The sequence below is a fragment of the Pseudoglutamicibacter cumminsii genome (assembly GCF_003143995.1).
Classification (GTDB): Bacteria; Actinomycetota; Actinomycetes; order Actinomycetales; family Micrococcaceae; genus Pseudoglutamicibacter; species Pseudoglutamicibacter cumminsii_B.
The window spans coordinates 288,358-346,028 of the sequence record NZ_QFWG01000001.1; the positions used below are offsets into that span (position 1 = coordinate 288,358).

Here is a 57,671-nt window from a genome sequence, read left to right on the forward strand (position 1 = left end):
CCGACCTCGATAGCAACCGGCCCGCCCATCGTTACGCCGTGGCGGACTCCACCCAGCATCGTGACCTCATCTTGCTCGAACTTCATCCGAGCACCACGGCCATAACCCAGCCGCCTGCGAGCTAGCGCCGCCTGAATCTCAGGCGTCGTGATCTCTACACCGGCCGGCAGACCTTCAAGGATGCCAACCAGAGCTTTACCGTGGGATTCACCTGCTGTAAGCCAACGCAACATTGTGCCATCATCCCACAACCACCGTGTTCGTACCGTCTGATGTGATTCCCACTACGTCACAAAGCGTTGCCAACGACGCCTCGTCCGGCTCAAATCCGATGAAACGGCGCCCCTGCTCCACGGCTTGGTGAACCAGCATCGCTAGGCCGTGGATAGCTACCCCACCTTGGTCACGCCACAGTTGTGCCAACTCAGATGGCCAGCCCGCATACGCGACGTCGAGCAGGAATGCGTTTGGTGAAGCAAGATGCACGGCTAGGTGCCCCCACTGTTCGATGCCCGGGGCCGGCAAAGTGGAGATCATGACGGCAGGCTTGATGTGAGTGTCAGCGAGAGAACTCAACTCACAGAGTTCGAGCCGGGGTCCGAAAGTCTCGAGTACATTCGCCATCTCAGCGCGAGCTTTGTGCGGATCACGGACGGCAACTATGACGCGGCTGGCTCCCCATTCCATGACCGCGGCAACCGCAGCGACACTCGTGCCGCCACCGCCCAAGATGACGACAGGCTCATGCATGAGCCGCCCCGGCTCAAAGCCCGCGCGCACCAAGGCCTGCTGGATCCCATCGACATCCGTGTTGTCCCCCACCAAGGCAACCGCACCATCGGGCCCACGACGAACCGAAACGGTATTCAACGCTCCAGTCAAAGCGACCCGGTCCGAAACCGAATCCATGAACGGAACCATGGCCTTCTTCATCGGCATCGTGACCGACAAGCCGACCCACCCCGGCTCGTTACGTAACATCGACGCTAAACGAGACGCATCACGAGGTTGGGCTTGCACCCGCGTGTAATCAAGGTTGACATGGTTGGCGGCCTGCGCGTTGTGAATCTTCTCATTGCGAAGCTGCGCAATAGCATTGTGCAGATCAGGGGAACGCGAATGATCGATAGGATCGCCGATCACCGCGGCACGGACTGAAGCACGCGCGTCAGGCATTGCACTCGCGTCAGGCATTGCACTCGTCTGGGTGATCTTCACACCACTTGCGGTATTCCTGTACGTAGCGTTCATGCTCAGCCAGGTTATCCGAATACTTCGTTTCACCCGTGGTCAGGTTGACCGTGACCCAGTAATAGTCACCGCTCGGATCCGGCTTCGCGGCACCAGCAATCGCGACAGGGCCAGGCGAGCCGATCGGCGTAGGCGGCAAACCCTGATGTTTATACGTGTTGTACAGGTTCTTCTTGTCATCGAGCTCAGACTGAGTCAAATGTGCCGTCGTCTTGCCGAGGCCATACGTGACCGTCGAGTCAAGCTGGAGGAAGCCGCCCGTCTCGCGGTTGTCCTTGTGCAAGCGGTTCTCGATGATCCCAGCGACGTGCGGGTAATCATCACGTGGTGCTTCACCAGCAATGATGGACGCGATCTTCAAGGTCCGGTACTGCTTAGCAGGATCAGTTACGCCGTTCTTCTTCAAGGCTTCCTTGGTCTTATCAACCAAGGTCTGCAGGATCTCTTCCGGCTTAGTGTTCAACGGGAAGCGATAGTCACCCGGATGTAGGTATCCCTCAAGGTTCTTAGCTTCCTCTGGCAGGCCGAAACGTTTCGGCTGCTCAGACAACTCTTCGAGCTTGCTCACCGGGATGTTGGTGCCTTTAGCGATCGCTTGCAACGCGGCCTGGAGCCGTACGTTAGCTGGCAGAGCGAAGTATGTGACGGCTTCGCGGTCTGTCAGCATCTTGATCGCTGCGTCAGAGGACATCTCTTTACGGAGCGTGAACTCACCTGGGTGGAAAACTGGACGCGGAGAGCCCGAACCCGCCTTCTTGACGAACGTAGAAGCGTTCTTGACGACGCCACGTTCCTCAAGGTGGTTGGCGATCTGACGAGTCGACCACCCTTCCTCGATCGTTACAGCGACCTCGCCTGTCCCGCTACCTTCATAATCGGGATCAGGCATGTTCAGGAAGCGGTTCAGGGAGAAACTACCCACGCCGACGACCAGGGCCAAAACCAGGACCAAGGCAACCAAATTGATGCGACGGCGCTTGCGGCGTCGGCGACGTTCAGTCAGGTCAGCCTCCGAATCAGAAAAAATGTCTTCAGCCGGAAGGTAACCCACAGGAACATCCTCAAAGTGTCGGGCCAAAGCACCAGCGAAGCCTACGTGCTCACCTTCGGCCTCGGCTTCGCTCGCCTCAGCGTCCGCCTGCGACAACCATTCCCGGTCATCCAACTCGGCATCGGCCTCATTGTCGAGCTCCGTGGCGTCCACCGAAACCGGGCCGGCCGAAGGAATCACAGCAAGCGTCGCGGTACCGCCCGGGGCAACGTCAACCTCATCGTCGACTTCATGCTCAAATACGAGAGCATCCTTCGGATCGTAGTCCTCCGGAAGTTCGACACCGAGCGGGGTTTCAAGGTTCGTATCCAAGGGCGCGACCGGCTCAAGCCGTGCAGCCAAGTGCATCTCGATAACGTCATCAGTGACTTCACAGTGGCGGCCCACACCCGTGAAACGGAAGGCGCCTTGTGGGCGTTCCGCTTCCGCACGCCGCCGAGCGCGGCGCGAGGGATAGCCCCCCGGAGGAGTATGAGTCACTGGAAATCCTTACGTCAGCGATAGCTTACGAATGCATAACGCATCTTGAGCTTATCGAAAAGCCTAGCTAAAAAGGCAATGAACCCGACAATGCAACGCTCAAGCACATCATTCAGACGGCTTCGACACAGCGCGCGCTCAGATAACGATTAGTTCGCGCATGCTTCGGCGAGGCTTTGCCCTGCCCACACGTCGAGTCGTCTTTCCGCGTCGAGAGCGTTCTCAAGTATCTCAACCGCGGCCGCCTGATCGATGACCGAGCGTGAAGACTTAATAGTACGCCCGGCCTCGTGGAGCTGCCGTTGCGCCGAGACCGTGCTCAAACGCTCGTCCAAAAGCCGAACAGGCACGGTGCCAAGCATTCGTTCGAGCTGACGCGCAAAACGCAGCGCATCCTTAGTCGAGGGGGTGTGCTCCCCCTCTAGGTTGACAGGCAAACCCACATACACGCACATGGCGTCATATTCGTGCGCGAGTTCCGCAATACGGCGCAGATCCGAACGTTGCTTCTTGTCCCGCTGCAACGTCTCAAGCGGAGTCGCCATGACACGGTCAGGATCACACTTAGCAACACCGACCCGCGCCTTACCTACGTCGACCCCGATGCGGGTGCCACGCTCAACGAAAGCGTGGCACCCGGCAGCGGCGTCAGAGTCTGGCGACAACGGTTCAGCCACGTTCGGCAACCTCGCGGCGGATCCCAGCAAGAGCCTCAGGGATCGCATCCACATTCTGGCCGCCGCCTTGCGCGACGTCGTCCTTACCGCCGCCACCGCCGCCAAGTGTCTTAGCAGCGGAACGAACCAGCTGGCCAGCCTTAACGCCCTCGGAGCGAGCGGCCTCATTCGTGGCCACCAAAACCATCGGCTTGCCCTTAGCGATGCCGATCACCGCGACAACCGCGGCGTCCGAGCCCAAGCGGTCACGCAGAGGCAACGCGAGCGAACGCAAGTCTTCCGCGGATTCAACCTCGCCGGCATCGTGCGCGATCAGGCGGACACCCGCGACGTCCTCGGCAGTATCGACCAAAGCAGCCGATGCGGCCTGAAGCTGTTCACGGCGCAGCTTCTCGATCTCCTTCTCAGCAGCACGAAGCCGCTGAACCGTCTGATCGATGCGCGCGCGCAACTGGTCTGCAGGAACACGCAACATTTCGGTCAAATCGGAAACCAGGGCACGTTCTGCTACGTTGTGGCGGAAAGCATTCATACCGACGAGCGCTTCAACACGGCGGTTGCCCGCGCCGACGGACGCCTCACCCAGCAGAGACAGCGTGCCAACGTTCGCGGTGCGTGCAACGTGGGTGCCACCGCAGAATTCACGTGACCACGCGCCGTCGATCTCAACAACACGCACCGTATCGCCGTACTTCTCGCCGAAGAGGCTTGTGGCACCCAAAGCGAGCGCCTCATCCTTCTTCATGACGCGGGTTACGACCTCGAAGTCGCGATCGATAGCCTTATTGGTTACTTCCTCGATCTCCGACTGGGTTGCGCGCGAGAGCGCCTCAGCCCACGTGAAGTCGAAACGCAGATAGCCTTCCTTGTTGAAAGAACCAGACTGCAACGCCTCAGGGCCAAGCACCTCATGCAGAGCAGCGTGCACCAAGTGGGTTGCGGTGTGCGCTTCTTCACCAGCGTGGCGGCGCTCGGCATCGACAGCGGCACGCACGATAGCGTTGTCTGGGAGCTCACCTTCGCGGACAGTAACCGTGTGAACGGAAAGGCCCTTGACCGGCGACTGAACGTCAGTCACTTCGAGGACAAAGCCGTCGCCCGTGATCAAACCTGTATCCGGAGCCTGGCCGCCGGCCTCAGCGTAGAACGGGGTCTCTTCCAGAACCAGCTCAACCGTGCTGCCCTGCTCAGCGACAGGAACACGGACGCCGTCGCGGATCAGGCCCTGAACGCGGGACTCTGTGACGAGTTCGTCGTAGCCAGTGAAGTGCGTCGTGCCCTGTTCGGCTAGCTCGTGGTAGATCGCGATATCGGAGTGGCCGGACTTCTTCTTCTTAGCGTCAGCCTTAGCGCGTTCACGCTGTTCGGCCATGAGCGCACGGAACTTCTCCGTGTCAACGCTCAGGCCTGCTTCTTCCGCGATCTCGAGCGTGAGATCGATCGGGAATCCGTACGTGTCGTGCAGCTGGAACGCGTCCTCACCCGAAAGGTTTGCACCGTGTCCCTTGGCTTCCGCGATCGCTTCATCCAAGCGGGCGGTTCCCGATGCGATCGTGCGGCGGAACGCACGCTCCTCGGCGTAAGCGATGCGGGAGATTCGCTCGTAGTCCTCAGCGACCTCAGGATAAACGCCAACCATCGCGTCACGCGATACCGGCAACAGCTCAGGGAGTACGGGGTCGGTAACTCCCATGAGGCGCATCGCACGCACAGCACGGCGAATCAGGCGACGCAGAACGTAGCCACGGCCCTCATTGGACGGCGTAACTCCGTCGCTGATGAGCATGAGTGCGGAACGCACGTGGTCAGCAACGACGCGCAGACGAACGTCATCTGCATAGCTTGGGTTCTCTGGGTCCTCAGTCGAGGAGTACGTCTTACCCGCAAGCTCAGCGGCACGGTCAAGAACCGGACGGACCTGGTCGGTCTCGTACATGTTCTCAACGCCCTGGAGGATCATCGCAAGGCGTTCAAGACCGAGGCCCGTATCGATGTTGCGCTGTGGAAGCTCACCGGCAACATCGAAGTCAGTCTTGGAACGGACCGCGGAGAGGCGGTACTGCATGAACACGAGGTTCCAGATCTCGATGTAGCGAGTCTCATCAACCGCCGGGCCGCCTTCCTTGCCATAGGCAGGGCCGCGGTCGTAGTAGATCTCAGAGCATGGCCCACCAGGTCCAGGCTGGCCTGTGTTCCAGTAGTTATCGGCCTTACCGGTACCGATGACGCGCTCGGACGGTACGCCGACCTTGTCTTCCCAGATGTGGCGAGCCTCATCATCCCGGTCATCACCGTCTTCGTACACCGTGACCCACAAGCGTTCCGGATCCAAGCCGTAACCGCCGTCGGCAACCGGCGTGGTCAGCAATTCCCACGCCCACGTGATCGCTTCTTCCTTGAAGTAGTCACCGAAGGAGAAGTTGCCGTTCATCTGGAAGAACGTGCCGTGGCGGGCCGTCTTCCCGACCTCTTCGATATCGGCAGTGCGGATGCACTTCTGGACCGAAACCGCGCGCGGATACGGCGCAGGTTCGACAGCCGTCAGGTACGGGATGAAAGGAACCATGCCGGCGACGGTGAACAGCAACGACGGATCGCTCGAGACAAGCGATGCGCTAGGAACATGCGTGTGACCACGCTTGACGAAGAAGTCGATCCACCGCTGTGCGATTTCCTGAGATTTCATGAGGTTTGGATTCTCCGAATGGGCGAGGATGCCCGGTAATGAACGGACCGTGTCTTCAACACGGCTCTGAAGTTGTTTGGGGGTGGGTCAGCGTGCGGCGCGGCGACCAGAAGGTGCCTTATCGACGCCGAGTGCCGCACGGAGCTCCGCTTCGCGTTCAGCCGAGCCTTGCTTGAACGCAGCGATAGTGGACTCGACGACGTTAGCGGTGCGGTCGAGGATCGAATCGGCGCTCGAACGAGCACCCTGAGTGCGGATGCGCTGCAGTTGGCGGCTAGCCATCACGCCGATAGACACACCGAGCGTGAGCCAAAAAAGCTTCTTCATAATTACCCTTCACAAGATATTCAGCGCGTCAGAGTAGGACGCTGTAAAGGCCACGGACAGGCGAGTTAAACGCCCTGGTCAACGACGAAAGTAAGAGTTAGGAGCGACGACGGGTCAGAGCCGCGCGAACACCTGCAGTGAACGATGCGGCGCGGATGAGAGGACGACCAACAACAGCTGCAGTCAAGGAAGTCACAGACGCGACGTTGGCAGTTGCGTCCTGAACGTTCGACGTAATCGCATCAACACGCTCAAGCTGCTGGTTACCGTTGCGAACAGTGGTCGCGGTTTCCTGCAGAATTGGCGTGGTTTCTTCCGTGAGGTCTTTGACCGAGTGCCGCAACTCGTCGAAAACCTTACCCAGCTTGATGATTGGAACAGCCAGAAGGATAACGAGGATCGCGAAGAATCCTGCAGCGATCAAACCAGCGATGTCACCAATGCTCATGTTCTCTCCTCGAGTGTGTGCACACGTACCTGCCTCCCAAGCCTACCGAACGTTGCTCACAAAACCGTGCACACAGAACCGTGCACACGAATCCAAGCGTCGGGAGCGGCACCTGTATAAAAGAACGATGCCGCGGTCCCGTTGATAACGGAACCGCGGCATCGACTGCTAAAGATTAGCGTGCGTAGTACTCAACGACGAGCTGTTCTTCACACTGAACAGGAACCTCGGCGCGCTTAGGGCGGCGCACGAGCTTAGCCTGCAGCTGATCCAGCTTGACGTCCAGGTACTCAGGGACAGCCGGCAGAACAGCGGCGTGTTCACCCTGGGCAGCCATCTGGAATGGAACGGTCTTCTCGGAGCGCTCCTTAACGTGGATGAGCTGGCCTTCCTTCACGCGGAAGGATGGGCGGTCAACAATCTGGCCGTTGACCAGGATGTGACGGTGAACAACAAGCTGGCGTGCCTGCTGGATGGTGCGTGCGAAACCAGCGCGCAGAACCAAAGCGTCGAGGCGCATTTCCAGCAGCTCGATGAGGTTCTCACCGGTCAGGCCAGCCTCGCGGCGAGCCTCGTCGAAGACGCGGGTCATCTGGGCTTCGCGAATGCCGTACTGTGCGCGCAGGCGCTGCTTCTCGCGAAGGCGAACTGCGTAGTCAGAGTCCTGGCGGCGGCGTGCGCGGCCGTGCTGACCTGGGCCGTACGGACGGCGCTCCATGTACTTTTCTGCCTTCGGCGTCAGAGCGATGCCGAGAGCACGGGACAAACGCACGGTGTTGCGTTGACGATTATTGGCCACGAATGTGTCCTCTTTCGTATGTCTGCGAGCTCATGGTTCTGGCCTCCGGAACGTGGAGAGTTGAGGGAACCCGCTTCCTCATATCTGCAACCCGCTCACATTCAGTGCAACCTGCTCAGGCCGCACAGCGATAACCCTGTTAAGGATATCTAGGTGGGGGCTTGCCAGCCAACGGTCTAGTTTATCAGAAAGGGGGGCGTATCAGAACAGAGACGCGTATAAGGCAAGACCGCGTATCAGACAAAACTTTTGCCGCGTTGTCGGTTAGTTCTTCCGCAGGATTGAACGAAGTGATTCGATTCGTTGCGAGATCGTCCGCTCGAAGCCGTGTTGGGTGGGCTGGTAGTAGTCGACGCCCTGCAGGTCGTCCGGCGCGTACTGTTGCGCAACTACGCCGAGCTCGTGATCGTGCGGGTAAACGTATCCCTTGCCGTGGCCGAGCGCTTTCGCGCCTGCGTAGTGAGCGTCCCGCAAGTGCGCCGGGACACCGTTGCCCCTACCCGCGCGCACATCGGCGATCGCCTTGTCGATCGCGACGTAGGCGGCGTTTGATTTCGGTGCGCTTGCGAGGTGGACCACAGCTTGCGCTAGCACGATACGGGCCTCCGGCATGCCGATGAGCTGCACGGCTTGCGCTGCTGCCACCGCGGTCTGTAGCGCGGTTGGATCGGCCATCCCGATGTCTTCCGAGGCAGAGATCACGAGCCGGCGGGCGAGGAAGCGCGGGTCCTCCCCCGCCTCCATCATGACTGCAGCATAATGAAGGGCCGCATCGACGTCAGATCCGCGGATCGATTTGATAAGGGCGCTCGCGGTGTCGTAGTGGTTATCGCCTTGCTTGTCGTATCGGCGGAGCGCAGTGTCGACTGCTCGTTCCGCATCTTCACGCGTCACAACAGGCGGGGTCGCTTCGTCGTCGGATTCCTGCGCTTCGTGCCGTGCCCGTTCCAAAGCGACTGCGGCAGCCGCTTCGAGACTCGTGAGAGCTCGGCGCGCGTCACCGCCCGATAAATCGATGAGCTGGTCCATGACGTCATCGGGAACCTCAACGGAGTTACCGAGTCCGCGCGGGGACTCCAGCGCCCGCGCAAGCAGGCCACGGACATCCTCGCGCTCAAGCGGTTTGAGCTTGAGCAGTAGCGAACGCGAAAGCAAAGGCGAGATAACCGAGAACGATGGGTTCTCGGTGGTCGCAGCCACCAAAACGACCCAGCCGTTCTCAACACCCGGAAGCAGTGCATCTTGCTGGGCCTTGTTGAATCTGTGGATCTCATCGAGGAACAGCACGGTTGTGGTGCCGCGCATCGAGCGGTCCGTGCGAGCCTGTTCCATAACCTGCCGTACGTCTTTGACGCCGGCGGAGATTGCCGAAAGCTCCACGAAAGTTCGATGCGGGCCGTTAGCGATCACGTGCGCGAGCGTGGTTTTGCCGACGCCGGGAGGCCCATACAGGATCAGTGAGCTCAGGCCGGCTGGTCCTCCCCCGTCGCTTTCGGCGAGCTGCCGCAGTGGAGACCCGGAGCCGAGGAGGTGCTGTTGCCCAGCAACTTCGTCGATGGTCTTGGGGCGCATCCGCACAGCCAACGGCGGGCGCGGGCGCGGACGGTCGTCCTCGCGCACCTGGCTTTCGCTGTCGTCATCCTGTGCAGAAGAAAAAAGATCCATCGCTACACAAGCCTAGCCGGCAACACCGATCTTCCCCGCTTCCCCGTTAAGCTTGAGCTCAGACTCTGCTGGACGTTGAAAGGTTGGATATGCGCGCGGTTGTGCAGCGGGTGAAGAACGCGAGTGTTGAGGTTGACGGCGAAGTCGTCTCTGGCTTTGAAGGCCAGGGCCTCTTGGTGTTGCTTGGCGTGGCCGTCGACGATGGGCACGCCGAGGCCGCCGCTGTCGCCTCGAAGATCGCTCACCTTCGGATCCTCGATGACGAGAAGTCGGTTGTGAGCGCTCAAGCGCCGGTCATCCTGGTCAGCAATTTCACGCTGTACGGCGATGTGCGGAAGGGTCGGCGTCCGTCGTGGTCGAAGGCCGCTCGGCCAGAAGCCGCAGTTGATCTCTATGAGGAGGTCGCCGCAACCTTGCGTGGGTTCGGGCTGGACGTCGGCACAGGTGTGTTCGGCGCCGAAATGGATATTCAGCTGACCAACGACGGGCCGGTTACCTTGATCATTGACTCGGCCGAACTCGCGCTATAGAAACCCCGAACTTTAAATGTGGAATTAAATGCGGAAGGGATGCGAGCCTAGAACTCGCATCCCTTCCGCCGTATTCATCCTTGAGCAGGATTCCTACTTTGCAGCGCCGTCTTTCTTCTGCTCGGCAGGCTTGGCGTCAACGCCGGCTTCTTTACGTTGCTGCGGCGTGATCTCTGCTGGAGCAGCGGTGAGAGGATCGAAACCGCCACCTGTCTTAGGGAAGGCGATAACCTCGCGGATCGAGGTCTCCCCCGCCAGAAGCGAGACCACGCGGTCCCAACCGAACGCGATACCGCCGTGTGGAGGCGCGCCGTACTTGAAGCCTTCAAGCAGGAAGCCGAACTGTTCCTGCTGGGTCTTCTCGTCAACACCCATGACCTTGAACACGCGTTCCTGAACGTCGCGGCGGTGGATACGGATCGAACCGCCACCGATTTCGTTACCGTTGCATACGATGTCGTAAGCGTTGGTCAGTGCGGAACCCGGATCGGTGTCGAACGTGTCGAGGAACTCCGGCTTAGGCGCCGTGAACGCGTGGTGCACTGCAGTCCACTTACCGTCGCCAACCGCAACATCGCCGTCGGCGACAGCTTCAGCGGTGGACATGAACATAGGTGCGTCGACGACCCAAACGAAAGCCCAGTCGCCGTCCTTGATCATGCCGGTACGGTGAGCGATCTCGACGCGGGCCTGACCCAGCAACTGGCGGGTCGAGTTGGTTGGGCCTGCACCGAAGAAGATGCAGTCGCCAGGCTTTGCTCCCACGGTTTCGGCGAGGTTCTCGCGCTCGAAGTCGGTCAGGTTCTTAGCCACAGGGCCGGTCAGCTCGCCGTCCTCCTGGACGAGGACGTAAGCGAGGCCCTTACCGCCGTGCTGCTTGGCCCATTCTTGCCAGCCATCGAGCTGACGGCGAGGCTGAGATGCGCCACCCGGCATCACCACGGCCCCGACGTATTCCTGCTGGAACACGCGGAACTCGGTGTCCTTGAAGAACTCCTTGAGCTCGGTGATCGGGTTATCAAAACGCAGGTCCGGCTTATCGGAGCCGTACTTGGTCATCGCTTCCTGATAGGTCATGCGGCGGATCGGCGTCTCGATCTCAACGCCGATGAGCTTCCACAGTTCCTTTACGATCGCTTCACCCAAAGCGATAATGTCTTCCTGATCAACGAAGGACGCCTCAATGTCGAGCTGCGTGAACTCTGGCTGGCGGTCTGCGCGGAAGTCTTCGTCTCGGTAGCAGCGAGCAAGCTGGTAGTAACGCTCGACGCCACCGACCTGCAGAAGCTGCTTGAACAGCTGTGGCGACTGCGGCAACGCGTACCACTTGCCTGGTGCAAGACGTGCAGGAACGATGAAGTCGCGTGCACCTTCAGGGGTCGAACGCGTCATCGTCGGGGTCTCGACCTCGAGGAAGTTGCGTTCTTCAAGCACACGACGCGCGGCCTTGTTGGCCTCGGAACGCAGACGCAGGTTTGCGGCTGGCTTTGGACGGCGCAGGTCGAGGTAACGGTACTGGAGACGGGTCTCTTCACCGACCTCGACGTGCTCGTCAACCTGGAAAGGCAACGCAGCAGCGGAGTTCAGGACCTCGAGGCTGTCGGCGTGAACTTCGATCTCACCCGATGCGAGGTTCGGGTTCTCCGAACCCTCTGGGCGCGCCTTGACCTCACCCGTGACCTTGACGACGAACTCGTTACGCAACGGGGAGAACGTTGCCTCATCGTGAACCACGACCTGCGCGATGCCCGAGGCGTCACGCAAATCGAGGAAAGCGACACCGCCGTGGTCACGGCGACGAGCAACCCAACCTGCGAGCGTTACGGTCTGCCCCACCAGCGAGGCGTTGAGGGAACCGGCGTCATGAGTACGGAGCACGGTGATGAAATCCTTTCAGCGGTCCGCCCTGCTCATATGGTTCGTGCCTCACTCTTTCGAGCGGGACTCCCCCGGGCGGGCCGGTTGTTTACTACGAAACTTAAACGGCAGCCATGAACTGCCTACGACGGCAATGCATTAACTGCTCAGTTGACTAAGAGCCAGTCTAATGGCTTATCGCCGCTAGCTGGCATCCGCGTTCGGGCCAACCGCAGGGCGAAGATCTGTTTCTGCCGGCATCCAGGTGTTCGGGTCGGCGCTGACCTGCTCACCCGAGCGGATGTCCTTGACCTCGTGAACGCGGTTTCCCGCATCGTCATGCGACATGAACCAGACGTACGGGATCCCGCGGCGATCAGCGTGGCGGATCTGCTTACCGAACTTCTCCGGCTTGCCCATGATCTCCGTAGCCACGCCGCGGGTACGCAACAGCTCAGCGACCTCGAGAGCCTCAGCGAAATCATCCTCGCCGGGAAGCGCCATGAGCACCGCAGTCGGAACTGCGCGGCTGGCTACAAGCTGCTCGGTCGAAAGCAAGCGGGACACCAAACGGGACACGCCAATCGAGAGGCCAACGCCCGGGTAGTTCTTCTTGCCCTTGGTCGCGAGGGACTCGTAACGACCACCCGAGCAGATCGACCCGAGTGACTCGTGACCGATCAACGTGGTCTCGTAAACAGTGCCCGTGTAGTAGTCGAGGCCGCGCGCAATCGAAAGATCAGCGACGATGCGGCCCGGCTTAATCTTCGCCGCCACCTCGATGAGGGACTTGAGTTCCGCAAGGCCCTCGCTCAGCAGCTCGTGTTCAACGCCAAGCGCCTCAACTTGGTCCGCGAAGGAGGCATCCGCGGCCTTGATCTCAGCGAGCTTCAACGCCTTGGTCGCCTGATCGTCGTTCAGGCCAAGTCCCACAAGTGCCTCGTGGACCTCCTGGGCGCCGATCTTCTCGAGCTTATCGATCTCGCGCAGAACAGCCGCCGGATCCTCAACTCCGATGCCACGGTAGAAACCCTCGGACAACTTCCGGTTGTTGACGCGCACCTCGAAGTCACCGAGCTCAAGACGCTCGAGTGCATCGGCCATGACCAAAGCAAGCTCAAGGTCATACGTCAACGGGAGTTCGCCGTCGCCCACCACATCGACATCCGCCTGCGTGAACTCGCGGAAGCGACCATCCTGAGGGCGCTCACCACGCCACACCTTCTGGATCTGATAGCGGCGGAACGGGAACGTCAGGTAACCCGCGTTATCCGTGACGTAACGAGCGAACGGAACCGTCAAGTCAAAGTGAAGTGCGAGCGAGTTGGGATCGTTAGTGCTTGCAGGCGCATCGTCAGCTAGACGCGCAACCCCATACACCTCTTTGTCGATCTCGCCCTTATTCAGCAAGGTACCGACCGTCTCGACAGCGCGCGTCTCAATGTTGGAGAAGCCATGCAACTCGAACACCTCACGCAGCGTATCCAGAACATGGTTCTCCACGATCCGCTCTTGCGGAAGCCATTCAGGAAAACCAGTTAGGGACAACTTACGGGACATGATCGAGTGACTCCTCACGTCAAGAGAACAAATAACAGCACAGCAAACGGATGACCTCGTGCATCTATGCAAATCAAGCAGACGGAGACTGCACCGACATCACACGAGGCGCTTCCCATTCTAGAGCCAGACATCCAAAGGAGACCGGTGCGTGAGTGTGTGTGGCGCAAAGCGTCACAATTCAGTACGAAAACGCATGTCACTCAGGCGAAACACGGGTAGAATCTGGATCCGTACGTGTGTGCCTCGTCTCTGAACGTTTGTACGGACTATTCAGCTAACAGTTCAGAAGGCGTGGCAGTCTCAACCTTGAGCGAAAGTGATGACCGTTGACTGAACAGCAGCCTCACTCCCAGGACACCGCGGCCCAGGAGAACACCTCCCCGGAAACCGCGGAGAACACATCCACGCAGGATGCGCAGCCTGAAACGACCACCCCAACGCCAAGTGGCGCTCCAACCCCGGCTGCCCCGAAGGCCCCAACGCCTTCCATGATGGCCGAGAAGGACACCGCAAAAGAGTCGGTGATTCCAGCCCCACAGGTTCCAACCACGAGCTTGGAGGAGGCGCGACAGTTCGCGCGAGTCACCGATGACGGTCATGTCTTCGTGATCGTGGACGGCAACGAACACCCAGTGGGTCAGTACCCGGACGCCACCGGCGACGAAGCCCTCGCATACTTTGTGCGTAAGTATGACGAGCTGCTCGGCGAGATCATGCTCCTCGAACAGCGGGTCGTGGCTAAGGCTCCAACGGCCGACATGCCGAAAGCACTCAACGCGATCGATGCGCGCGTCAAGGCACGCGACGTCGTCGGCGATATCGCGATGCTCGAGTCCCGCGTCGAAAACCTTCGCGTAGCTATCGACAACCTGCGCCAGCACGAACGCGCCAACGCAGAGCAGTTGCGCGCCGAGGCTACAGCGGCACGCGAAAAGATCGTTGCGGCTGCGGAAGAACTCGCTGCCAAGCCGGCTGAGCAGGTCCAGTGGAAGAGCGCATCGCAGCGCATGGCTGAGCTCTTCGACGAGTGGAAGGCCGCTCAGAAGAACGGCCACCGCCTGCCGCGCGCAACCGAGGACGAACTGTGGAAACGCTTCCGTTCGGCACGCAACAAGTTCGATAAGAACCGCCGCACGTTCTTCTCTAAGCTCGACGACCGCAACGCCCAGGCCAAGCGCGTCAAGGAAGAACTCATCAGCCGCGCCGAAAGCATGCAGAACTCGACGGACTGGGGCCCGACCTCGGCCGAGTACCGCAAGCTCATGGACGAGTGGAAGGCCGCACCGCGCGCATCCCGCAAGGACGACGACGCTCTGTGGGCTCGTTTCCGCGCCGCACAGGATGTCTTCTTCAACGCCCGTAAGAAGGCTAACGACGAGATCGATGCTGAATACGCCGAGAACCTCAAGGTCAAGGAAGCCCTCCTCGAAGAGGCCCGCGCGATTCTGCCGGTCAAGGACCTCAAGCAGGCACAGCGTGCCCTGGGCTCGATTCGCGACCGTTGGGAAGCTGCCGGCAAGGTGCCTCGCGGTGACATGCACCGCATCGAGGCGGGTCTTCGCCAGGTTGAGGACGCCGTTCGCTCCGCCGAGCAGGACGAGTGGCGCCGCACCGACCCTGAGACGAAGGCTCGTTCCAACTCGATGCTTCAGCAGCTCGAAGACGCGATTGCTGACTTGGAAGCGGACCTTGAACGCGCTCAGGCAAGCGGTGACCAGCGCAAGGTAGCTAAGGCGCAAGAAGCGCTCGATGCTCGCCGCGCATGGCTTGAAACCGTCAAGCGTTCAGCGGCAGAGCTCGGCTAAACGCTCACCCACTGTCGTCAGGGCCCGGAGTTATCCACAGGATAACTCCGGGCCCTTGTCATGTGCAGGGCGCAACTTGAAACATAGAGCTATGAGTCCCGGCCACAATGTGCTTGATATCCCGAAGCCTCAACCAGATCTATTGCCTATCCCCCACACCAAGAGCCGTTTATGCTCGGTTGCGTTGTGGGATGAAATGCGTGAGGGGCTTTCTCAGGCGGAGCTTGCGGCGGGCCTCAGAGATGACCTCATCAGGCACATCCTCGGACCGCTCTACGCGGCCTTGCCGGTCAGCCTAGACCCTAAGGTGAGATGGGCCGCGCTGTATCGCTTCCAGGTCGCGCTTGCCGCGGAAGGGATCAAGAACAGCGTATTTGACCACGAGAGCGCGTTGTGGGCCTGGCTCGGCGGGAAACCTCCAGCGAGCTTGAATGTGCGTGCACGGGCTATCAGCCGACGGTTCAGGGCCTTCGGCGGGGTGAATATCTATATCGCTCCGCTGAATCTCAGCCAGACAGACATCGCGTATGTCGAAGGGGTGCGGGTCGTGACCCCTTTGAGCCTGGCGGTAGAGCTCGCAGGGTCGATTGCAAGCGACGCGGATCTCCCAAGAACTAAAATCGCTCGTCTCATAACGGACTATCCGGATCGGGTTGCGGCAACCTTTGATCCTTCAACCCGTCAGAGCCCTGAGCAGTGTGAGCTGAGGCCCGAAGACGTTGACACGATGCTTGCGCGGTGCGATCGCTTCGCGAGGTTCGGGGCTAAGCGTCAGACCCTCGTTAAGCGGCGAATACGCGAGATCATTGCTGATCTTCTGAGGACCCACCCAGAACTCGACTGACGTCATAGACACCTTCGATCCGGCGAATCGCAGCAAAAATGTGGCTCATGAAGTCCGGCTCTCCGAGCTGGAAACGGAAACGGGAGATCGCCGTACGGTCCTTCGTGGTCCACAGGTTCGCCGACAAAATGTTAACGTGATTCTCTGAGAGCACCTTCGTCACGTCACTCAGAAGCGAATGACGGTCCAGCGCTTCAACCTGAATCTCGACGGTGAACACGGTGTGGGCGCGTGGGTCCCACGCGACTTCCACGATCCGTTCGGCCTCGGCGCCGCTCAAGTTCGCAATGTTGGGGCACGCCGCACGGTGAACCGTCACGCCAGAGCCGCGCGTCACGAAACCCTTGATCGAGTCTGGTGGGACAGGCGAACAGCATGGAGCGAGCTTTGCCATGACATCGCGTGAGCCCTGAACGATGACTCCCGACGAGCTTGGCTGAGACCTGTGAGAAGCGCCCTGCCCCGACGTAAAGTCCAGACCTGGCTCCGGCGCAGCGACCTCTGGCTCGCCCGTTAGGCTCGTGATGTGCTCCATCACGTTCTTCGAAGAGACGTGCCCTTCACCCAGCCCGGCATAAAGTCCGGTGATGTCGTTGTAGTGAAGCTCCTGAGCGACCGCGTTGAGGATCTGAGCGGTCATGAGTTTCTGAAGCGGCAGGCGGGCCTTGCGAATCGCTTTAGACAGCAGTTCCTGGCCCTTTTCGACCGCTTCCTCGCGGCGTTCCTTCGAGAACCACTGACGGATCTTGGTGCGGGCACGCGGCGAGGCCACGAAATCTTGCCAGTGACGAGACGGTCCAGCGTTCTCGGCTTTAGAGGTCAGAATCTCGACCTGGTCCCCGTTATTGAGCGGCGTATGCAACGGGACGAGCTTGCCGTTGACCTTCGCACCGACAGCCCGGTGCCCTACGTCGGTGTGCACCGCGTACGCGAAGTCAACCGGCGTCGAACCTAACGGAAGCGAACGCACCTCCCCCGCCGGGGTGAAAACGTACACCTCAGCGGAGTTGATGACGTAGCGCAGCGAATCGAGGAATTCGTCGGGGTCTTGGGTGTCTTTCTGCCATGCGACCAGACGGTTCAGCCAGTTGATGCTGGTCTCTTGGTCGCTCTCCTGGCAGCCCTGCTTGTACTTCCAGTGCGCAGCGACACCGTATTCGGCACGCTGATGCATCTCATGCGTGCGGATCTGCACCTCGATCGGCCGGCCACCCGGGCCAATGACCGATGTGTGCAGGGACTGGTACATGTTGAACTTGGGCATCGCAATATAGTCTTTGAACCGGCCCGGAAGCGGGTTCCAGTGCGCGTGGATGATGCCCAAAACCGCATAGCAGTCTTTGACGGAATCGACGAGGATCCGAACCCCCATGAGGTCGTGGATCTCGTTGAAGTCTTTCTTGCGGACCACCATTTTCTGGTAGACCGAGTAGTAGTGCTTTGGCCGGCCCGTGATGACGGCCTTGATTTTCTGTTCCGAAAGGTTTGCTTCGATCGCCTGCCGAACCTGTGCAAGGTACCGCTCACGCTCAGGCGTGCGCGCACCCACCATGCGGACGATCTCTTCATACACTTTCGGGTGCAACACTGCGAAGGAGAGATCCTCAAGCTCCCACTTGACCGTATTCATGCCCAGGCGGTGAGCAAGCGGCGCATAGATTTCCAGGGTTTCGTGGGCCTTCTTCGCGGCCGACTCAGGACTCACGTAACGCCACGTGCGGGCGTTGTGCATGCGGTCGGCGAGCTTGATCATGAGCACGCGAATGTCTTGAGACATCGCGACGATCATCTTGCGCACGGTTTCGGCTTGCGCCGCTTCACCGTACGTGACCTTGTCGAGCTTGGTCACACCGTCAACGAGCAACGCGATCTCGTCGCCAAAGTCTTTGCGGAGGGCCTCAAGCGAATACTCGGTATCCTCAACCGTGTCGTGCAGCAGGGCCGCCGCCAGGGTCGCGCCGGTCAAGCCCATCTCAGCCAGGATCGTTGCAACCGCTACCGGGTGTGTGATGTAAGGGTCGCCTGATTTTCGTTTGACACCTTCGTGCCAGTGAGCGGCCACATCGTAGGCGCGTGTGATGAGTGTGAGATCCTCGTCCGGGTTCTGTGCCCGGACGGTTCGGAGGAGCGGCTCAAGAATCGGCGGCGCAGCAGGGAACGACGAACGGCCAGAGAAACGGATCAGGCGCGACAAAGACCTGCCTCGGCGTGGCGGCTGTGAACCCACTCGCTGTTGCACCATGGCAACGCTGCCTCCTCTTAGGCCAAGCGCGGAGCCTGGCTGTGTAAACACAATACGGTGATTGGGTCAGTTTAGACCAGATGTGAAGGAAAAATCGCACCATGAAGCAGAGAAACCGTGGCGGGAGAGGTAGATACCTCGTCCCGCCACGGTCAACTCTCAATTCGCGGTCACCATCAAACCGGCGACCAGCAACTTATGCGAGTGCTTCTGCCGACTCTTCGCGATGCTGAGCGACTTCCGCATCGAGCTCCTTGACGTCTGCGTCGCCCTTACGCAACTGGTAGTACAGCGGCGCCTGAATAAACAGCGTTGACAACGTCGAAACGATGATGCCGACGAACAACGCCAGGGCGAGGTCACCCAACGTACCCGCACCCAGAAGCCAGTAGCCGATGAAGAGAATCGAACCAACCGGCAAGATCGCGACGACCGAGGTGTTGATGGAACGCACGAGCGTCTGGTTGACCGCTCGGTTGACCTTCTCATCGAACGTCATGACGTACTTCAACGCCGGATCAGATGTGTTCTCGCGGATCTTGTCGAACACAACAACCGTGTCATAGAGGCAGTAACTCAGAATCGTCAAGAAACCGATGACGGCACTCGGGGTCACTTCAAACCCGACCGCTGCATAAATGCCGGACGTGACGATCATGACCACGATAAGGCCGCCAACTGCCGCGAGCGACATCTTCCACGTACGGAAATAGACCGCCATCAACAGCGCGACCAGGACCATGAAGACAACCAGGCCGATAGCGGCCTGACGCGAAACGTCCGCACCCCACGTCGGGCCGATCGACGAGACCGAGACCTTGTCGACATCGGTCTCATATGCCTTCGCGAGCGCGGCCTTGAGATCGTCGGCCTGCTGACCTGTCAGCGGATCAGTCTGGACGCGCATCGTGTTGGAAGCCAAATGCGTCGTGCGAGCGTTCTTGTCCGGAATCACTTCGTGGGCTGCGTCGTCGCCCACCTTAGGGTCAGTCTTGTGTACCTGAGCGACCTGGAACTCGTTACCACCACGGAAATCGATACCGAGGTTAAAGCCTCCGCGCACGACAGGCACCAAGACCGACAACACGATCAAAACCAGCGCAATGCCGAACCACAGTTTGCGCTGACCAATGAAAGGATACGAACGCTTACCCGAGTAGAGCTCGTTACCCCACGTTGCTAACTTCGCCACGTTAGTTCTCCTCTACTTTCGGTGACTCAGAACCCTGAGTGTTCTCGCGGGCCTCAAGCTCTTCAGCTCGGCGACGCTCGGCGATGGTCATACGACGCTGAGCCTCGCGGTTAGCGCCGCTACCCTTCTTGCCGTCCTGCTGCGCATCACCCGTTTGGCGGCGCACGCGAACACGACCTGCACCTGCGTACAGCGGTTCCGCACCCAGAAGGCGTGGGTCAAGACCAGACATACGGTGGCCCTCAGAGAAGAAACGCATACGGCTCAGCAACTGCAGCATCGGGTGCGTGAATAGGAACACCACGAAAATATCCGCAACCGCAGTCAGACCCAACGTAAACGCGAAGCCCTTGACGTTACCTACAGCCACGAAATAGAGAACAACGGCCGCGAGGATGTTGACGGCCTTGGAAGCCAAAATCGTACGACGTGCACGGTTCCAACCCGTCTCAATGGCCTGCTGAAGTCGGCGACCCTCGCGCAACTCATCACGAATACGTTCGAAGTAGACGATAAACGAGTCCGCGGTCAGACCAATCGAGACAATCAAACCCGCGACACCCGCCAACGACAAGCGGTAATTCGCGCCCCAGCCCAGCAGAACGATCGCAAGGTAGGTCAACGTACCCATGATGATGAGCGAGGCCATCGTGACCAGACCCAAAACGCGGTACTGGAAGAAAGAATAGACAGCAACCAGAACGAGACCGATCAAGCCTGCGATCATACCGGACTTCAACTGATCAGCACCGAGCTTCGCCGATACCTGAGTCTCAGTAGGGATGTTGAAGCTCATCGGCAACGCACCATAGCGCAACTGCTCTGCGAGCTCCTGAGCGGACTCCTGGGTGAAGTTACCGGTAATCGACGAGCGACCATCGGAAATGACTGCCAGCGACTGCGGAGCCGAAACCACGCGGCCATCCAACACGATCGCGAACTGATTCTTAGGAGGCTGCGAGGAAGTCAGGCGCTGAGTGACAGTCTTGAACGCATCGGCACCCTTCTTGTTGAAGGTCAATGCAACTTCCCAGCCGCCCGTCGTGTAGCCCTGGGAGTTCTGCTCTGGACGCGCCTCAGCATCAGTGATGTCCGAACCCGATACCTCAACCGGCCCCAAGAGGTACTTGGCCTGCAACGGCGGATCGAGCTCACACGCAATAGCCGGCTCATCAGCCTTAAACGTTGTGCGCTCCTTCTTGTTCATCTCCGCCTCGCAGTCCCACTGCTGGAACTGACGGAACAGCTCAGGAGTAACCCACGCGTCATCTGAACCGTGCTTAGGTTTACCCTCCGGCTTTGGGATGTCCTTGATCGGAGTCAGGTCCTTCTCAGGCGTCGCGGTGATGTCCTGGCTCGCCGTGATCACCGGACGGAACTGCATCTGAGCAGAAGACTTAATCAGGTTACGGGTCTTCTCATCAGGAATACCCGGCATCGCGACGACGATGTTCTGATTGTTCTGAGTCGTCACTTCAGCTTCGGCAACGCCAGTGCCGTCAACACGCTGGCGAATAATCTCAACAGCTTGCTGCAACTGTTCAGAAGTGACCTTCTTACTTGGGTCATCCAACTTAGGGGTCAGCACCATCTCGGTACCGCCCTCAAGGTCCAGTGCAAGCTTAGGAAGCGCGCCGGTCTTGCCAGCGACGACGCCACCAACAAGCACAGCAATCATCACGAGGTGAATGACCGCAAGCCAGATGAGCGACCGACGCGCATGACGCTTGGGGCTAGATGTTGACATAGGGGTTTCTCTCAAACACGAGCAATGAACAAATAAAACTTTGCGGCGGCCTCAAAACCTCAACGTGAAAAAGGTCCGAACTGCCGGACGCCAGACGTCAGCGCTGGCCAGGTTCCTCAGAGCCGCCGTTGTCCTTCGGCTCATCCGTCGAGGCGGTGTCGGCAGCGCTTTCCTGAGGGAACTGAGCGATGGCCTGAATGTGGAACATCACGCGGTTGCCTGGAGAGAGCTCCAGCAACACCTTGTTCTCGTCCTTGAAGGTGTCAACGACAGTGCCGAAGATGCCCGCGGTCGTCATGACCTCCGCGCCCGGAACAAGCTTGGTCTCGCGCTCTTCATGGGCCTTCTGCATCCGCTTACGGTTACGGAACATAGTAAAGACCAGGAAGATGACCATCAGGCCAAGCATCAGCAAGAGAGGGCTAAAGCCTCCAGTCTGTGCCTTTTCACCTTCGGCCAATAACTGCTGCGCGGAGAACACGGGGCATCCTCAATTCAGGTTGTAGAAAACGTTGCATGACCTTGCACACAATTAAGCGCAAGGGAAACACCGATCTAGCCTAACCCACGTAACCAGCGACTCGCCGCACATCCGCCCTAGGTTTCAAACGAGGAATCGAACCAGGTTTCAGATCAGACGGCCTGTACCACCGGTTTCTGGATCGCTTCCAGCGACGGAGCCCGGCGCACCTTCTGGAGGTGTCAGTCCGAGGTGCGCCCACGCGGCTGGAGTCGCCACACGCCCACGTGCAGTGCGGCCGAGAAGGCCTTCGCGAACCAGATAAGGCTCAGCAACCTCCTCAACGGTTTCCGTCTCTTCACCTACCGAGATAGCGAGCGTCGACAGGCCAACAGGGCCACCACCGAACTTGGTGCACAAGGCCAGCAAAACCGAACGGTCCAGGCGGTCCAGGCCGCGCTCGTCGACGTCGTACATATCCAACGCAGCAGCTGCCTGCACCGCATCGATCCGGTCGATCCGGTGCACGAGCGACCAGTCACGCACACGACGAAGAAGCCTGTTCGCGATACGCGGGGTTCCCCGCGATCGCGACGCGATTTGCTGGTAGCCGTCGTCAGTGAGCCGCACATCAAGCATCACTGCCGAACGCCGCAGAACCATCTCTAGCTCTTCGACCGAATAGAAGTCCAGATGTCCCGTAAAGCCGAACCGGTCCCTCAGCGGCCCTGGCAAGAGGCCCGCACGCGTCGTGGCACCGACCAATGTGAAAGGCGGAAGATCCAAAGGAATCGCCGTAGCGCCGGCACCCTTACCGACGACGATGTCAACGCGGAAGTCCTCCATCGCGAGGTACAGCATCTCTTCAGCCGGGCGGGCAAGACGGTGAATCTCGTCGAGGAACAAAACCTCGCCTTCGGAAAGCGAGGACAAGATCGCCGCGAGGTCGCCCGCGTTCTGGATGGCGGGTCCGGAACTAATGCGTAGTGGGGCCTGCATCTCAGCTGCAACGATCATCGCGAGCGTAGTCTTACCAAGCCCTGGAGGACCTGAGAGCAATACGTGATCGGCAACCCGGCCACGCAACTTCGAAGATTCGAGGACCAGAGACAGCTGCTCACGAACCCGCGACTGGCCCACGAACTCATCGAAGTTCTTTGGGCGCATCGCGGCTTCAAGCGCGCGTTCCTCGGGTTCGCCCGTTGCGTCCACGAGTCCACGCGACATGTCATCTGCCATCTCGATGCGTTCCTCTCCCCTTGCTGATTACCCGTGACATTAGGACCGTATGCCGGTCCCGGCACCCACTCCACGCAACGTGGCACGCAACAGTTCAGGAACCGAGGCTCCCGCGAGTTCAGGCTGTGCCTTGAGGGTTGCGGCCAGAACCTTCTTAGCTTCCTTCTCGGTCCACCCCAGGCCCGTCAAGCCCTCGACAACCTGAGCCTCTGCCGCGCGGGCCAATGCGTCTGCTTCAGTTTCCGGCGCTGGCGACTGCTCGGCTGGCACATCTGCAGACAGCGTCAGCTTGCCCTTGAGCTCAAGAATGATGCGGCTAGCGGACTTAGGTCCAACGCCGGATACGCGCGTCAACGCCTTCGTGTCTTCGCTTTGCACGGCCGCCGCTAGCTCGTCCGCGGAATGCACCGCCAGAATTGCTAGACCCAGCTTCGGGCCAATGCCGGAGACGGTAGTGATGATCTCGAAAACATCGCGGTCGCGCACAGTGCTGAAACCGAACAGCGTCATCGAGTCTTCGCGCACGACCAGGCTAGTCGGAAGCGTCGCTTCCTCACCCACAGTGAGTTCCCCTAGCGTCCGCGGAACAGCGTTGACCAGATACCCCACGCCATTGACGTCGAGCACAACCGAGTTCAGATTCAACGCCACAACTGTGCCTCGAAGCTGAGAAATCATGGGTACGGACAACCTTTCACGGAGAAAACGCACGCGTCGTACGGCAAAGAATCACCGCAATCCCTACTATATCCGAATATATCTTCGAATCTACGGATCGCCTCGCGATGCTTAAGGAACAGCCTTATAGTCCTCTTGGCTTTCGGGCCCTCGCACGCAGCGCGGCCTCCGCGCGGGCCGAATTATTTGCGGCTTGAGCCTGGGCTTTAAGCCAAGCGCGCTGCGCAGGCGCGACCCCGCTCTGACTCGAAGCTGACGCTGCAGCCTTAGACGCCGGGTCAGCGCCACGCCAACCATGCGCCAACGCGATAGCGATAGCATCCGCCGCATCGGCCGGTTTAGGAGCAGCCGCCAGCCGCAGGATCTTCGTGACCATCCGTCCAACCTGCTGCTTATCCGCCTGGCCGCTACCAGTGACCGCGGCTTTGACTTCAGTTGGAGTGTGGAGAGCGACCGGAATCCCCCGCCGGGCAGCCGCAGCGATAATCACGCCCATCGCCTGCGCGGTGCCCATCACCGTCGAAACGTTCGTATACGTAAACACGCGTTCAATCGCCAAAGCATCGGGCCGGAACTCATCCAGCCACGCATCGATACGCTCAGAAATCGTGAGCAAACGCTGGTCCAAAGGCACCTCGGACGACGAACCGATCACACGCACATCCTCAAGCGTCGCCGTGCGGTCAGCACCAACAGAAACCAGGGCCAACCCGCAACGGGTCAGCCCTGGATCAACACCTGCTACACGCACTCGCCAACCACCGTGTCAGCCACCGTGCGAGCCCCTAGGCGCGATGTAAGCAACTGTTTCTGCCTCTCGCTTTACTCTTCGCCGAGCGCCTCAATGACCTCAGGGGTCATGTCAACGTTCGAGTACACAGCCTGGACGTCGTCGAGCTCTTCAAGCGCTTCTTCGAGCTTGATGAACGTGCGAGCGGCGTCAACGTCCAACTCGACCTTCATCGTCGGAACGTATTCGACCTCGTCAGAGCTGTACTCAACACCAGCCTCATCAAGGGCCTTAGCCACAGACTGCAGTTCAGATGGCTCCGAAAGGATCGTGAAAGAATCGCCGACCTTGGTGATTTCCTCGGCATCAACATCGGCCATGAGGACAACCTCCATGAGGGAATCCTCAGTGTGATCTGCCTCCGGCACCACAACAACACCCTTGCGGTTGAAGAGGTAGTTGACCGAACCTGGGTCAGCGATCGTGCCACCGTTACGGGTGATCGCAACGCGGGTCTCAGACGCCGCGCGGTTGCGGTTGTCGGTGAGGCAGTGCACCAGAAGCGCGGAACCCTGCGGGCCGCGAGCTTCGTACATGATCTCGGTGTAGTCGACAACCTCACCGGTCAAGCCGGCGCCACGCTTGATCGCGCGGTCGATGTTGTCGTTCGGAACAGAGTTCTTCTTCGCCTTGTTGACAGCGACTTCAAGTGCCGGGTTGCCTTCAAGGTCCGGACCACCAGCACGCGCAGCAACCTCGATTTTCTTAATGAACTGTGCGAAAGCTTTCGCGCGCTTCGCGTCCAGCGCCGCTTTCTTGTGCTTGGTTGTTGCCCATTTGGAGTGGCCTGCCATGGTTCTCCGTCCCTATGTCAGCTGTTCTTTCGACACTCCATTCTATAGCTTGAACGCTGAGATGCGCCGTTCCACGACTCAAGGCCCGCTTTCAGCTGCGGTTCATCTATGTTTTCTGAGCCCCGCCGCCGTCGAGAGTGACATCGTCCTGATTTCTGTGAAAGAGTCTCTTCATGACTTATCTCACACAGCCAAGCGGGCTGCCATACGATTTCCCTGACTTCTCCAAGGTCACGCCGGACCTTTTGCGCGACTCGGTTCGTGCCGGGATCAAGGATCAAGAAGAAGCCGTCGCCGCCATCGTGAACAACACTGACGAGCCGACGTTCGCTAACACGTTCGAGGCCTTCGAGCTCTCGAGCGAGGGCCTGCACCGTGCCGCCGCTGTTGCGTTCCACCTGTTCTCTGCCGATGCGACCGAGCCGATCCAAGCTGTTGAAGCTGAGATCACTGCCATGGTTGCGGCACATCAGGACGCAATGACGCTCTACCCGGGCCTCTACGCCCGGATGCAGCAGGTCGATGCGGGCTCGCTTGAAGGCGAACAGGCGCGCCTCGTTGAGGTCACGATGCGGTCCTTCCGTGCAAGTGGCGCGGAACTTGATGCTGAAGGCCAGGAAAAGCTCAAGGCCTTGAACGCTCAGCTGACTGATCTGCAGACCGAGTTCGGTCGCCTCGCGATGCAGAACCTCGTGGATGCGGCGCCTACCCTTACGGAGACGGAAGCCACGGGCCTCTCCCCTGCACGGCTTGAAGCGACCCGCCACGCCGCTCAGGCCGCCGGAGCTGAAGGGCACCGCATCTCGCTCGTGTTGCCAACCGTTCAGCCAGATGAGGCGATCCTGACCACCGCTGAAGGTCGTAAGAAGTTGCATGAGGCTTCCTCTCAGCGCGCATCGGACGGCAAGAGCTCTGCCATCGCCGCGCAGATCGCCGGCTTGCGCGTCGAGCGCGCCCGGTTACTCGGTTTTGAGACGCATGCCGAAGAGATTCTGTCTCTGCGGTCGGAAACCTCGGTCCCTGCGATCAACGATCTGTTGGCTCAGTTGGCTAAGTCTGCGCTCGCGAACGCGGCGGCTGAAGACGCGCGCATCGCTGAAGCGCTGGGTCTCGAGCCTCTGTCTTCCGAGGTTCCTGTGGCTCCGTGGGACCGCGCACGGGGGCTGAGCCTTGTTGGCTCGCAGTCCGATGGGGTTGATGCGGAACTACTGCAACAGCACCTTGAACTCGAGACGGTTCTGACCGAAGGTGTTTTCCGTGCCGCTGGCTTGGTCTATGGGCTGAGCTTCACGGAGCGCAACGATCTGCCGCTTCCACACCCGGACGCCCGCATCTGGGAAGTTTTCGAAGAGAACGGGGATGCGATCGGCCTGTTCGTCGGGGACTTCTTCGCGCGTGACACCAAGCGTGGTGGTGCCTGGATGAACGAGCTGGCCCAAGGAGCAAGTGCTGCGAATTCACGGCCAATCATCTGCAACACGCTCAACATTCCGAAGCCAACCGGCGGGAACCCTGCATTGTGCACGTGGGATGAGGTCATCACGTTGTTCCACGAGTTCGGGCACGCGCTCCATGGCCTCTTGAGCGCCGCTGAGTACCCGTCGCTGGCCGGTACCAACGTGGGCCGCGACATCGTCGAGTTCCCATCGCAGGTCAACGAGATGTGGGCCGTGCACCCTGAGGTTCTGCCTCACTACACCAAGCACGCCCACACGGGTGAACCGCTTCCGGCCGATCAGATCGAGAAACTCACCGCGACCAGCACATGGGGTGAAGGATTCTCGACCAGCGAATACCTCGCCGCATCGATTCTGGACCTCGCGTGGCACCAGCGCACCGGTACCGACGTCGAGGCTGACCCGGCCGCGTTCGAAGACTCAGCATTGCGTGAAGCTGGCTTCAACCCGGACTCGATCGAGTCTCGCTACAAGACCGGCTACTTCCAGCACATCTTCGCTGGCGGCTATTCAGCCGGTTACTACTGCTACATCTGGTCGGAGATCCTTGACGCCGATGCGGTCGAATGGTTCAAGGAGCAAGAGGACATCCGCGCCGCTGGTCAGCTGTTCCGCGAGGAGTTCCTGAGCCGCGGCAACACGCGCGATGCGCTGGAAAGCTACCGCGCATTCCGTGGACGCGACGCCCGCATCGACCCGCTGCTTGAGCGCCGCGGTCTGAAGGCGTAGGACGGCGAGAAGCCAGGACTCTGGATACGAAAATGGTGTGGGTGATGCAGATTTCTGCATCACCCACACCACGTTAAGAGTGAAGAGGGATCAAGCCCTCTAGCTCGGGTCTGATTACTCGGGTTCGATTACCAGCCGCGCTCTTCGAGGCGGTGGTGCACTGGGATCTCATCGACGTTGAGGCCAACCATGGCTTCGCCGAGACCACGGGATACGTCAGCGATCACCTTCGGGTCGTTGTAGTTGGCGGTCGCCTTGACCACTGCAGCTGCGCGGGCTTCTGGGTTGCCGGACTTGAAGATACCGGAGCCCACGAACACGCCGTCTGCGCCGAGCTGCATCATCATAGCTGCATCTGCTGGGGTTGCGATGCCGCCAGCCGTCAACAGCGGGACCGGGAGCTTGCCTTCGCGCGCGACCTCGACGACGAGGTCGTATGGCGCCTGCAGTTCCTTCGCAGCAACGTACAGTTCGTCTTCAGCCATCGAGGTGAGGCGGTTGATTTCGGCGCGGATCTTGCGCATGTGGCCGGTAGCGTTCGAAACGTCGCCGGTTCCGGCTTCGCCCTTGGAGCGAATCATCGCTGCACCTTCGTTGATGCGACGCAGCGCCTCGCCAAGGTTTGTCGCGCCGCAAACGAATGGGGCCTTGAAAGCAAATTTGTCCACGTGGTTCTCGTAGTCAGCTGGGGAAAGAACTTCGGATTCATCGATGAAGTCGATGTCTAGGGCTTCCAGCACCTGGGCCTCAACGAAGTGTCCGATGCGGACCTTCGCCATGACCGGGATCGATACTGCTTCCTGGATACCAACGATCATGTCGGGATCCGATGCGCGAGACACACCGCCCTGGGCACGAATATCGGCAGGCACGCGTTCGAGAGCCATAACGGCCTTAGCGCCTGCGGCTTCAGCGATGCGAGCCTGTTCAGGGGTTACGACGTCCATGATGACGCCGCCAGTCAGATGGTCAGCAAGCCCACGACGGACACGAGCTGCCTGCTGGTTCGGTTGTGCGTTCACGCGAACAATACCTTTCGGTCATCGAAATAGAAGATCAGGGAAAACTTGGGCTCATAGAGGCCAAACCCTTGTTCATGTTATCGGTCATTGCGGCCTACGGTGTGCACGGCTGTCATATCGAGCGAAGAACAGCGTCATATGACGTCCGAGATTATGGATTGTCAGCCATGAATCACCGGCGCGTCTGTGCCGGTTCATGGCCGGCGCGGGCCTGGGAAACCACTTTGGTGATGCGTTGCCCGATCGTCACCACAGAGCCGACGCACACGGCGACGACTCCGCCGAACCACCACCACGAGTTCAGGCCCAAACCAGTGAAACCGGTCAGTATCAGCACGACGACCAATCGTTCCGAGCGTTCGACAAAACCCACCGAGGCATCGAAACCCAGCGCCTCGGCTTTAGCCCGCACATACGAAACCAGCCCACCGGCAGCCATGAGGGCCAGCGCGGCTGTACCGAACATCGGGCGCCCGCCGCCGGTGAACCACCAGAACGCGAGCGTACCGAAAATCGCGAAATCAACCAGCCGATCCAGGGACGAATCGAGGAAGTTACCCAGGGCACGGTCTGCCGACGAGCGGGCTCGACCGTGCCCTGCTTCAGCTTGTTGGTCGAGGTAGCGAGCAAGCTGGCCATCGATCATGTCGGAAAAGATGAACAGCGTGATCGCGACCGTGCCCCAAAACAGCTGACCCCAGCTGTACAGAGCGACCGCGGAAACAGCGGCGCCGACCGAACCTAGTACCGTGACCAGGTTCGGTGTTGCGCCCGCGCGTGCCAGAGTACGCACGAGCGGGCGAAACAACGCCGTGAAAAATCCGCGGGCATACCGATCAAGCATCGCTAGTTGACCTCGTCCCAGCCCTGCTTCATGAGACGGAGCGTGTCTCCGAGAACCACCGGGATCGCTTTGGACTCAGCGATGATCGGGAAAAAGTTGGTGTCGCCGTTCCACCGCGGGATCACATGCTGATGCAAGTGAGCCGCGATGCCAGCGCCACCAGCCTGACCCTGATTCATCCCGAGGTTGAAGCCATCGGGTTTCGAGACGTGGGCGGCAACCCGCATCGCTTTCTGTGCGAGCGCACCCATCTCAGCTGTCTCTTCCGGCGTGATGTCGGTGTACATCGGCACGTGACGGTACGGGATGACCATCATGTGCCCCGGGTTGTACGGGTACAGGTTGAGGTTCACGAAGCAATGCTCGCCGCGGTAGACGATGAGCGCTTCCTCGTCGCTACGCTGCGGTCCAGAGCAGAACGGGCACGTGTGCTCGTCCTTGACTTGGTCCTGCCCCTTCTCGACGTAGGCCATCCGGTATGGGGTCCATAGACGGCCTAGTCGATCAGGTGCTGAAGCGAGCTCGAAGTCGTCGGTGACCTCGGCGTCGTGATCCTGTTGAGGCTGTTCAGGCTCAGGCATGGTCAGTGTTGATCCGTTCGCGGACGTGCTTCACGATGCGCTCAATGGCTTCATCGACCGGTACCTGGTTGTCCTGGGAACCGTCGCGGTAACGGAACGAGACCGCGTTGGCTTCCTGATCCTCGCCGCCAGCGATGAGCGTGAACGGGATCTTTTCCTTGGATGCGTTGCGGATCTTCTTCGGGAAGCGGTCGTGGCTGTCATCCAGTTCCGCGCGGATGCCTTCGGCTTTGAGACGGTCAACGACCTCTGCGAGGTAGTCGTTGAATACGTCGGCTACAGGGATCGCACGGACCTGAACTGGTGCGAGCCACGCCGGGAAAGCTCCCGCGTAGTGCTCGGTGAGCACGCCCATGAAGCGTTCGATCGAACCGAATTTAGCGGCGTGGATCATGACCGGTTCCTGGCGGGTTCCGTCAGCTGCCTGGTATTCGAGTTCGAAGCGGGCCGGCTGGTTGAAGTCGTACTGGACTGTACCCATCTGCCAGGTCCGGCCGATCGCGTCACGGGCCTGGACGGAGATCTTCGGGCCGTAGAAGGCAGCACCGCCTGGATCTGGGACGAGGTCCACACCGGTCGAGATGGCTACCTCTTCAAGGATGCGGGTCGCTTCTTCCCACTGTTCGTCAGAGCCGATGAACTTATCGGAGTCTTCGTCACGGGTTGAGAGCTCGAGGTAGTAGTCGTCCATGCCGAAGTCACGCAGCAGGGACAGCATGAATTCGATGAGGTGACGGACTTCCTCTGGAGCCTGTTCCTTGGTCACGTAGGAGTGCGAGTCGTCTTGCGCGAAGCCGCGCACGCGGGTCAGGCCGTGGATCACGCCGGACTTTTCGTAACGGTAGACGTGCCCGAACTCAAATAGACGTAGTGGGAGGTCGCGGTAGGAGCGGCCACGCGACTTGTAGATGAGGTTGTGCATCGGGCAGTTCATCGCTTTGAGGCGGTATTCCTGGCCCGGCTTGGTCACATTGCCGTCTTCGTCGTGTTCTGCGTCCACGGTCAGTGGTGGGAACATCGTGTCCGCGTAGTACGGGAGGTGTCCCGAGGTGTGGAAGAGGCCTGCGCGGGAGATGTGTGGGGTTCCGACGTAGTCGAAGCCTGCGGCTACGTGGCGGTCGCGAACGTAGTCTTCCATTTCGCGTTTGATGATGCCGCCCTTGACGTGGAAGACCGGCAGGCCGGAGCCGAGTTCGTCTGGGAAGGAGAACAGGTCGAGCTCGGTTCCGAGACGGCGGTGGTCACGGCGTTCGGCTTCTGCGAGGCGCTCTTGGTATTCCTTGAGTTCCTGCTTAGTTGGCCATGCGGTGCCGTAGATGCGCTGCAGCTGCTTGTTGTTTTCGTTGCCGAGCCAGTAGGCGGCGGCGCTGCGGGTCAGTGCGAACGCGTTGGAGATGATCTTGGTGTTCGGCAGGTGTGGGCCGCGGCAGAGGTCGCGCCAGATGACGTCGCCGGTCTTGCGGTCGATGTTGTCGTAGAGGGTGATCTCACCTTCGCCGATTTCAACGCTCATGCCTTCGCCGGAGGTTGCGGCTTCGTCGGCTTTGGAGAGCAGGATGAGCTTGTATGGCTCGTCTTTGAGTGCTTGGCGTGCTTGTTCGGAGGTGACGGTTTCGCGGCGGAAAGACTGGGTTTGGTTCACGATGCGCAGCATGCGCTTTTCGATGGCCTTGAGGTCTTCCGGGGTGAATGGTTCGTCGACGTCGAAGTCGAAGTAGAAACCGTCGGTGATGTAGGGGCCGATGCCGAGCTTAGCTTCCGGGTAGAGTTCCTGGACCGCTTGGGCCATGACGTGGGCGGTCGAGTGACGCAGAACGTTGAGGCCGTCTGGGCTGCTGATGTCCACGGATTCGACGACGGCGTCGGCTGGGACTTCGCGGTGGAGGTCCCACAGTTCGCCGTTGACGCGCATCACCACGGTGGTTTTTTGGTCTTTGAACAGGTCGAGTCCAGTTGTTCCCTGTTCCACCTCCCGCGCTTGTCCGTCGATCGTGAGGTTCAGGGAATCAGCCATGGTGGCCCGCCTTTCTTGTTCTATGGCTTTATGGTGAGTGGCATACCGAGACCACGACCAGCCAATGTCTCATTCTAGGACACGGAAGTGCGTGAAGCATCGTAGGACCGTTGTGTGTAGTTGGCCCCGGTGAGGTGGTTGCTGTTGGTTGAATGTTTGGGGTCACTGCGATGGCTGGTGTTGTAGAGGTATCCGGGTTGTGGCGGGATCCGTTCGGACGGGGTTTCAGCTGTGATGGGTTCTTGTAGATCCCATGCGCGGATCGCTTGGACGCTCACGGCTCTCGGGCCGGTGCGGCGCGTGGTGCCTTCCACGAGCATGAGCCGTGATGAGAACACGAGCGGGCCTGCTTCTTCTTGGGCTTGAGCGAAGAAGGCGATGTCGACGCATCCGTGGCCGTCGTCGAGACTGATGAAGACGACTCTCTCCCCCGAGCGCATCGGCGGGGTTTGGGTTGCGACTCGCACACCGGCCACGAGCACGCGGCTACCTGAGCGAAGTTCGAGGAGCCGGTTCGAGGGGGTCGCGCCGACCGCATCGAGGTACGGATAGTGCGTGTTCATGACGTGGCCGCTGATATCGGCTGCAGTGAGGTCGAGTTCGGTTCGGATGTTTTGTTCCGGCGTCGGGTCTGGGAACACGGGTGTCAGTGACGCGGTTTCAAGGTCTACACCGAGGTCCAGCGCGCCTTGACCGGGGATCGGGTGGTCGCGGCGCGTGCGTTGTGGCGTGTTGCGTTGAGCGTCTAGGTGGTGGATGAGGTCGGCGCGGCCGCCCCTTCCGGGGATCAGGAAACGATCGAGCGCTCCGAGTTGGGCGAGCCGGACCATGCTGGATTTACTGATGCGGGCGCGGGAACGCACGTCTGCAATTGAGGTGTAGGGGGCGTTGGCGCTCAGCCGTTGCGCTTCGGCACTCGTGAGGCCGCCGACGAGCGACCACGATATGCGGATGCCGAGGTCTCCGCGTGCTTGGATCCCGGGAACTGGTTCGCGTTGAGTTTGTGCATGTTGAACCTGATTTTGTTCGGGTATGCGTTCGACCTTAAAGGATGTGCTCGAGGTGTTGACGTCTAGCGGGAGCAAAGGGATGCCTAGCCGGCGCGCTTCCGCGATGAGTAGCCGCTGCGGGTACATCCCCGGGTCGTGTTCGAACAGTGCGGCCATGAACGCTTCCGGGTGGTGGGTTTTCAGCCAGGCGGATTGGTACGTGGGTATCGCGAACGCGGCTCCGTGGGCTTTGCAGAAGCCGAAGGAGCCGAAAGCGGCGAGGATCTCCCAGACTTTATCGATCACATCGACCTTGTACCCTTTCGAGAGCGCTTCTCGCCTGAATGCTTTTTCAAAGATCGGTTCCTTCTCTGGGTTTCCGATCCAGCGCCGGTACACGTCAGCACGGGCAAGCCCGCACCCTGTCATGGTGTCGATGATGCGTAGGACTTGTTCGTGGAACACCACGACTCCGTGGGTTTCTTTCAGGATCGGCGCGAGGTCTGGGTGTGGGACTTCCGTGTGCCGGAATCCGTGGCGTTGTTCCAGGAATGGGGTGACCATGTCTGATTGCATGGGGCCCGGCCGGAACAGGGAAATATCGATGATGAGGTCGTTGAGTTCGATCGGGGCGAGTTTTCCGATGAGTTCCCGCTGCCCTGGGGATTCGATTTGGAAGATGCCCAGCGTGTTGGTCGTGCGGATCATCTCGAACGTCGTTTCATCGTCGAACGGGATCCGGTCTAGGTTGATGAGCCCATCGGGTGAGATCCACGGGATGTCGTCACCGGCTTCGCTCATGAATGCGGCCGGGGAATCGGGCACGGTGTCAGGGATGCTGATCCCCAACGCATCTGGAGCACCGCCGCCTTCGGGGGTCTCACGCACCTGCTGGTCACGACTACCTGGTTGCTGATACCAGCCTTTCAGGGAGGCCCGATCGTGTTGGCCCGCGGCATAGACCGAACGCGCGTCGCCGTGGATCCGCTTGATCTCTTCGAGGGTGTAGGCGATCGCGGACTGCATCCGCACCCCGAGCACATCGAACTTGATGAGCCCCATGTGGTCCATATCGTGTTTATCGAACTGGCTCATGGCCAAACCCATGCCGGAAGGCTGGACCGGGGTGCGGTCCAGCAAGGAGCTGTCCGAAAGGATCACCCCGCACGGGTGCATCGAGATGTGGCGGGGCAACCGGTCCAGGCGTTCTGTGAGGTCGACGAGTAAGTCCCACCTGTTGTTACCGGAGCGGCGTTCGGCTTCTAGCCGTTGCGCGAGAGGGACAAGTTCCGGCATCTTCGCAACCGCATCCCGCACGTTCGCGGCGTTGAGGCGCCACAAGCTTTTAGCTGCCCGGTCGATGTCTTCACTTTCCATGCCCAACGCATAGCCGGCGTCGCGGACCGCTCCCCTTGCGCGGTACGCGTTCTGCATCGACATCAGCGTGGTGCGGTCCTCCCCGAACCGCTTAAACAGTTCTCTGTACACCGCATGGCGTTGAGCGGATTCAACATCCACATCGATGTCTGGAAGGCTTGCGCGTTCACGTGAGAGGAAACGCTCAAAGATCAGGTCATGCTCCAAGGGGTTCACATGAGATACCCCTAGGAGGTACACCACAAGGCTCGATGCTCCAGAGCCTCGCGCAGCGGCCCTCACTCCCATTCCGTGGATGATGTCGGTCGCTGCGGCGACCGTGAGGAAATAGCTTGCAAAGCCCAGGTCTTCGATGATGCCCAGCTCGTGGTCCAGGACGTCCAGGGCACGCTGACGCATCCGTTCAGCGCGCTCCGCTGAATGGTGCAGAACCGCTTCACCGCCCGGAGCGAACAACCGTTCGAGGCTGTCAAGGCACCGTTGCCGTAGTTCACGCATCGGGCTGTTCTTAATCCCGATCACGTGAGCCTCAGGAACTACCGGTGTCCCCCATCCCATGTGCTCGACCGGATCGAGCACGCTCAGGGACGCGCACAGTTGGGTTGAACGCAGTAGCTGCTCGGCACCTTGGGCTCCGAGTCCCGCAACTGAGGCCAACTCAGAAGCCACTTGATGCATGTGGGCACCCGGTTTCAGCCATCCTTGCCCATTGACTTGCGGACTCTCACCCCGCGAAGCGCTCGCCGCTGTGCCCGCTGCCGCACCGGATTTTCTTGCCGCAGCGCTGGAATTTCTTGCCGCAGCGCTGGAATTTCTTGCCGCAGCACTGGAACCCCCTGCCGATGCAGTGGAACCCAGCGGGGTCATGAGACGCACCGCGTCCACAACATCGGCGGTCGCTGCACCGTCTGGGCTCGCGTACCGCACGGCGTTCGTCAAGACCGCGGCAACGCCACTCTCGCGGGCTGCCTTCCACATGCGCAGAGCATGCGCATGGCTACAGCGCTGCCCCGGCCTAGACATATGACTCACCAGCTCAACGAATAACGCATCCGTACCGACCACCGCTTGCCACGATTTAAGCCGGCGCCGCATGACCGCATACCGCCGACGGTACGCGGCATGCCCCACATCGGAATCCGGGCCTAAGAGCACGCTGAGCCGCACCGCACCTTCAGGGTCAACGGCCGCTCGGCCTACATCGGCCCGGCTTACCCCCACGATCCCGTGAGGCTCCGTCCCCCGCCGATGCGCCAACGACACAAGCCGCACCAGCGCCGAATACCCTTCCGCAGAACCGCGGGCAAGCACAACAACCCGACCCGCAACAGTCACATCGGAGGCAACCGCACCGGAGGCAGCCGCGGCTTTGGAGCCAGCAGGCACGCCGGAGGCCCCCGCCCTCTCAAGCAGCGCGAGATCCACCCCCAGAATCGGGGCAATCCCATGCTCAATGCACGCAGCAACATGCTTGACCGCGCCATAGAGCCCGTCACGGTCCGTGCAGGCTAAAGCCCAAGCGCCATCAGCCGCGGCTTGCGCAACCAGTTGCTCCGGACGATCAACGCCGTAGTGCGCGCTATACGCGGTAGAAACATGCAAATGCGGGAAACCTATCTTCCCTTCATGCAGTGACCCGCCCATCGCTACCCAGCTACCTTCTTCACGCGCTACGCCGCAAAGGCTGAGACGGCAACTCAACGTTAATCAGCCGCCACCGGCCTGTTTCACAGTGCTGGGAAACGTACATCGTCTGCGGCTCAGACCGCGGGTTCAGCTGAACCTGCAACTGCCATATCAGATGATCAACAACCCCCGGCCCAGAACCTTTAACGGCTCGGGGGTCCTCATTCCACCACGCTCGACGCTCAAACCATCGGACGGGCTCCGCACACACCTTCCAGGTGCGCCCTTGCCACAGAACAGCGCTCGGAGCACCCTGCTCGTCGCACCGCAATTCCACAGATTGAGTGAACATACTCATTTCCTACTTCTCACCGGCCGCCTGTGAGCTGGCTCGGCCATAACACTGGATGTGCGAGGCCTGGGAAGCGGAACCTCACACAATGAGACTCGAACATATGTTCGATAGGAAGACCTTAAGAATACCCCCTGACAGTTTGAACCGCACACCCCTGTGTCCCACCTCGCACACAGCGTCCCACCTCGCCCACACCCATCGGAGACAATAGGGAGCATGTCCTCCCAGCCCCTCGATAACGACGCAGCCACACCCGGTTCCGGCCCCACCACAGCGGAACCCAACCCCGCCCCATCGAAATGCCTCTATGAACGTCTCGGCTGGGACTCCCTCACCGACGCGCTCGAGGCAATCAACCGAGCATCCGAAACCCGCGGCGTCACACTCGATCCGCACCAACAGCGCGCCGCCCACACGATCCTCGCGTCCCACGCATCAGGGGCCTACCTCACCGGCGAGGTCGGCCGAGGCAAAACCTGGCTCATCGACAGCATCCTCACCAACGCCTCCGCGCCAACCCGGCGCATGCACCTGACCGCGTTCTTCCGCGCGATAACCCACAGCATGCACACCAACGGGCACGCATTCGCGGAAGCCGTCACCGACGTCACCGCAGGCAACGCTGTCATCTTCATCGATGAATTCCACGTCCACGACGTCGCCGACGCCGTGATGCTCCGCCGCGCACTCAATGTCCTCGCCGAACACGACATCGCACTCTTCACAACCTCCAACACGACACCTGATAACGGCCACGACGACCCCATGATCGCCGACGCCCTCGCCCCTGCGGCACGCCACATCCACGAACACCTCGAAGTCGTGCCCCTCGCGCACCCGCAGGACTACCGCGCGCTCGCACACCAGCCAACCCAGCAGCAACCCCAACACCAGCCAACAGGCTTCCCGGCGGGGACCTGGACCATCGCGAACAAACCTAGCCCCCGCCCAACAGCAACCATCCCGTTGCCAGGAACCGCACGCACCCTGTCCGTCAACGCCACCACCCCAGACAACACAACCGTGGAACCCCACAGGCTCGACACGACGTGGGAGCACCTATGCGAAGGCAGCATCTCCCCTGCGGATCTGCTCGCGCTCGCCGAGGATTATTCGACCTGGGTCCTGCGCGACGTCCCGCAACCGGAGAACATCACTCGCAACTCGATACAGCGCTTTGCGCACTTGGTCGATGTGCTGGTCGACGCCGACATCCCGCTCCATGTCTACGCTCCGATCCCGCCGGAGGATCTAGCCCGCGCACCGCATAGCCCGGTCTACCCGCAACGCATGTTTTCGCGGTTGCAGCTACTGACACGCACCCCCGCGGCGCGATAGCCTCAAAGGCATGATTCAAACCCTTCACACTCTTCTCAACGCAACCCGCGTCACTGGCCTTGAAGCTAGCGCCAACGGACGCATCGTCGCCACAATCCAGCAGCTGGATGCCGATGGCACCGGCTGGCAGAGCCAGATCGTTGAACTCCCGAAAGGGTCAACACAGCCTCGCGCCCTGACCTGCCACGACAAGGGTGCATCGAGCCCGGCCTTGGAAGCTCAGGGCCGCTTGTTCTACATGGCTTCCAAGACCGACGACGCGAAGGCCGGTAGCTGCGTATGGCACCTTCCGCAGGGCTCGGCTTCGCCGTTGTTGCTTGCCGAGCGCCCGGGCGGGTTCCGTAGCTTGCAGGTCAAGAAGGACACGCTGTTCGCGCAGGCTGGTATGCATTCGCAAGCGAGCACCGAGGAGGAGCACGCCGAGTATTCGCGTAGCCGCTCCACGATGCATGTTTCCGGGATTCTGCATTCCTCGTTCCCGTCGCGGTATTGGGCGAGCGATCTTGGCCCTGCAACTGACGTGATCCTGGTGGCTGAGCTCCCTCGCGACATCGAGGCCGCCGCGGCTGAGCATGAGAAGAACGCGCGCCTCAAGAAGGCCGCCGATGCGGCAAGCAAGGACGCTGTCAGCAAGGATTCCGCTGAGGGTAAGGACTCCGGCGACAGTAAGGACTCCGGCGACAGTAAGGATTCGGCCGACAGCAAGGATGCGGATTCGCTGTTGTCGTGGCGAGTTCTTCGCTTGCCTAAGGGCCGTTTGCTTTCCTGGATGGCGGCGCCGAATGCCTCATTCATCCTCGCCTCGATTGAGATCAACGTCGCTGACCTCATCACGGGCACGCAGTTGTGGCGCATCGATGTCGCCACGGGTGAGCAGACGATGCTGACCGACGTTGACACGGTTCCTGGTCATCACCTCGGCCTGCTCGACATCTCGCCTGATTCGGCGAAGGTTGTCGTGAACTGCACCCGCGATTGGACGCCGCAGCAGTCGCTGAGCTCGAGTTCCCACATCATGGATATCGCTACCGGTGAGCGCACTGAGCTGTGGCCGGATCTGGACCACTGGGTGGCTCCGATGTGGGTCACGAACTCTGAGCTCGCCGCAACGAGCGATGATTCCGGTAGCGGCTCGGTGTGGTTCGGTTCCGTGACCGATGCCGCGCCACAGCGCATCGCTGGCGGCCCTGGCACCGGCGAGGTTTTCACCGGACTGGCCCGTGTGGGCGCACCAGATCGCTCAGCCAGCGGCGATGAAGCCCCTGCGCTGATTTCTTTGCGTAACGGCATCGCGGTTGCGCCGCATCCAGTGCGCATCGAACTCCCAAGCGAGACTGCACAAGCCGGATCAGCGCACGCCGTAGCTGTTGAGGAGCTCGCGAACCCTGCCGATGCAACGGATCAGCCGGGCCGCACCGAAAACATCACTGCCACCGCGGAGGACGGAACGGAGATCCGCGCCTGGCTGCGCTTGCCGGAAGGCGACGGACCACACCCACTCGTCGTGTTCGCGCACGGCGGCCCGTGGGGCTCGTGGAACGCGTTCACCTACCGCTGGAACCCGGCACCATTCGTCGCAGCCGGTTTCGCGGTCCTTCTGCCAGACCCAGCTATCTCGACTGGCTATGGCCAGGCGATGATCGACCGCGGCCAGCAACAGCTCGGCGGCACCCCGTACACCGACATCATGGCGCTCACCGACGCCGCCATCGAGCGGTCCGACATCGACGAAACCAAGCAGGCGTTCGCCGGCGGTTCCTACGGGGGCTTCATGGCTAACTGGGTTGCAGGGCACACAGGCGACCGGTTCAAGGCCATCGTGACCCACGCATCGTTGTGGAACACGACCTCGATGGGCCGCAGCACCGACAACGCGTCATGGGACCGTGCGATGCGTGAGCAGGGTGCGGAGTATTCACCGCACCTCTTCGCGGAGAAGATCACAGCACCGATGCTCGTGATCCACGGCGATAAGGACTACCGCGTGCCGATCGGCCAGGGGCTTGAACTGTGGCACGCACTCCACGTGCATGCAGCCACGCCGCGTGCTGCCGACGGCTCGCTACCGCACCGCTACCTCTACTTCCCGGATGAGGGGCACTGGATCGAGTCCCGCGGAAACGCAGAGGTCTGGTACCGCACGTTCATCGGTTTCCTGCAAGAGCATGTGCTCGGCGAGGAAGCCGAGAAGCCGCTCTCACTCGGGTAGTCGTTGTTGAGCAACGTTGTGGCCGGCTAGCCGTTGATGGTTAGCCGGCCACAACGTTGCTCCAAACCTAGAACAGCGACGGCTCGATGTCGTTGACGGGCGTGATCAGTTCCGGGCCGTTGTTCCGCACGTTGCCCACCGCGGGATCCACTTCGTGCATCTCCCATTCCCCGAGCGAATCGTAGGCGTGAGCTACGGCTTCAGCGACGAGCGTTGCGGCGTCCTCGTTCTGCGGATCGAGCCATGCACTCAGCGCCGCTTCGTCCCCGAGCGGAACGGGTAAACGGTCATGGAGCCGCCCGAGCTCACCCGCCATCCCGGCTGAGTCCGGTGACGGCGATGCGCACGTAAGCATCGTGCACGAAAGCACCCACGGATTCTCCTCAGCGGCGCCCGTCCTTGCACCAGCTGGATCTTGCTGCGCGTTTGGGTCTTTCCACCATTCATACAAGCCCGCGAAGACGATCGGCGCGCCGTCTTTCCGATGCACGAAGAACGGCCGCTTACGGCCGCCCGGTTTCTCTGGCGCAAGCCACTCATAATAGCCATCCACCGGAATCGCGCAACGGCGAGCCTTTACGGCGGACCTGAATGTTGGCTTCGAGGTCACAGTCTCTGAGCGTGCGTTGAAGGCCCGGGAGGAAAACGAGAGGTCTTTAGCCCAGATCGGGACCAGGCCCCAGCGCGCTACGTGCAGTTCACGCCTATATTCCGCTGGCGGCTGTCCCGCTGGGAGATCTCCCGCGGGCTCGACAAGCCGTTCCAGCACAATCGGAACATCCTTGGTGGGCGCAACGTTGTAGTCGGGCCGCAGTTCAAGCTGCTCACCCTCGGCTTCCGCGCCATCCGCATCGGGCGCTTCGATACCGAGCGCATCCATCAAGTCTCCGGCGGCCCGGGCGATCACATAACGTCCACACATGCATCCATCGTGGCACATGCAAGCTGAACCAGGCATCCGATGTGGGGCTCATCTATGCGTGCGGGCTAGCTGAACACGTAGCCGTGCTCGCCCCACACCTCAAGCAACACATCAATAAAACGCTCATGCGTGACGTGCGTGGCGACGAGATCTTGCGCGGAGCCGATGGTGCGTGGGTCCAGTTCCAGATCCATCGCCTTGTAAACGGACTCGGTTACGGCGGCGATCGGCTCAGTTTCTTCCAGGACGACAGCCGATGAGAACAGCCACGCGCCCTGCACGACACGTTGCGCTGTACCGACGAGCTTTACTTTGCGGCCCTTTTCGAATCGACTTTCTCCGGTCGCGATCCCATGGACGGAGTATTCGCCCGGGCAGTATTCTCCGGGCAGCTCCCCTACTGCCGCGGGGACGCCGAGGCGTGTGAATACTTCGACGAAGAGGTTCGCGAAGTGTTCGAAGCGGTGCTGGTGCGTGAGCATCGCGTCTTTCTCGGGCTGGATGTGGTCGATGACCCAGCTTCCTGGGTGGTAGGCCATCGCCCGTCCGCCGGCTTTGCGGATGAGTGGCGCGAATCCGGCGTCGCGGCTCGCTTGGGCCGCGGCCTCGTAGCCGGGCGCGCGTGTGTCACGTTGGCCGAAGGCCACGGTCGGTGCGGGGCGGTAGATGCGCAGGAGCGGGCCGCGTTTGCCTTGCGCTACTTCGCGCAGCAGTTCGATGCCGCGGTCCAGGTCCGCCGCTGGGTCACCGGATGGGATTTCGCGCAGAAGGGTTCCGGTGTGTTGCGGCTGTTCGGGGATCGCTGTGTTCACGGGGCCTTAGTTTAGCCCGCCTGGTGCTCGTGTGGACCTTGTGCGGCTCTTTCGCACGTCAGTGTGTCCGGCGGTTAGAGGGCTCAGCGGTTAGAAAGCTCGGCCCTGTCCTGCCCGCATTCGCTGCGGGATGAACAGGGCCGAGGCTCAACGTGATGGTAGCTTGGTTAGAAGTCCCAGTCTTCGTCTTCGGTGTTGACTGCGGTACCGATCACGTAGGAGGAACCGGAGCCGGAGAAGAAGTCGTGATTTTCATCCGCGTTCGGCGAGAGCGCGGAGAGGATAGCCGGGTTCACGTTAGTGACGGAGCTTGGGAACATCGCTTCGTAGCCGAGGTTCATGAGCGCCTTGTTGGCGTTGTAGTTCAGGAACTTCTTGACGTCCTCAGCGAGGCCAACTTCGTCATAGATTTCGTGGGTGTAAGCGACTTCGTTCTCGTAGAGCTCGAAGAGCAGCTCGTAGACCCAGTCCTTGAGTTCGTCGCGGCGTTCCTGGGTCTCGTTTTCGAGGTTCTTCTGGTACTTGTAGCCGATGTAGTATCCGTGGACTGCCTCGTCACGGATGATGAGGCGAATCATGTCCGCGGTGTTCGTGAGCTTGGCGTGTACCGACCAGTAGAGCGGCAGGTAGAAGCCCGAGTAGAACATGAACGACTCAAGCAGGGTCGAGGCGACCATGCGCTTGAGAGGGTCTTCGCCGTCGTAGTACGACTGGATGATCTGCGCCTTCTTCTGCAGGTATGGGTTCTCGTGAGCCCAGCGGAACGCGTCATCGATCTGGCGGGTCGATGCCAGGGTCGAGAAAATCTGCGAATACGACTTCGCGTGTACAGACTCCATGAACGCGATGTTCGTGTACACCGCTTCTTCGTGCGGGGTCAGTGCGTGCGGGATGAGGGATACAGCACCGACGGTGCCCTGCAGGGTGTCGAGCAACGTGAGGCCGACGAAGACACGCATCGTCATGAGCTGCTCGGCTTCGGTGAGGGTCGCCCAGGACTGTACGTCGTTGGATACCGGGACCTTCTCCGGGAGCCAGAAGTTGTTGGTCAGACGGTTCCAGACTTCAACGTCTTTATCGTCTTCGATGCGGTTCCAGTTAATGGCGTTGACAAGCGGGTTACCGGCGTCGGTGGTCATGTCACCTCTCCCTTTCAGAGGATCGCATGGGTGGAAAATTCATGAGTGGCGTGAATGTGGTGGGGCATCCAACGATGTTCGGTTGGATACCCCACCACTGTCAGTACTGCTGTGTGTCCAGCAGCACTGCCATGTTTAGAGCATGCAGGATACGCAACCCTCTACTTCGGTTCCTTCCAACGCCATCTGACGCAGGCGGATGTAGTAGATGGTCTTGATCCCCTTGGTCCATGCGTAAATCTGTGCACGGTTGACGTCGCGGGTTGTCGCGGTGTCACGGAAGAAGAGAGTCAGCGAAAGACCCTGGTCGACGTGCTGGGTAGCAGCGGCGTAGGTGTCGATGACCTTCTGGTAGCCGATCTCGTACGCATCTTCGTAGTACTCACGGTTGTCGTTCGTGAGGTACGGAGCTGGGTAGTAGACGCGGCCGATCTTGCCTTCCTTACGGATCTCGATCTGCGATGCGACCGGGTGGATCGAGCTGGTCGAGTTGTTGATGTAGGAGATCGAACCGGTTGGTGGCACGGCCTGCAGGTTCTGGTTGAAGATACCGTGCTCCATGACGGAAGCCTTGAGTTCTTCCCAGTCCTGCTGGGTTGGAATGTGCACCTGGGCGTCTTCGAAGAGCTTGGCGACCTTAGGGGTCTCCGGAACCCACGCCTTCTCGGTGTACTTATCGAAGAATTCGCCGCTTGCGTACTTCGAATCCTCGAAGCCGTCGAAAGCTTCCTGCTTCTCGATCGCGAGCTGATTCGACACGCGAAGCGCGTGGTACAGCACGGTGTAGAAGTAGATGTTGGTGAAGTCCAACCCTTCTTCCGAACCGTAGAAGATGCGTTCGCGGGCGAGGTAACCGTGCAAGTTCATCTGGCCGAGGCCGATCGCGTGGGTCTTGGCGTTGCCCTTAGCGATCGACGGGACCGACTGGATATCGCTCATCTCAGACACAGCGGACAGTGCACGGACCGCAACCTCAACGGACTTGCCGAAGTCCGGGGAGTCCATCGTCTTAGCGATGTTCATGGAACCGAGGTTGCACGAGATGTCCTTGCCGACGTGCGCGTAGCTCAGGTCAGCGTTGTAGGTCGAGGCTTCGGAGACCTGGAGGATCTCCGAGCACAGGTTGGACATCGTGATCTTGCCCTTGATCGGGTTCGCCTTGTTGACCGTGTCTTCAAACACGATGTATGGGTAACCCGACTCGAACTGCAGCTCCGCCAGGGTCTGGAAGAACTCGCGAGCGTTGATCTTGTACTTGCGGATCCGCTTGTCATCAACCATCTCGTAGTACTTCTCAGAGACGCTGATTTCGGAGAAAGGCTCACCGTAGACGCGCTCAACATCGTAAGGCGAGAACAAGTACATGTCTTCGTTGCGCTTAGCGAGGTGGAACGTGATGTCCGGGATCACGACGCCGAGCGACAGCGTCTTAATGCGGATCTTCTCGTCAGCGTTTTCACGCTTCGTGTCAAGGAAGCGGTAAATGTCTGGGTGGTGTGCATGCAGGTAGACCGCACCTGCGCCCTGACGTGCACCAAGCTGGTTCGCGTAGGAGAAGGAGTCTTCCAGAAGCTTCATGACCGGGATGACACCGGAGGACTGGTTCTCGATCTTCTTGATCGGTGCTCCGTGCTCACGCAGGTTGGTGAGGTTGAGTGCCACACCGCCGCCACGCTTGGAGAGCTGCAGCGAGGAGTTCACGCCGCGAGCGATGGACTCCATGTTGTCCTCAACACGGAGCAGGAAGCAGGATACGAGCTCACCGCGCTGAGCCTTACCAGAGTTCAGGAAGGTTGGGGTTGCCGGCTGGAAGCGACCCTCAATGATTTCCTCAACCAGGGACTTCGCGAGCTTCTCGTCGCCACGTGCCAGGTGAAGCGCAACCATGCACACGCGGTCTTCGAAGCGCTCAAGGTAGCGAGCACCGTCGAACGTTTTCAGCGCGTATGAGGTGTAGAACTTGTATGCACCAAGGAACGTTTCGAAGCGGAACTTCTTGGAGTACGCGAAGTCATAGAGCTCTTTGATGAACTCGCGAGAGTACTGCTCGAGAGTCTCTGGCTCGTAGTAGTTCTTCTCGACGAGGTAGTTGAGCTTTTCGTCGAGGTCGTGGAAGAAGACCGTGTTGTTGTTGACGTGATCCAGGAAGTACTGACGTGCAGCGTAGCGGTCAGCGTCGAACTGGATCTTTCCGTCAGGTCCATACAGGTTCAACATGGCGTTGAGCTCGTGGTAGCTCAACCCCTGGTACTGCTCAGGAATTTCCTTGAAGCTGGTTTTCACTGAGGATTCAGCGAGAGGTGTGTCCAAAACTCGTCCAGTCCTTCGTTAACGCGGGCTACGTCTTCTTCCGTGCCCATGATTTCGAATGTGTATAGCAGAGGTACGTCTAGTTTCGCGGCGATCTTGCGAGCTGCGATGTTGTATTGCGCACCGAAGTTGGAGTTCCCAGCCCCCATAACTCCACGCAGATACTTCCGATTCTGAGGTTCCCTCAGAAAGTTCAGAATCTGCGGCAGAATTGACCGCTCACCCTTAGTGCCACCGTATGTCGGCACGAGCAACACATAGTCGGTCTCAGCTACGAGATCCGGTTCTGTGCGGCGCATGGGGATGCGCGCCGCGCGGCGATTGAGCTTGGTGATGAAGCGATGTGTATTCCCTGAAGCGGATGAATAGTAAATCAGCCGCTCACGGGTTGTTTCTATTTCCTTTTCCGGCACAGGCATTGCCTGCTGCGGGACCACTGTTGACGTCATGCTCCCTCTCCCGACAAAGGCGTCGTGTTCAAAGGCTGAAGAGATACACCAGTCGCTAACGGATCCATCCCGGCCCGTGTGGTCAGCCACTAGCCACACGTTGAGGAAATGTGAGACCCGCTGAAGGCGTAATTAGGCCACGGAAGACTTGAGTGCGTTTTCGAGCTCGCTGATCTTGTCTGGGCGGAAACCAGCCCAGGAGTCAGACTCGGTCACGACAACTGGTGCCTGCATGAAGCCCATGGAACGTACACGCTCAAGCGCGTCAGCATCCTGCGACATATCGACAACGTTGTACTCGATGCCCTTCTTGTCGAGGGCACGGTAAGTCGCGTTGCACTGAACGCATGCAGGCTTCGAGTAGACGGTTACGGCCATGATCCTTCTTTTCCTTCCTGAGTCGTTTCTGCAGAGAAACGTCACAGCATCGGGTACGACGTGTATTGCTGGGCTACGTGATGTTTCAGTTGCTTAGCCGCAACTGTGCGGTTCCAGCGGTTATGGGTTCCATACTACCCCCCACCACTACATATTGTGTGCAGTGAGAGACGTAACCACCATATCCTGTCTTACATCGATGTCATTACAGCACCGTTCATCCACAGCACATGTGGAGATATTCACTACTGAAACGCCGAGATTTCGCGGTTCAAAACTCGTTGTCCACAGCGTGTGAGTTAACAGTCCCCAAGGATGTGCACAGTGAAAATCGCTGAAAATTTATTTTTAAACATCTCCCCTCCGGCGTGTTGCGCTTCGATTCTTCAGGCCTCCACCATGCATTGACCCCCTGACAGATTGAAAAAGGACGGGACGTCGACAACTCGACGTCCCGTCCCCCATATCCAGCTACACGCGCCGCTTCAAGCGCTACGCGTATGAGTCAGATAACCAGAAAATCATCACACGGCTTCTTGCGCCTGTAGCTCGGCTAATTCAATTGCCGGAGCGTCAGCCCAGATCCGATCCAATCCATAGAAGTCACGGTCTTCAACGTGCTGAACATGGATCACGATGTCTCCGTAGTCCAGCAAGACCCAGCGGCCGCTACCGCGCCCTTCCCTGCGCAGAGGCTGATCCTCGTGATTAACACGCAGCTCGTCTTCAACGGCTTCAGCGATCGCTTCTACTTGCCGCTCAGAGCCTCCCGAAATAAGCAAGAACGCATCGGCCAAACCGAGCCGCTCCCCCACGTAGATCGCGGAGATCTCTTCCCCGCCTTTGAGATTGGCCGCATGTGCGGCAGCGTTGAGACGATCTGTGACAATGCCCGGAATGTTCACGGTCCTCCAAATGATGAGTTGTGAGATCTGCCGACTATCTAGACAACAAGGCGAATAGAGCTGCGGCCACAGCAATGACCGCGGAACCACCGACAACACCCATAGCGATGAGTCGTTGACGTGCCCCACCCTCCTGATAGGTCATAGGTTCGAGGCCGTGAGCCGTGCTAGCGGACACAGGCCCGCCGTCCTGTTCAGGGTCGCTCGGTTCATAACCTTCTGTAGCCGGAGTCGCAGCCACCGGAGGTTCCTGCGTCTCTTCTACATCTGAAGGGGAGGTTTCAGGCACAACAATTTCGATGTTGCGCGTCACGGGACCTATAACGCCCGTGGTCTCTAGTTTGCGTTGCGCGTCCCGGTGATCGTCGGTAGAGATGCCGAGGACATCGTTGAAACTAGGCATAGCGTCGATGTCGGCGTCGCCTAATGCGTCGCGTAGCTTTTCAACGCGTTGAAGTTCGTATTCTTCGAGGGCTGCCTCGTCATCGAAGGTTCCCTCTAGTTCCGAATCAACCGGAGTAGCGATCGCTTGCCGCGTCAGGTCCTCTATGGATTCCTCTGGTTGAGTGCCGAAAGGATCGTCAGCCTGATCGCGGTCTTGTGCATCCTGTTCGTGCTGTGCACGGCGCAGATCACGACGGCTCGCGTACTGTGGCTGCTCGTGTTCAGTTTCAGCTTCGCTGGCTTGCGGCTCAGCTTGAGCTGTCTCTAGGTCGGCTTCAGCCGTCGCTGCATCGGCTTCATCGTTCTCTACATCAGCCTCAGCATTCTCTACGTCAGCCAGTGTCAGGAACAGGGTTTCGATAGGCTCATCCGCTGAAGCGGATGATTCGCGTTCAGCTGATGCCCGTTCCATTTCGCGGAGTTCACGCCGCGTCAGCGGACGTCCTGATGTTGGCAACTGATCTTCAGCCACGCGCGTTCACCTCCGCCGGTACTGTCTGTTGGTCGACATATAGCCCATGTTTGTTGATGTATTGGACAACACCATCGGGCACCAGGTACCAGACCGGCTCGCCTCGCGCTACGCGTCCGCGGCAATCAGTCGACGAAATAGCCATGGCCGGCACCTCGAGGAGTTCGAGCCGTTCTAGGCCGTTGTCTTCGAGCACGTGGCCTGGGCGGGTCACGCCAATGAATGAGGCGAGCGACTGCAGTTCGTCGATGTCTTTCCACGTCATGATCTTGGCAAGCGCGTCCGCTCCGGTGATGAAGAAAAGATCCGCATCAGGGTGTTGAGCGTGCAAGTCGCGCAACGTATCGATCGTGTACGTGTTTCCGGGGCGGTCGATATCGACGCGGGACACCGTGAACCGTGGGTTCGAGGCAGTCGCAACAACTGTCATCAGGTACCGGTGTTCAGAATCAGTGACGTGATCCTTGGGGTCCTGAAGTTTCTGCCACGGGCGTCCCGTGGGAACGAAAATGACCTCGTCGAGCTCGAATTTCGCCGCAACTTCACTCGCCGCAACGAGGTGGCCATGATGGATCGGGTCGAATGTCCCGCCCATCACGCCAATCCGTTGACGTTGTGAATGCAGCTTCGGCACGACTTAGCGGCCTGCTCCGAGGGAACCTACCTGACGGTTCGGGTCGATCAGCTCGATGTCTTCCTTGCCGATGGTGTGGTTGTTGGAGAACGATGCCGTGACCAGCAGGAGGATCAGGAAGGTCAGCATGATGCTTCCGCCGATGATCAGCGGGATCAACAGGCTGTGCTCCGAGTGCTCGGCAGCGTTCTCAGCCAGCAACATGAGGTTATTTGCCAGGGTCAGCACGGGTGACTCTCCTTGGACTCGTTAGGGTGGTTAGCGGTTCCGTGGGCGGTTCCGCACGCGTGATGAATTTGTTAACACGGGAGTGTTCACGGCCATTCTATCCGGTACTGCGCAGAGTTCAGACATTCATCCACCGCGGTGTCTCGGAAACATGGCCGTGACGTGCCCGCGTTTCTAGCTACGTATGTTGTAGTCGCCTTCGAGGATCCACTTCCAAGAAGTCAACGCTACGGCTCCCATCGGACCGCGAGCGTGCATCTTCTGGGTTGAGATGCCAACTTCAGCCCCGAGGCCGAACTCGCCGCCATCGGTGAAGCGCGTGGACGCATTCACAACGACAACGGCCGAGTTGACGTTCTTGAGGAACGCCTGCTGGCTCGTGACCGACTCGGTGATGATCGCGTCAGTGTGGCCGGTGCTGTAACGCTCGATGTGTGCGAGAGCTTCATCCAGCGAATCCACGATCTTCACAGCGATATCCAGGTCGAGGTATTCGTCGGTGAAGTCCTCTTCCTGTACCGGAACGACCTCTGCGTCCACTGCCTCAGCTACGCGTTCGTCGCCATGCAGCGTAACCCCAGCCGCAACCAGGAAAGACAAAACAGTCTTGCCGGTGCCTTCGAGCGCGTCGGTGTGAATCAGCAAAGTCTCCACGGCGTTGCACACCGAAGGGCGCTGCGTCTTGGCGTTGAGCACAATCTCAGTCGACTGCCAGGCAGGTGCGCTCGCGTCAAGGAAAATGTGGACGTTGCCCTCGCCGGTCTGGATCACAGGGACTTTCGCGTTGTTGACCACAGACTGAATCAGATTGCGTCCACCACGTGGGATTAGGATGTCAATCTTGCCCACAGCTTCCATCATTGCGTTCGCGGCGGGACGCCCACCGTCGTCGACCGACTGAACCGCAGCGACTGGCAGGCCCCTCTTCTCGAGGACCTCCTGGATCACTCGCACGAGCACCTTGTTCGTGTGCGCCGCCGCACTACCGCCGCGCAACAGAACAGCGTTACCGGAGCGGATAGCGATGCCTGCGATGTCCACGGTGACATTCGGGCGCGCTTCATAGATCACGCCGACCACACCGAGCGGAACGCGCACCTGACGCAGACGCATGCCATTAGGTAGCTGGCGTCCGTCGGTGACCTCACCTACTGGATCTGCTTGGTTTGCGAGTTCTTCCAGAGCCGCCATGAGACCGTCGATGCGGGCATCATCAAGCTTGGTTCGGTCAAGCATTGCCTTTGACGTGCCGTTTTCTTCGCCAGCTTTCATATCAGCCTGATTGGCTTCAAGGATCTCGGCGCGGGCAGCGTCAATGGCCGATGCGATGTCACGCAGAGCCGCGTCCTTCGCTTCCCGCGGCAGGTTCGCCATGACGTGCGATGCTTCACGCGCCTTGTCAGCGCGTTCAGCTACCAAAGTGGTTGCGTCAATATCGGTTGCCATACGTGTGTGATCCTCCATCTGATCCCGTTGTCTGAGCCGAGGTTTGGTCTGATGATCAGCTATTGATTGCGTCTGGGTTGGCTTTCGCGAATGCAGAACCGAAAACCGCGAGTTCGTCTGCGTGGACGACAGGTCGTTCGAAACGCTCGCCCAGGTCTTCGCGTAGCTGGTCGCTGGTTAGGCCGAGCATATCCGGGATTTCATCCGATGCGAACGACGAGAAGCCACGCGCGATGACGACACCGTTGCTGTTGGTGATGTCGACAGGTTCGCCTTCGATGAACTCGCCCCGGACATCGATGATTCCGGCTGCCAAAAGTGAGTTAGTTCCGCTTGCGATCGCTTTGACCGCGCCGTCGTCCAGCACGAGGCGACCGCGGCCCTCTGCAAGGTGCTCGAGCCACAGGCGTTTAAGGGAACGACGTCCACGCTGGGCAGCAAAGAACGTGCCGACGTCCTCCCCAGCAAGAGCTTTAGAGGCGTTCGCGGCCGAAGTCACCAGAGTTGGGATGCCGGACTGTGCGGCGATCGTGGCTGCCGCAACCTTCGTCTGCATACCGCCGGTACCCACACCTGCGCTTCCAGCGGAACCCAGCTCAACATCGGCAAGGTCACTTGGGTGCGTCACCGTATCGATCGGTTCACCGCCGCGTTCAGGGTGTGCCGTGTAAACCGCGTCAACGTCGGAAAGCAGAACAAGTGCATCCGCTTTGACCAAGTTGGCAACCAGTGCGGCTAGCCGGTCGTTGTCGCCGAAGCGGATTTCACTCGTAGCGACCGCATCGTTTTCGTTAACAATCGGCACGATTCCCAGTGACAACAGCCGCGACAAAGAGCGGAACGCATTCGCGTAGTGCCCACGTCGAATCAGGTCATCGGCAGTGAGCAGGACCTGCGCTGCGGTTTCGCCGTATCGGCCGAATTCCTTGGAGTACTGGGCCGCCAACACCACTTGGCCGACAGCTGCTGCGGCCTGCTGCGTCGCTAGGTCCTTGGGCCGAGCCGTCAGTCCCATCGGCGCGAGCCCCGCGGCAATAGCACCCGATGAAACCAGAACCACCTGGTTTCCGCGTCGGATCACTTCACCCAGAGCATCAACCAAATCAACTACGGCCTGCGTGTTGAGCCCACCCTTGATATCGGACAAGGAAGAAGACCCAATCTTCACCACAATCCGGTTAGCGTGTGGGATGTCTGCGCGCTGTTGAACCTTGGATAGTTCGGTGTGCTCTGAAGCCACTTAGTGATCCCTTTCTACACTCGCGGAAAAATCTTCGTTGTCTGTCCAGAGGCCGGATTTACGCTCGGCGTCCATGATTTCGCGGGTGGCTGCGCGACGATCCTTGCGTGCCTGATACGCGGCGCGACGCTGGGCGGTCGTCCTGCGTTCGTTCGTGTCAAGTCGCGGATCCTCACCTCGGTTTCCGAGCAACTCCGCGCCTGTAGTCATGGTTGGTTCCCAGTCGAAGAGCACTCCGCCTTCACCGCCGATGACGACAGCGTCACCGGGCTCGGCGCTCTCTTCGAACAACGCCTTCTCGATTCCGAGTTTCTCGAGGCGATCCGCGAGGTAACCAATCGCCTCATCGTTGCGGAAGTCTGTTTGTTCAACCCAACGTTCAGGTTTCTCGCCGCGAATTCGATACAGCGGCTCACCGGAGCGTTCCTCACGTTTGATTGTGAACTCTTCGACGTTCACTGCACGAGGGCGCACAACCTTGGGAACCTCAACCACGTCAGCATCATGCACGACCTGCGCACGAGCCTGCTCAACAAGGTCAGCCATCGCAAACGAAAGCTCACGCAGGCCTTTACGGCTCACGGCCGATACGTCAAAGACTTTATAACCGCGGGCTTCGAGCTCTGGGCGCATCATGTCAGCCATGTCCTGGCCATCAGGAACATCGACCTTGTTCAATGCGATGATCGCAGGGCGGTCGATCAACGGGACCGGTGCAGACTCGGTTCCCTCAAAGTCTGCGTCTGCCTTGTAGCGTTCAAGCTCGGCCAGAATAATGTCGAGATCGGAAATCGGGTCTCGATCAGTCTCAAGGGACGCGCAGTCGAGAACGTGAACAAGTGCCGCGCATCGCTCGACATGCCGCAGGAACTCAAGGCCGAGTCCACGCCCTTCAGCCGCGCCTTCGATGAGGCCTGGGACGTCAGCGATCGTATAGCGCACGTCGCCGGCCTCAACCACACCAAGGTTCGGAACCAAGGTGGTGAACGGATAATCAGCGATCTTTGGCTTTGCGGCAGAAAGTGCGCCAATCAGGGATGACTTACCCGCGGACGGAAAACCCACCAAAGCGATGTCAGCAACCGTCTTAAGTTCCAGAACGTGGCGCGTTTCCTCAGCCTGCGTACCAAGTAGCGCAAACCCTGGAGCCTTACGCTTGGTTGACGCCAGAGCAGCGTTACCGAGGCCTCCCTGGCCGCCTTTAGACAGGATGAACTCTTGCCCAGGGCGCATCAAATCAGCAAGGATCTCCCCTGCCTCGTTCTTGACAACAGTACCTTCGGGAACCGGCAACACAAGGTGTTCGCCATGCTTGCCGTGACGCAGGCTACCCTTGCCAGGCTCGCCGTTCTCGGCTTTCTGATGCGGAGCATGGTGGAAAGACAATAGAGTGTTGATCTGAGGATCCACGCGGACGACCACGTCGCCGCCATGTCCACCGTTACCACCGTCTGGGCCACCCAGAGGTTTGAACTTTTCGCGGTGCACGGAGACACAGCCGTGGCCCCCGTTTCCACCGCGCGCGAGAACAGTCACGCGATCAACAAACGTTGCCATTTCGACCTCCCCTTGCCCACCACGATGGGCCCTTATGTATGTTCACCGGTTCAAACGGTGCAGCCGCACGGATACGTTGGAGAACCGCGCGGTCGTTGTCTCTATGCTTCCACATCCAGCATCCTCAAGGCTTCCGAATGTGAACAACCTTCACGGTCAGCTAAATCCTTGTGGATAGAGCCGCCGCGGCTTGTCGACTAATACATCGACTTAATAGAAAGCGGGGAAGACCATTAGGTCTCCCCCGCTTCCGGTGAAAGATATTGATGCTGCGAGGATTACTCGCCAACAATGCTGACGGTCTTACGACCGCGACGCGTACCGAACTCAACCGAACCTGCAGCAAGTGCAAACAGCGTGTCGTCCTTACCGCGGCCAACGTTGGCGCCTGCGTGGTAGCGGGTGCCACGCTGACGAACCAGGATCTCGCCTGCCTTGACGGTCTGGCCGCCAAAGCGCTTGATGCCCAGGTACTGCGGGTTGGAGTCGCGACCGTTACGAGTCGAGCCAACGCCCTTCTTTGATGCCATTTCTGCCTACCTTAGAGCTTGAGGGTTACTGTTTCCGGGTATCAGGCAATCGAGGTAATCTCGACGCGCGACAATGCAGCGCGGAAACCCTGACGCTTCTTGTAGCCGGTCTTGTTCTTGTACTTCTGGATGACAATCTTCTTGCCGCGGAGGTTCTCCAGGACCTTAGCCTGAACCTTAACCTTGGCAAGCTTGTCGGCATCCGACGTCACGTTGTCGCCGTCGACCAGCAGCACCGCGGGGAGCTCGATCGTGTCACCGATCTCATCGCGGACGCGGTCGAGGGTCACGATGTCGCCAACAGCGACCTTCTCCTGGCGCCCACCAGCGCGAACAATCGCGTAGACCACTTGGTACTCACTTCTCTCGACTTTGGACAATGCAAAGTGGATCCCTGCTGCGTTGCAGCTCATCCACATGAACGTTCGAAACGTGCAATACCCGACCAGAACAATCCTTGAATCTCTAATGGAGTTCATCCTGAGGTCAATACAAAGAACTGACCCGGGCACACGCACCGACATTCCATCTTACGTTCAGACGGCGTTACAAGCAAATAGGAGGTGACCCGCGTGGCGCGTCGCGCACTGTTCACTTGATAGCCGCCTTGAACTTAGGGCTCGAAAGCCGCTATTTAGCCACGCTTAATCTGATCTGCTGAGACTCCAACACCGAGCATCGTGACTTCCGTCTCTTTTTGCTTCGGCGTGTCGCTAGCGGTTTGAGTCGAGCTCACACGGCTACCCGAGCTCACTCGAGTCTCTACAGTAGCGGCGGTCTTGGACCCCTGCGCAGATCCTGCTGCACGGCGTCGACGACGGCCTGTTGCTTCAGGCTTATCGGCAGATTTCTCGACGGACGCCGACTGCGGCGTGGACTCATCCTGCTTCGAAGGTTTGCTTGCTTCCGACTTCGCAGGTTGCGACTTCTTAGGTTTGCTAGCTTCCGACTTCGCAAGCTCCGACGATTCAGATGACGGCGACTTCTCATTGCTGCCCTCATTCTGTTGGCGTCCGCGTCCTCCACGGCCGCGACGCCCGCGCCGGCGGCGACGGCTGCGGCCTTCAGCGCCGCCATCTTCGGAGGCATTTTCGGAGCCCTTGACATCAGCGTCGCCAGCATCCGCATCGTGCTGTTCAGGCACTTCCTGACTTTCATCATCACCGTGCTGCGACGCGGCGGCGATCTTCGTCAGGGCCTCACGAGTTGCTGCTGCCCGCTTTTCACGTTCGCGATCCTGTTCCGTCGGCTCCGCATTGGATCCGCTATCTGACGTTTCCTTCGCTTCATCACGCTGGTCACGTTGAGCTTCGCGTTCAGCCTGACGCGCCTTACGGCGTTCGGAGCGAGTTGGACGGTCGTTTGGACGGTGCACATGCTGCTGGCGGCCACCGCCACCGACGAGCGGCTCGTCGTGAACCACGATGCCGCGCCCGGAGCACGCCTCGCATGCGGTTGAGAAAACCTCAACGAGGCCGGTTCCCACACGTTTACGGGTCATCTGAACCAGGCCGAGGCTCGTAACCTCGGACACCTGATGCTTGGTCCGGTCGCGCGCGAGGCACTCAACGAGGCGGCGCAACACGAGGTCGCGGTTGGCTTCAAGCACCATGTCGATGAAGTCGATCACGATGATGCCGCCGATGTCGCGCAGACGCAGTTGACGCACGACCTCTTCAGCCGCTTCCAGGTTGTTCTTCGTGACGGTTTCTTCGAGGTTGCCGCCAGTGCCGGTGAACTTACCGGTGTTGACGTCGATGACCGTCATGGCTTCGGTGCGGTCGATCACCAAAGAGCCGCCGGATGGCAGGTTGACTTTGCGATCCAGTGCCTTAGCGAGGGTCTCATTGATGCGCTTGGCGTCGAATACGTCTTCCTCGCCTTCCCACTTGGAGAGGCGATCCAGCAGATCCGGGGCCACGTAGGTCACGTACGCTTCGATCGTGTCCCACACGTGTTCGCCCTGAACAACGAGTTCGGAGAAGTCTTCGTTGAAGACGTCGCGGACCGTCTTGATCGTGAGGTCCGGTTCCGCATACAGAAGTTCAGGGGCGCGCGTCTTGGTGGACTTGGATGCCTTTTCGATCGCTTCCCACTGAACACGCAGGCGGTTGATGTCGTTCATGAGCTCTTGCTCAGAAGCGCCTTCTGCCGCGGTGCGGACGATCACGCCGGCCTCATCGGGAGTGTGTTCGCGCAGGATGCGCTTGAGGCGGGTGCGTTCCACCTCCGGTAGCTTGCGCGAGATGCCGGTCATCGATCCGCCTGGGACGTAGACGAGGTAACGACCCGGCAAGGAAATCTGGCTCGTCAGACGTGCGCCCTTGTGACCCACCGGATCCTTCGTAACCTGCACGAGGACCGAGTCGCCGGACTTGAGAGCGTTTTCGATCCGCTTAGCCTGGCCATCGAGCTGCGCGGCGTCCCAGTTGACTTCGCCCGCATACAGGACAGCGTTGCGTCCGCGGCCGATGTCAACGAACGCTGCCTCCATGGAAGGCAACACGTTCTGGACACGGCCAAGATATACGTTGCCGATCAGCGAGTCTTGCGTTGTGTGCGATACGAAGTGCTCAACGAGGATGTCGTCTTCGAGCACGCCGATCTGGATACGCTCGCTGTCCTCACGCACGACCATCTTGCGGTCCATCGATTCACGGCGTGCGAGGAACTCTGCTTCAGAAATACCGTGCCGGCGGCGCCCCATGTCTCGGGATTCGCGTCGGCGCTGGCGCTTCGCCTCGAGCCGGGTCGAACCGCGGACAGCGGTCACCTTATCCGGTGCTTTGTCTACCGTTGACCGTGGCGCACGCACACGCGTGACCGTTCCTGGTGGATCGTCGTGGCTACCGCCTTCGATCTCCATGTCTTCAGTGCCGCGGCGACGCCGACGACGACGGCGTGATGTCGTGGTCTGTTCGTCGCCTTGGTCGTGTGCAGCGTTGTCGTTGTCGCTGTCGTCTTGGTTCGTGCTCTCCGCGTCATCCGAGCGGCGGGTCTCACGTGAGCGGCGGGACTCGCCTCCCCTGCGGCGGCGTGAACGCCCACCCTGCTCCGATTCCTCGGAGTCCGATTCTTGTTTCACGAGGTCATCGGTCCGCAGCAGGTCACCCAGCGGCAGATCCGGAATCGCAAACGGGTCGAACACGACATGGTTTGCTTGTTCAGGATGGTTTGCTTGTTCAGGCGTGGTTGCCTTTTCAGCTGACGCTGTATGTTCGGCAGACTCGTGCTGGTCTGCGTCCTTTTTCTTCGCCATACGTGGCTACTCCCAGCGGGTATCTGCCACAGTCAGATGCCCGTACTCGTCATCAGATCTCAGCCCGCACTGCGTGCGTCACGGCTTGATCCGGAAGTCGTTGACCGGTTCGGCCTCTCACACCGAAGCACTCACCGTTGAGCCGCCTTCCACGTCCGCTGGACGTCAACAACGCATGTTCTCGTCCTCTTCAACCATCATTCGCGATGGCGCCAGCCGCGCAATCCTGCGGCCGTTCGAGTGTCCTAGCACCCCGTTTACACATGAGATGCTCATGCGATATTCATGTGGATTTCCTGGCGGCGGGTCTATGGCGCGCGTGCAGCAGCAAGCACATAGTCGCGTGCGAAACATCCGTTGACGACCAATAGTCGTTGCGCGGTGTCTCCACCTTGGAAACCCACCAAAACACGTATTATCGGAAGGAAACACATTGTCGATGAGTAGAGCGCCCCGGTCTGTGGTGTCCGGAGACTCTCTGCACTGATTGTCTCACATCACGGTAGATTGTTCTCTCTACTACTACTGCTTATAAGGATTACCGTCCCATGAACTCGCTAGCTACAACAGGACAACAAGGATCGGATGAGGCTTTCACTGCAGATGATCCCGGGCGTGTCCAGGACCTTCCATGGTGGGCTCGCACGCGCGGATTCGGATGGGTTCTTCTTGTTTGCGGTGTGGGATCGTTCTACGGTGCCGTCGAGCTAACGCTTGAACGGATCCAGCTCTACATCAACCCTGATCACATCGCTGCGTGCGATGTCGGTGGCGCGTTTTCGTGTAGCACTGTCATGAAGTCGGCGCAGGCTTCTGTCTTCGGGCCTCCGAATCCTTTCATTGGCCTGGTTGGTTTCACGATTCTGATCGTGGTCGGTGTCGTGTTGACCACCGGAACGCGCCTTCCACGCTGGTTCATGAACATGAACTTGCTCGGCACTGCCGCCGCGACCGGTTTCCTGGTGTGGCTCTACACGCAAGCGGTGTACGAGATCGGTTCGCTGTGCCTCTACTGCATGGTGTGCTGGTTCTTCATGGGGTTGCTGCTCCCAGTTCACCTGGCCCGGAACATCCTCACGAACGACCTTCCGGCTCCGCGCTGGCTTCGCGGATGGGCCCAGCACGGTGCGTGGCTGACGTCCTTCATCCTTCTGGTCGCGTGCGCAGCTTCGATCTTGGTGGTTTTCTCTAACCAGTTCTTCGGCTAGCCCACGCGCAGGCCGCAATACATAGCGGCCTCAACACATGACGATGGCGTGGTCACCTTGGTAGGTGACCAC

General features: G+C 59.8%; 47 protein-coding genes (1 of these 47 running past the window's edge). 7 read left to right on the forward strand and 40 right to left on the reverse strand.

All coding sequences use genetic code 11. The annotated features are described in order from the left end of the window. From aroC to CAY35_RS01365, 9 genes are all read right to left on the reverse strand, one after another. Positions 1–233: the start of a chorismate synthase gene (gene aroC, locus CAY35_RS01325; protein ID WP_109302990.1), read on the reverse strand. 973 nt of this gene lie to the left of the window's left edge; only the first 233 of its 1,206 coding nucleotides appear in the window; the start codon lies at positions 231–233; the stop codon falls past the left edge of the window. Positions 234–240: 7 nt separating this feature from the next. Beyond that, positions 241–1,218, reverse strand: coding sequence for a shikimate dehydrogenase family protein (locus CAY35_RS01330; protein WP_219930429.1), 978 nt, complete (start codon positions 1,216–1,218; stop codon positions 241–243). Then, positions 1,187–2,782, reverse strand: a complete 1,596-nt coding sequence (gene mltG, locus CAY35_RS01335) for an endolytic transglycosylase MltG (protein WP_109302992.1) — start codon at positions 2,780–2,782, stop codon at positions 1,187–1,189. Before mltG ends, CAY35_RS01330 begins: the two co-directional genes overlap by 32 nt. 149 nt (positions 2,783–2,931) lie before the next feature. Then, complete coding sequence (gene ruvX, locus CAY35_RS01340; protein WP_258265568.1) at positions 2,932–3,459, reverse strand: Holliday junction resolvase RuvX; 528 nt, start codon at positions 3,457–3,459, stop codon at positions 2,932–2,934. After that, positions 3,452–6,145, reverse strand: a complete 2,694-nt coding sequence (alaS, locus tag CAY35_RS01345; RefSeq protein ID WP_109302994.1) for an alanine--tRNA ligase — start codon at positions 6,143–6,145, stop codon at positions 3,452–3,454. Before alaS ends, ruvX begins: the two co-directional genes overlap by 8 nt. Before the next feature lie 87 nt (positions 6,146–6,232). Continuing rightward, positions 6,233–6,472 carry a hypothetical protein gene (locus CAY35_RS01350; protein ID WP_109302995.1) on the reverse strand — a complete coding sequence of 80 codons (240 nt, stop codon included), beginning with the start codon at positions 6,470–6,472 and terminating at the stop codon, positions 6,233–6,235. A gap of 97 nt (positions 6,473–6,569) precedes the next feature. After that, on the reverse strand, positions 6,570–6,920 hold the full coding sequence (locus tag CAY35_RS01355) for a DUF948 domain-containing protein (RefSeq protein ID WP_101629360.1): 351 nt from the start codon (positions 6,918–6,920) through the stop codon (positions 6,570–6,572). Positions 6,921–7,095: 175 nt separating this feature from the next. Next, on the reverse strand, positions 7,096–7,719 hold the full coding sequence (gene rpsD / locus CAY35_RS01360) for a 30S ribosomal protein S4 (protein ID WP_035755153.1): 624 nt from the start codon (positions 7,717–7,719) through the stop codon (positions 7,096–7,098). A 264-nt stretch (positions 7,720–7,983) separates the two neighbouring features. After that, positions 7,984–9,384, reverse strand: coding sequence for a replication-associated recombination protein A (locus CAY35_RS01365; protein WP_109302996.1), 1,401 nt, complete (start codon positions 9,382–9,384; stop codon positions 7,984–7,986). Positions 9,385–9,473: 89 nt separating this feature from the next. On the opposite strand from CAY35_RS01365, the gene dtd reads away from it, so the two are divergent. Next, positions 9,474–9,914 (forward strand): D-aminoacyl-tRNA deacylase, encoded by a 441-nt coding sequence (gene dtd / locus CAY35_RS01370; RefSeq protein ID WP_109302997.1) that lies wholly within the window; start codon positions 9,474–9,476, stop codon positions 9,912–9,914. Between the two features lie 93 nt (positions 9,915–10,007). Here the strand turns inward: dtd and aspS are convergent, their stop codons facing one another. Both aspS and hisS read right to left on the reverse strand, forming a co-directional pair. Next, the gene (aspS, locus tag CAY35_RS01375; RefSeq protein ID WP_109302998.1) at positions 10,008–11,792 is read right to left on the reverse strand and encodes an aspartate--tRNA ligase; all 1,785 of its coding nucleotides are present in this window, start codon (positions 11,790–11,792) and stop codon (positions 10,008–10,010) included. A 183-nt stretch (positions 11,793–11,975) separates the two neighbouring features. Beyond that, positions 11,976–13,331, reverse strand: a complete 1,356-nt coding sequence (gene hisS / locus CAY35_RS01380; RefSeq protein ID WP_109302999.1) for a histidine--tRNA ligase — start codon at positions 13,329–13,331, stop codon at positions 11,976–11,978. A gap of 329 nt (positions 13,332–13,660) precedes the next feature. Here hisS and CAY35_RS01385 point away from each other — a divergent pair, with 329 nt between their 5' ends. Both CAY35_RS01385 and CAY35_RS01390 read left to right on the forward strand, forming a co-directional pair. Further along, positions 13,661–15,139, forward strand: a complete 1,479-nt coding sequence (locus CAY35_RS01385) for a DUF349 domain-containing protein (protein ID WP_258265572.1) — start codon at positions 13,661–13,663, stop codon at positions 15,137–15,139. 91 nt (positions 15,140–15,230) lie between these two features. Continuing rightward, entirely contained in the window at positions 15,231–15,983 is a 753-nt protein-coding gene (locus tag CAY35_RS01390; protein ID WP_109303000.1) for a hypothetical protein, read from the forward strand. On the opposite strand, the gene CAY35_RS01395 is transcribed toward CAY35_RS01390, so the two are convergent. The 8 genes from CAY35_RS01395 to CAY35_RS01430 form a co-directional block, all read right to left on the reverse strand. Then, entirely contained in the window at positions 15,943–18,225 is a 2,283-nt protein-coding gene (locus CAY35_RS01395; protein ID WP_109303001.1) for a RelA/SpoT family protein, read from the reverse strand. The two genes, CAY35_RS01390 and CAY35_RS01395, sit on opposite strands and share 41 nt — an antisense overlap. Before the next feature lie 196 nt (positions 18,226–18,421). Continuing rightward, on the reverse strand, positions 18,422–19,417 hold the full coding sequence (secF, locus tag CAY35_RS01400; protein WP_109303002.1) for a protein translocase subunit SecF: 996 nt from the start codon (positions 19,415–19,417) through the stop codon (positions 18,422–18,424). Position 19,418: 1 nt separating this feature from the next. After that, positions 19,419–21,164, reverse strand: a complete 1,746-nt coding sequence (secD, locus tag CAY35_RS01405) for a protein translocase subunit SecD (protein WP_109303003.1) — start codon at positions 21,162–21,164, stop codon at positions 19,419–19,421. Positions 21,165–21,261: 97 nt separating this feature from the next. Further along, complete coding sequence (yajC, locus tag CAY35_RS01410; RefSeq protein ID WP_109303004.1) at positions 21,262–21,645, reverse strand: preprotein translocase subunit YajC; 384 nt, start codon at positions 21,643–21,645, stop codon at positions 21,262–21,264. 147 nt (positions 21,646–21,792) lie between these two features. Then, the gene (gene ruvB, locus CAY35_RS01415; RefSeq protein ID WP_109303071.1) at positions 21,793–22,851 is read right to left on the reverse strand and encodes a Holliday junction branch migration DNA helicase RuvB; all 1,059 of its coding nucleotides are present in this window, start codon (positions 22,849–22,851) and stop codon (positions 21,793–21,795) included. A gap of 51 nt (positions 22,852–22,902) precedes the next feature. Then, complete coding sequence (gene ruvA, locus CAY35_RS01420; protein WP_109303005.1) at positions 22,903–23,541, reverse strand: Holliday junction branch migration protein RuvA; 639 nt, start codon at positions 23,539–23,541, stop codon at positions 22,903–22,905. Between the two features lie 124 nt (positions 23,542–23,665). Beyond that, a complete protein-coding gene (ruvC, locus tag CAY35_RS01425) occupies positions 23,666–24,292 on the reverse strand; it encodes a crossover junction endodeoxyribonuclease RuvC (protein ID WP_109303006.1) in 627 nt (208 codons plus the stop codon). 71 nt (positions 24,293–24,363) lie between these two features. Then, positions 24,364–25,125, reverse strand: coding sequence for a YebC/PmpR family DNA-binding transcriptional regulator (locus CAY35_RS01430; protein ID WP_109303007.1), 762 nt, complete (start codon positions 25,123–25,125; stop codon positions 24,364–24,366). A gap of 173 nt (positions 25,126–25,298) precedes the next feature. Between CAY35_RS01430 and CAY35_RS01435 the strand changes: the two genes are divergently transcribed. Continuing rightward, the gene (locus CAY35_RS01435) at positions 25,299–27,311 is read left to right on the forward strand and encodes a M3 family metallopeptidase (protein ID WP_109303008.1); all 2,013 of its coding nucleotides are present in this window, start codon (positions 25,299–25,301) and stop codon (positions 27,309–27,311) included. A gap of 128 nt (positions 27,312–27,439) precedes the next feature. Here the strand turns inward: CAY35_RS01435 and pdxS are convergent, their stop codons facing one another. The 5 genes from pdxS to dnaE all read right to left on the reverse strand — a co-directional run bounded on the left by pdxS (position 27,440) and on the right by dnaE (position 35,782). Further along, positions 27,440–28,333: a pyridoxal 5'-phosphate synthase lyase subunit PdxS gene (gene pdxS / locus CAY35_RS01440; RefSeq protein ID WP_101629374.1), complete on the reverse strand. Its 894-nt coding sequence runs from the start codon at positions 28,331–28,333 to the stop codon at positions 27,440–27,442. Positions 28,334–28,505: 172 nt separating this feature from the next. After that, positions 28,506–29,177, reverse strand: a complete 672-nt coding sequence (gene pgsA, locus CAY35_RS01445; protein WP_109303009.1) for a phosphatidylinositol phosphate synthase — start codon at positions 29,175–29,177, stop codon at positions 28,506–28,508. 2 nt (positions 29,178–29,179) lie between these two features. Next, positions 29,180–29,758, reverse strand: coding sequence for an HIT family protein (locus CAY35_RS01450; protein WP_109303010.1), 579 nt, complete (start codon positions 29,756–29,758; stop codon positions 29,180–29,182). Further along, entirely contained in the window at positions 29,751–31,772 is a 2,022-nt protein-coding gene (gene thrS / locus CAY35_RS01455; RefSeq protein ID WP_109303011.1) for a threonine--tRNA ligase, read from the reverse strand. Before thrS ends, CAY35_RS01450 begins: the two co-directional genes overlap by 8 nt. A 74-nt stretch (positions 31,773–31,846) precedes the next feature. Next, positions 31,847–35,782: a DNA polymerase III subunit alpha gene (gene dnaE / locus CAY35_RS01460; protein ID WP_109303012.1), complete on the reverse strand. Its 3,936-nt coding sequence runs from the start codon at positions 35,780–35,782 to the stop codon at positions 31,847–31,849. Positions 35,783–36,335: 553 nt separating this feature from the next. On the opposite strand from dnaE, the gene zapE reads away from it, so the two are divergent. Further along, complete coding sequence (gene zapE, locus CAY35_RS01470) at positions 36,336–37,457, forward strand: AFG1/ZapE family ATPase (protein WP_109303013.1); 1,122 nt, start codon at positions 36,336–36,338, stop codon at positions 37,455–37,457. A gap of 10 nt (positions 37,458–37,467) precedes the next feature. Then, positions 37,468–39,666 (forward strand): S9 family peptidase, encoded by a 2,199-nt coding sequence (locus CAY35_RS01475; protein ID WP_109303014.1) that lies wholly within the window; start codon positions 37,468–37,470, stop codon positions 39,664–39,666. Between the two features lie 67 nt (positions 39,667–39,733). On the opposite strand, the gene CAY35_RS01480 is transcribed toward CAY35_RS01475, so the two are convergent. The 16 genes from CAY35_RS01480 to CAY35_RS01555 all read right to left on the reverse strand — a co-directional run bounded on the left by CAY35_RS01480 (position 39,734) and on the right by CAY35_RS01555 (position 56,391). Next, positions 39,734–40,588, reverse strand: coding sequence for an SOS response-associated peptidase (locus CAY35_RS01480; RefSeq protein ID WP_109303015.1), 855 nt, complete (start codon positions 40,586–40,588; stop codon positions 39,734–39,736). 65 nt (positions 40,589–40,653) lie between these two features. Continuing rightward, positions 40,654–41,400, reverse strand: coding sequence for a lipoate--protein ligase family protein (locus tag CAY35_RS01485; RefSeq protein ID WP_258265573.1), 747 nt, complete (start codon positions 41,398–41,400; stop codon positions 40,654–40,656). A gap of 167 nt (positions 41,401–41,567) precedes the next feature. Beyond that, a complete protein-coding gene (nrdF, locus tag CAY35_RS01490; protein WP_101629383.1) occupies positions 41,568–42,539 on the reverse strand; it encodes a class 1b ribonucleoside-diphosphate reductase subunit beta in 972 nt (323 codons plus the stop codon). Between the two features lie 135 nt (positions 42,540–42,674). Continuing rightward, a complete protein-coding gene (gene nrdE, locus CAY35_RS01495; RefSeq protein WP_109303016.1) occupies positions 42,675–44,822 on the reverse strand; it encodes a class 1b ribonucleoside-diphosphate reductase subunit alpha in 2,148 nt (715 codons plus the stop codon). Continuing rightward, positions 44,819–45,298, reverse strand: a complete 480-nt coding sequence (nrdI, locus tag CAY35_RS01500; protein ID WP_375231729.1) for a class Ib ribonucleoside-diphosphate reductase assembly flavoprotein NrdI — start codon at positions 45,296–45,298, stop codon at positions 44,819–44,821. Before nrdI ends, nrdE begins: the two co-directional genes overlap by 4 nt. Positions 45,299–45,430: 132 nt before the next feature. Then, positions 45,431–45,676: a glutaredoxin-like protein NrdH gene (nrdH, locus tag CAY35_RS01505; protein ID WP_101629385.1), complete on the reverse strand. Its 246-nt coding sequence runs from the start codon at positions 45,674–45,676 to the stop codon at positions 45,431–45,433. A 524-nt stretch (positions 45,677–46,200) separates the two neighbouring features. After that, positions 46,201–46,581, reverse strand: coding sequence for a ribosome silencing factor (gene rsfS / locus CAY35_RS01510; RefSeq protein WP_101629386.1), 381 nt, complete (start codon positions 46,579–46,581; stop codon positions 46,201–46,203). A gap of 34 nt (positions 46,582–46,615) precedes the next feature. Continuing rightward, positions 46,616–47,497, reverse strand: coding sequence for a hypothetical protein (locus tag CAY35_RS01515; protein WP_109303017.1), 882 nt, complete (start codon positions 47,495–47,497; stop codon positions 46,616–46,618). Beyond that, entirely contained in the window at positions 47,490–48,131 is a 642-nt protein-coding gene (gene nadD, locus CAY35_RS01520) for a nicotinate-nucleotide adenylyltransferase (RefSeq protein WP_258265574.1), read from the reverse strand. The genes CAY35_RS01515 and nadD overlap by 8 nt, the downstream gene beginning before the upstream one ends. 3 nt (positions 48,132–48,134) lie before the next feature. Next, on the reverse strand, positions 48,135–48,359 hold the full coding sequence (locus CAY35_RS01525; protein ID WP_109303018.1) for a hypothetical protein: 225 nt from the start codon (positions 48,357–48,359) through the stop codon (positions 48,135–48,137). Between the two features lie 174 nt (positions 48,360–48,533). Next, the gene (locus tag CAY35_RS01530; RefSeq protein ID WP_258265575.1) at positions 48,534–49,805 is read right to left on the reverse strand and encodes a glutamate-5-semialdehyde dehydrogenase; all 1,272 of its coding nucleotides are present in this window, start codon (positions 49,803–49,805) and stop codon (positions 48,534–48,536) included. Positions 49,806–49,860: 55 nt separating this feature from the next. Then, positions 49,861–51,045: a glutamate 5-kinase gene (gene proB, locus CAY35_RS01535; RefSeq protein ID WP_109303020.1), complete on the reverse strand. Its 1,185-nt coding sequence runs from the start codon at positions 51,043–51,045 to the stop codon at positions 49,861–49,863. After that, a complete protein-coding gene (gene obgE, locus CAY35_RS01540) occupies positions 51,046–52,602 on the reverse strand; it encodes a GTPase ObgE (RefSeq protein WP_109303021.1) in 1,557 nt (518 codons plus the stop codon). A 278-nt stretch (positions 52,603–52,880) separates the two neighbouring features. Further along, positions 52,881–53,132 (reverse strand): 50S ribosomal protein L27, encoded by a 252-nt coding sequence (rpmA, locus tag CAY35_RS01545; protein WP_035755092.1) that lies wholly within the window; start codon positions 53,130–53,132, stop codon positions 52,881–52,883. Positions 53,133–53,173: 41 nt separating this feature from the next. Beyond that, entirely contained in the window at positions 53,174–53,482 is a 309-nt protein-coding gene (rplU, locus tag CAY35_RS01550) for a 50S ribosomal protein L21 (protein ID WP_035755090.1), read from the reverse strand. 284 nt (positions 53,483–53,766) lie between these two features. Then, complete coding sequence (locus CAY35_RS01555) at positions 53,767–56,391, reverse strand: Rne/Rng family ribonuclease (RefSeq protein WP_109303022.1); 2,625 nt, start codon at positions 56,389–56,391, stop codon at positions 53,767–53,769. A gap of 548 nt (positions 56,392–56,939) precedes the next feature. On the opposite strand from CAY35_RS01555, the gene CAY35_RS01560 reads away from it, so the two are divergent. Beyond that, on the forward strand, positions 56,940–57,599 hold the full coding sequence (locus tag CAY35_RS01560; protein WP_109303023.1) for a vitamin K epoxide reductase family protein: 660 nt from the start codon (positions 56,940–56,942) through the stop codon (positions 57,597–57,599). The last annotated feature ends 72 nt before the right edge of the window (positions 57,600–57,671 follow it).

Bases quoted from the DNA above. Each gene is read 5' to 3' on its own strand.
- alaS (WP_109302994.1), bottom strand. From the start codon at position 6,145: ATGAAATCTCAGGAAATCGCACAGCGGTGGATCGACTTCTTCGTCAAG.
- CAY35_RS01350 (WP_109302995.1), bottom strand. From the start codon at position 6,472: ATGAAGAAGCTTTTTTGGCTCACGCTCGGTGTGTCTATCGGCGTGATG.
- CAY35_RS01355 (WP_101629360.1), bottom strand. From the start codon at position 6,920: ATGAGCATTGGTGACATCGCTGGTTTGATCGCTGCAGGATTCTTCGCG.
- CAY35_RS01365 (WP_109302996.1), bottom strand. From the start codon at position 9,384: ATGGATCTTTTTTCTTCTGCACAGGATGACGACAGCGAAAGCCAGGTG.
- dtd (WP_109302997.1), top strand. From the start codon at position 9,474: ATGCGCGCGGTTGTGCAGCGGGTGAAGAACGCGAGTGTTGAGGTTGAC.
- hisS (WP_109302999.1), bottom strand. From the start codon at position 13,331: ATGTCCCGTAAGTTGTCCCTAACTGGTTTTCCTGAATGGCTTCCGCAA.
- CAY35_RS01390 (WP_109303000.1), top strand. From the start codon at position 15,231: ATGAGTCCCGGCCACAATGTGCTTGATATCCCGAAGCCTCAACCAGAT.
- CAY35_RS01395 (WP_109303001.1), bottom strand. From the start codon at position 18,225: ATGGTGCAACAGCGAGTGGGTTCACAGCCGCCACGCCGAGGCAGGTCT.
- secD (WP_109303003.1), bottom strand. From the start codon at position 21,164: ATGTCAACATCTAGCCCCAAGCGTCATGCGCGTCGGTCGCTCATCTGG.
- ruvB (WP_109303071.1), bottom strand. From the start codon at position 22,851: ATGTCGCGTGGACTCGTGGACGCAACGGGCGAACCCGAGGAACGCGCG.
- ruvA (WP_109303005.1), bottom strand. From the start codon at position 23,541: ATGATTTCTCAGCTTCGAGGCACAGTTGTGGCGTTGAATCTGAACTCG.
- CAY35_RS01430 (WP_109303007.1), bottom strand. From the start codon at position 25,125: ATGGCAGGCCACTCCAAATGGGCAACAACCAAGCACAAGAAAGCGGCG.
- CAY35_RS01435 (WP_109303008.1), top strand. From the start codon at position 25,299: ATGACTTATCTCACACAGCCAAGCGGGCTGCCATACGATTTCCCTGAC.
- pgsA (WP_109303009.1), bottom strand. From the start codon at position 29,177: ATGCTTGATCGGTATGCCCGCGGATTTTTCACGGCGTTGTTTCGCCCG.
- CAY35_RS01450 (WP_109303010.1), bottom strand. From the start codon at position 29,758: ATGCCTGAGCCTGAACAGCCTCAACAGGATCACGACGCCGAGGTCACC.
- thrS (WP_109303011.1), bottom strand. From the start codon at position 31,772: ATGGCTGATTCCCTGAACCTCACGATCGACGGACAAGCGCGGGAGGTG.
- dnaE (WP_109303012.1), bottom strand. From the start codon at position 35,782: ATGGGCGGGTCACTGCATGAAGGGAAGATAGGTTTCCCGCATTTGCAT.
- zapE (WP_109303013.1), top strand. From the start codon at position 36,336: ATGTCCTCCCAGCCCCTCGATAACGACGCAGCCACACCCGGTTCCGGC.
- CAY35_RS01475 (WP_109303014.1), top strand. From the start codon at position 37,468: ATGATTCAAACCCTTCACACTCTTCTCAACGCAACCCGCGTCACTGGC.
- CAY35_RS01480 (WP_109303015.1), bottom strand. From the start codon at position 40,588: ATGTGTGGACGTTATGTGATCGCCCGGGCCGCCGGAGACTTGATGGAT.
- nrdF (WP_101629383.1), bottom strand. From the start codon at position 42,539: ATGACCACCGACGCCGGTAACCCGCTTGTCAACGCCATTAACTGGAAC.
- nrdI (WP_375231729.1), bottom strand. From the start codon at position 45,298: ATGACGTCAACAGTGGTCCCGCAGCAGGCAATGCCTGTGCCGGAAAAG.
- nrdH (WP_101629385.1), bottom strand. From the start codon at position 45,676: ATGGCCGTAACCGTCTACTCGAAGCCTGCATGCGTTCAGTGCAACGCG.
- CAY35_RS01530 (WP_258265575.1), bottom strand. From the start codon at position 49,805: ATGGCAACCGATATTGACGCAACCACTTTGGTAGCTGAACGCGCTGAC.
- obgE (WP_109303021.1), bottom strand. From the start codon at position 52,602: ATGGCAACGTTTGTTGATCGCGTGACTGTTCTCGCGCGCGGTGGAAAC.
- rpmA (WP_035755092.1), bottom strand. From the start codon at position 53,132: ATGGCATCAAAGAAGGGCGTTGGCTCGACTCGTAACGGTCGCGACTCC.
- CAY35_RS01555 (WP_109303022.1), bottom strand. From the start codon at position 56,391: ATGGCGAAGAAAAAGGACGCAGACCAGCACGAGTCTGCCGAACATACA.
- CAY35_RS01560 (WP_109303023.1), top strand. From the start codon at position 56,940: ATGAACTCGCTAGCTACAACAGGACAACAAGGATCGGATGAGGCTTTC.